Raw genomic sequence first — 55,112 nt, forward strand, 5'->3', positions numbered from 1 at the left:
GTTGAGTTCTCAAGGAACGGTCGCTTCCTTTGTACTCACCCTCTCGGGCTTTCCTCCGGGCGCTTCCCTTCGGTCTTGCGTTTCCGACTCTATCAGATCCTTTTCGATCCGATTCCCTGTCGGCGGGATTTGCCGTTCGGCCCGGGCTTTCGCTCGTCGGCCTTTCGACATTCACTACGTTAGCCGATTCCCCGTCCAACTCATAATCGAGTCTGTCGGCGTCGAATTCAGGCATGCGGGCACGCCGAATTCGCCCCTGCTGAGGGGGGTCGCTAGGTAGTGGTTTTGTCGCTTCCGGCTGCTGGCGATTGCCGTACCCGGTTCAGCGGCTCGGACTACATTACGCACCCTGGCAGGGCGAGTCAACTTCGGCGGCGCCTCGGGACATGGGCTCGATACGGGCTCACCGTCGGGTCGTTGGCGACCCAGAAGCGCCAGGGGTGCACGGCCCCGTCGCCGCCCACACCGGTGCGGGGGCCGTTGAGTACCTGGTCGGAGGGGTTGGGAGCGCCCGTCAGGATGCGGAGCGGGGTGTCCTCGGAGGTACACGCGTCCGTGCCGTCCAGGGAGCGGTCCACGTTCAGGGCCGTGGCCAGACGGGCCGGGCCCTTGGCCAGTTCCTTGTCGTTGCGGGCCGAGAGTCGACGGGTGCGGGCCAGCTCGGCGCCCTCGATGATCTCGCCGGCGCGCAGCAGGACCGCGCTCGCCTTTCCCTCGGGGCCGCAGACCAGGTTCATGCAGAACCACATGCCATAGGTGAAGTAGACGTACACGTGACCGGGCGGACCGAACATCACGCCGTTGCGGGCCGTGCGGCCGCGATAGGCGTGGGAGCCGGGGTCATCGGCGCCGTCGTAGGCCTCGACCTCGGTGATGCGGAGGGCGATCGGACCGTCCGGGGTGCTGCGGACCAGGATGCGGCCGAGGAGGTCGGGGGCGACATCGAGGACGGGCCGGTCGAAGAACTCCCTGGACAGGGGCGTACGGTCGGGGGTCGCGATCATGCCGTCCGAGGGTACTGGAGACGAATCGTGCCGCGGGGTGGCCGTCGGGCACCGGCCTTGCCAGGGTGGGGCATGGAACCGGCCACGTCCGGATCGCGTTTGTAAGGATCAAGGATCCACCCGTAGTGGGCGAGAGGGAGAGACATGGCGTTCAAGAAGCTGCTCGCGAGCCTGGGGGCCGGCGGGGCTTCGGTCGAGACGGTGCTCCACGAGGTCAACGTCGTCCCGGGCGGCGTCGTCCAGGGTGAGGTGCGGATCCAGGGCGGGTCCGTCAACCAGCAGATCGAGGGGCTCTCGGTCGGACTGCAGGCCAAGGTCGAGGTGGAGAGCGGCGACCAGGAGTACAAGCAGGACATCGAGTTCACGAAGTCGCGGCTGGGCGGGGCGTTCGAGCTGCAGGCGAACGCGGTGCACGCGGTGCAGTTCGGTCTCGAGATCCCGTGGGAGACACCGATCACGACGATCGACGGTCAGCCCCTGCGCGGAATGAACATCGGCGTGTCCACCGAGCTGGAGATCGCACGTGCGGTGGACTCCGGTGACCTGGACCCGGTCAGCGTGCACCCGCTGCCGGCGCAGAAGGCGATCCTGGACGCCTTCATCCAGCTGGGCTTCCGGTTCAAGAACGCCGACATGGAGCGCGGTGTCATCCGGGGTACGCGGCAGAAGCTGCCGTTCTACCAGGAGATCGAGTTCTACCCGCCACAGCAGTACCGGGGGCTGAACCAGGTCGAGCTGAGCTTCGTGGCCGACGCACGGGCCATGGACGTGGTGCTGGAGATGGACAAGAAGCCGGGGCTCTTCAGCGAGGGCAGCGACACCTTCCGGTCCTTCCAGGTGGGTCTCGACGACTACCAGGGGACCGACTGGACCGCTTACCTCAACCAGTGGCTGTCCGAGGTCGGCAGCAAGCGCAACTGGTTCTAGGCTCGGGGGCGACTGCAAGTAACGATCAGGAGGTACCGAGGTGACCGAGCTCAAGCGGCGGCCGCTCCCCCACGACTTCCATCCGCCCGTCGCGTCGTTCACGGTGACGAGCGAGGACGTCGAAGAAGGGGCGACGCTCAAGGACGCTCAGGTCCAGGCGGCCGGCAACACCTCGCCGCAGCTGCGGTGGGAGGGCTTCCCGCCCGAGACCAAGAGCTTCGCCGTGACCTGCTACGACCCCGATGCTCCGACGGGCAGTGGGTTCTGGCACTGGGTGCTGTTCGACATCCCGGTGTCGGTGACCGAGCTGCCGGCGGGCGCGGGCGGCGGCAAGTTCGAGGGTCTGCCGGAGGGTGCGATCCACGCTCGTAACGACTACGGCGGCAAGGAATTCGGTGGGGCCGCGCCGCCTCCCGGGGACGGGCCGCACCGGTACGTCTTCACGGTGTACGCCGTGGATCAGGAGAAGCTCGGTCCGGACGCGGACGCGTCGCCGGCCGTCGTGGGCTTCAACCTGCGGTTCCACACGATCGGACGGGCCCAGCTGATCGGTGAGTACGAGGTGCCCGCCGAGGGCTGAGCAGGCCGCCCGCAATCCCGGCGTTCATGGAACGTTTGCCCGCTCCTGGTCTTGGAATTGATCAGGAGCGGGCATTTTTGTTGCCGGGGGTCGCGGGGGGTCACCCCCCGTGGGAGCAGCAGATATTGCGTTGTCCATCTCGGCGTGCCCGGCCAGAGTTGATCCCAGCCCGCCAGGGGGTGGGCCGGTGCACACGGGAGGTGGGCTGGTATGCGGGACACGCTGGTACTCAACGCGAGCTTCGAGCCGCTGTCGACGGTGACGTTGAACCGAGCCGTCGTTCTGGTGCTTCAGGACAAGGCCGTCGTCGAGCAGTCCCACCCCGAACTGCGGATGCGGGGAGCCGCGGTCGACATACCGGCGCCCCGCGTGATCAGGCTCTGCCAGTACGTGCGGGTGCCGTTCCGAAGACGAGCGCCGTGGTCGAGGCGGGGTGTGCTGGTCAGGGACCGGCACCGGTGCGCGTACTGCGGGAGGCGGGCGACGACCGTGGACCACGTGGTGCCGCGGTCGCAGGGGGGTCAGGACACGTGGCTGAACACGGTGGCCTCGTGTGCGCAGGACAATCACCGTAAGGCGAACCGGACACCGGAGGAGGCGGGGATGCCGCTGCTGCGGCAACCGTTCGAGCCGACTCCTGCGAACGCGATGCTGCTGGCGCTGGGGCAGGACGACTTCGCCGCGCTGCCGGAGTGGCTGGCCCGGCCCGCGGCCTAGAGCTGTCATTTGAAGGGGCCCGCTTCCTTGGGAAGCGGGCCCCTTCAATATGTGCCGGGTCAGTCGATGGACGGCTTCTCGCGGCGTTCCTGGGCGGGGACGCCGCCGCCGGACGCGCCGCCGTTGCCGCCGCCGAGGCCACCGAAGTTGCCCATGGCGCCGGAGAGGCCCTTGAGGGCGTCGCCGATTTCGCTGGGGACGATCCAGAGCTTGTTGGCGTCGCCTTCGGCGATCTTGGGGAGCATCTGGAGGTACTGGTAGGAGAGGAGCTTCTGGTCCGGGTCGCCGGCGTGGATGGCCTCGAACACCGTGCGGACGGCCTGGGCCTCGCCCTCGGCGCGCAGGGCCGCGGCCTTGGCCTCACCTTCGGCGCGCAGGATCTGGGACTGCTTCTCACCCTCGGCGCGCAGGATCTCGGACTGCCGGACACCTTCGGCCTGGAGGATCGCTGCGCGCTTGTCGCGGTCGGCGCGCATCTGCTTCTCCATCGAGTCCTGGATGGAGGTGGGAGGTTCGATCGCCTTGAGTTCGACGCGGTTGACGCGGATGCCCCACTTGCCGGTGGCCTCGTCGAGGACGCCGCGCAGGGCCGCGTTGATCTCCTCGCGGGAGGTCAGGGTCCGCTCCAGGTCCATGCCACCGATGATGTTGCGGAGCGTGGTGACGGTGAGCTGCTCGATCGCCTGGATGTAGCTGGCGACTTCGTACGTCGCGGCCCGTGCGTCGGTCACCTGGTAGTAGATGACGGTGTCGATGTTCACGACCAGGTTGTCCTGGGTGATCACCGGCTGCGGCGGGAAGGGCACGACCTGTTCGCGCAGGTCGATGCGGTTGCGGATGGTGTCGATGAACGGGACGACGATGTTGAGGCCCGCGTTGAGAGTCCGTGTGTAGCGCCCGAAGCGCTCGACGATGGCCGCGCTGGCCTGTGGGATGACTTGGATCGTCTTGATCAGGGCGATGAAGACCAACACCACCAGAATGATCAGGACGATGATGACCGGTTCCATCGTCGTTCCCCGTGTCCCTTCTCCGCTTCGGCGCCTTCGGCAGATCTTATGGTTGTCGAAGATCTTGCTGGTCGAGTCTGACAGACCGTCGCGTAGCTGGCGAGGAGTTCACTCCAGTTACGTCCTGCGAGGTCACATGATGATCGCGGTGGCTCCTTCGATGTCCACGACATCCACTTCCTGGCCCGCTTCGTAGGCGCGGTCGGTGTCGAGGGCGCGGGCCGACCAGACCTCGCCGGCCAGCTTGATCCGGCCGCCGGAGGCGTCGACGCGTTCCAGGACGACGGCCTGTCTGCCCTTCAAGGCGTCCACTCCGGAGGCGAATTGGGGTCGCTGGGCACGGTGCCGGTTCGCGATGGGCCGTACGACGGCGATGCCCGCGGTCGAGATGACGGCGAAGACCACGACTTGTGCGACGGCTCCGCCGCCGAAGACGCCGGTGACCACCGCCGCGGCGATGGCGCCCACCGCCAGCATCGCGAGTTCGGGCATCGCGGTGACCACGAGCGCGATGCCGAGCGCTGCCGCGCCGATCAGCCACCACAGCCATGCGTCGATTTCCACATGGTCATGGTAGGTCCGCGGGCCCTGTCGCCGACAGGGCGCCCGTGGTGTGAAATCCCGTTCTTACTTTGGGATTTGCGGGGTGGTGGGCAACCTCAGGAGAGCGGGAGGCCCTGCGCGGTCCAGCGTTCGCCCGACTGTTCGACGACGAGCGGGAGGCCGAAGCAGAGGGAGAGGTTGCGGGAGGTGAGTTCGAGCTCCAGCGGCCCGGCGGCGAGGACCTTGCCCTGGCGGATCATCAGGACGTGGGTGAAGCCCGGGGGGATCTCCTCGACGTGGTGGGTGACCATCAGCATCGAGGGGGCGATCGGGTCGAGGGCGAGACGGCCGAGGCGGCGCACCAGGTCCTCGCGGCCGCCGAGGTCGAGGCCGGCGGCGGGCTCGTCGAGGAGGAGCAGCTCGGGGTCGGTCATCAGGGCGCGGGCGATCAGGGTGCGCTTGCGCTCGCCCTCGGAGAGCGTGCCGAACCTGCGCTCCAGGTAGTCGCTCATGCCGAGGCGGTCGAGGAAGGCGCGGGCGCGCTGCTCGTCGATGTCCTCGTAGTCCTCGTGCCAGGTGGCCGTCATGCCGTAGGCGGCGGTCAGGACCGTCTCCAGGACGCTCTGGCGCTTGGGGAGCTTCTCGGTCATGGCGATGCCGGCCATGCCGATGCGGGGGCGCAGCTCGAAGACGTCGGTGCCGGGGCGGCCGAGGGTCTCGCCGAGGATGGCGGCGGTGCCCGAGCTGGGGTAGACGTAGGTGGAAGCGAGGTTGAGGAGGGTGGTCTTGCCGGCGCCGTTCGGGCCGAGGATGACCCAGCGCTCGCCCTCCTTGACCGACCAGGAGACCTGGTCCACCAGAGCCCGGCCCTCACGGACCACGGATACGTCCTGAAGCTCCAGAACATCGCTCATGAGCGCGTTGTCTCCCCTTGCAGTGTGGCCGGTCTCGGCTGTCGCGTAAGCCTGTGGCTCGGTCCGCCGCGCCGGTGGGCGCAGCCCTCCATGAAATCTACGCCACCGGCCGACCGGGGCATTCCCTCGGTCCGGTCCTTGGAGGGTCCTAGGGTGGGGGCATGCTTTCGGAACCACGTGCTGGACGTCTTACAGCTTGGGGAAATGCCCTGTTGGCCGGACTTGTCTCTCCGGATGACGCTGCGCTTGCCATCGTCGGCGAAGACGCGGTGCACCGGGTGCAGGGGCTGCCCGGGGAGTCGTCGCCCGTGGGGCTCACCCTCGCGCTGGGGCGGCTGCGGACGCTCGGGGTGACCGGGCTGCGGGTGGCGCTGCCCGCGCCGGGGCATCCGCTGGGGCTGAGCGGACCGCCGGAGTTCAACGCGCGGGCGCTGGAGGCCGAGGAGGCGGTGGTCTGTCACGGGGCCGCCCTCGGGCTGGTGCCGGACGTGTACGACGTCGGGCCCGAGGGTGTGCAGGTCGAGGTGGTGTGGCATGTGCTGCCCGTGCGGGAGGCGCCGCCCGCGGATGTGCCGTCGCTGGGTGAGGCGGAGCGGGAGCTCGCGGAGGCCCTGCGGGAGGCCACCGAGGCGCTGACGCGGCTGGATGTGGCCGGGTCGGGGCCGGTGGCGGAGGCGGCGGTCGACGCGTATCGGGCGCGGGCCGAGCGGGGGCGGGAGGTGCTGGCGCCGGGGTATCCGCCGCGGGCGGTGCGGGTACTGGAGCTGTCGCAGCGGGTGGGGGCGCTGATCGCCGTGGCGACGGAGAGCGGGCACGGTGGCGCGGTGAGTTCGTCCGAGATCTCTGCGCGGCGGGAGGCGCTGCGGCCGGTGGAACGGACGGCTCGGCGAGCACAGGTCGCCGCGTACAACTCTGTTGTGGAGGAGCGGGAGCGGGGGGTGCGGTGATCTGGGCAGCGGTGCGGTGGGGGCACTGACCGGGGTTGGTCTGGTGCGGCGTTGATGCTGAGGGCGGGTGCGTGCACAGCCCGGCGCTGCGGGGTGCCGCTGCGCCCACCCGTGCCGCCCCAGGCGGTACGACTGCCCGCAGCTAAGCGGGGCGGGTGCCCGTGGTGATGCCGACCGGCCTCCCAGGCGATGCCGGGAGGCCGGGGTCACCTCCGGCTCGGAGACGGAGGCGGTGCGTCAGTGGTTGACGGCGAGGTTACCGAAGGCCGGGTTCAGGATGCCCACGACGTTCACGCTGTTGCCGGACACGTTGACCGGGACGTGCACCGGGGCCTGGACGACGTTGCCCGAGCCGACGCCCGGGGAGCCCACGGCCTGGCCGTCGGCGTGGGCGCTGGTGGCGGAAGCCATGCCCGCGCCGGCGGCCAGCAGGCCACCCGTCACCATCGTCACGGCCGCTGCCTTCTTCAGGTTCTTCACTTCTGAGCCCTCCTTGCGATTGCCGCGGCAGGCGCCGCAGCACGCACTGGAGAACGGCGGAGATCCACCGAGGTTGCGCCATGTGAGGGACGTTCCCACGACAGTATGAATCTCGGTCCGGAACGCAACCTTCCGTCTTGCGGTGGGGCAAGCGTGTCAGCCGGTCACGCCATGGCGAACGGCCCACAGGGCGGCCTGTGTTCGGTCGGACAGATCGAGTTTCATGAGGATGTTCGAGACGTGGGTCTTGACGGTCTTCTCGGAGAGGACGAGCGCGCGGGCGATCTCCCGGTTGGAGCGGCCGTCCGCTATCAGGCCGAGGACCTCGCGCTCCCGCTCGGTGAGTGAACCGGCCCTTCCCGTGCCCGAGTTGGTCTCCTCCTGCGCCAGCAGGACGCCGGCGACCTCCGGCTGGAGGAGGATGTGCCCGGCGTGGACCGAGCGGATGGCTCCGGCGAGGGCGTCGGGGTCGACGTCCTTGTAGACGTACCCGGCGGCACCGGCGCGCAGGGCCGGGACCACCGTGCGCTGCTCGGTGAAGCTGGTGACGACCAGCACGCGCGCGCGGTTGTCCAGCTCGCGGAGTCTGCGCAGGGCGTCGACGCCGTCCATGCCCGGCATCTTGACGTCCATGAGGATGACGTCGGGCTGCAACTCCTCGGCGCGGTCGACTCCCTCGGCGCCGTCCGCCGCCTCGCCGACGACCTCGATGTCGTCCTGCACTTCGAGGAACGTGCGCAGGCCCCGGCGGACGACCTGGTGGTCGTCGACGAGCAGCACCTTGATTGCGTCAGCCACCGGGGACCTCCATCTCGATCACGGTGCCCTTGCCGGGCGCCGATTCCACGGTCAGCGTGCCGCCGGCGCCGCTCGCCCGGTCCCGCATCGAGACCAGGCCGAGATGGCGTCCCGCACGGCGGACCACCGTCGGGTCGAAGCCGCTGCCGTCGTCCGTGACCCGCAGGACGGCTCCGCCGCCGCGGCGGTCCAGGGTCACGTCGACGTGGTCGGCGCCGGAGTGGCGCAGGGCGTTGTGCAGGGCCTCCTGGGCGACGCGCAGGAGAGCCTCCTCCTGGGAGGCGGGCAGGGCCTTCACGCCGTGGCCGGCGAAGGTGACGCGGGCACTGTGGGCCCGGTCGAGGACCTGGATCTGCGTCCGGAGGGTCGCCACGAGGCCGTCCTCGTCGAGGGCGGCGGGACGCAACTCGACGACGGCCGCGCGCAGTTCGTCGGCGGCCTCGGCGGCGAGGGCCGCCACCTGCTGGAGTTCGCCCTTGGCGCGGCTGGGATCGCGGTCCACCAGGCGGGCCGCGGCCTGGGCGGTCAGGCGGAGGGAGAAGAGCTTCTGGCTGACCGCGTCGTGCAGTTCGTGGGCGAGCCGGGAGCGCTCCTCGGCGATGGTGAGTTCACGGCTGCGCTCGTAGAGGCGGGCGTTGGTGAGGGCGATCGCCGCGTGCTGGGCGAGGATGCCGAGCAGTTCCTCGTCGTCCTGCGTGAAGCCGCAACCGCCGTGCGGCTCGTGGCACGGGGCGTGTCCCTCCTCAGGACGCAGCTTGTTGGCCAGGAACAGGGCGCCGATGACCTCGTCACCGTCGCGGATCGGCAGGCCCAAAAAGTCGACCAGGTCCGGGTGGGCCTTCGGCCAGCCTTCGAAGCGGGGGTCCTTGCGGACGTCCGCGAGGCGCTCGGCCCTGGCCTCGTGCAGCATCGCGGCGAGGATGCCGTGCTGGCGCGGCAGGGGGCCGATGGCCTTCCACTGCTCCTCGCTGACGCCGTCGACGACGAACTGGGCGAAGCCGCCGTGGTCGTCCGGGACGCCGAGCGCGGCGTACTGCGCGTCGAGCAGCTCGCGGGCCGAGGCGACGATCGTCTTGAGGACGTCGCGCACCTCGAGATGCCTGCTCATGGCCAGCAACGCGGAGCTCACCGCGGCGAGGCCGGACCGGGGACCGTGGCTCATGTCCTCACGGTACCGGCGGGTTGTGACAGCGCGGATCGGACCGGTGGCGGCGGGCGTCCGGTCCAGTGGGCCTAGGTCGCGGGGCCGAGACGGCCGGATGCGAGGTGTAGGACCGGGGGCGCCGGGCCCGTGGCGTAGGGCGAAGGGACCGCGCGGATTGCGGCCCGCGTCCGAGGCGGCGGGGGCGGCCCCGTTCCTAGGTTGTGGGCACGCGATCACGACGAGGGAGCAGATCATGCCGGTTGCGATCATCACCGGGGCGTCGAAGGGCCTGGGGCGGGCGCTGGCGGACGCCCTGGCCGGGCGGGGCTGGGACCTGGTGCTCGATGCCAGGGGCGCCGAGGCGCTGGCGGACACGGCCGGGGTCGTCTCCGCGCACGGCACGCGCGTGACCGCCCTGCCCGGGGACGTCACGGACGCCGCGCACCGGGCGGAGCTGGTGTCGGCGGCCTGGCGGCTGGGCGGCGTCGATCTGCTGGTGCACAACGCGAGCGCGCTGGGCGCCGAGCCGCTGGTGCGGCTGGAGGAGCTGTCGCTGGAGGGGCTGCGCCGGGCGCTGGAGGTGAACCTGGTCGCGGGGCTCGGCCTGGTCCAGGAGGCGCTGCCGCTGTTGCGGGCCTCGCGGGCGGGCACGGTCGTCGCGGTCAGCTCGGACGCGGCGGCCGAGGCGTACGAGACCTGGGGCGGCTACGGGGCGTCCAAGGCGGCCCTGGACCATCTGGTGGCCGTGCTGGCCGTGGAGGAGCCAGGGCTGCGGTTCTGGGCGGTGGATCCCGGGGACATGGCCACGGACCTGTACGCGGCGGCCGTACCGGACGACCGGGAACCGCGGCGGGAGCCGGCGGCTGTGGTGCCGGGGTTCCTGCGGCTGCTGGACGAGCGGCCGGTGAGCGGTCGGTACCGGGCTCCGGCTCTGCTGGACGGGGTCCGATGACACCGGCCGTGTGCGTACCGGAGGAGCTGTCGGCCCGGGTGCCCGTCGAGCAGCGGGGGCCCGGGCTGGAGCGGGACTCCGTGCGGATGCTGGTGTCGCGGGGTACCGACGTGGCCCATCACGCGTTCACGGAGCTGCCGCGGCTGTTGCGGGCCGGGGATCTGCTCGTGGTCAACACCTCGGCCACGCTGGCGGCGGCCGTGGACGGATGGACCGGGCACGCGCGTGTGGTGGTGCACTTCTCCACGCCCGGGGACGACGGCCGCTGGGCGGTGGAGCTGCGGGACCCTGACGGGCGGGGCACCACGCGCGCGCGTGCGGGTGGGCCCGCGGGGAGGGAGGTGTGCCTGCCGGGGGACGTACGCCTGGTTCTGGAGGAGCCGCTGAGCGGGCGGAGCGAGCGGCTGTGGTGGGCGCGGGTGTCCGGGCCGGGGGTACCGGGGTTGCTGCGGGCGTACGGGCGGCCCATTCGCTACGCCTACACACGGCGGGACCAGCCGCTGTCCGTCTACCAGACGGTGTTCGCGCTGCCGTCCGCCGACGGGGCGGGCAGTGCGGAGATGCCGAGCGCGGCGCGGCCCTTCACGGCCCGGCTGGTGGCGGAGCTGGTGAGCCGGGGGGTGCAGTTCGCGCCGGTCACGCTGCACACGGGGGTGGCCTCGGCGGAGGCGCACGAGCCGCCGTACCCGGAGCGTTTCGCGGTGCCGGAGGCGTCGGCGCGGCTGATCAACGCGGCTGAGGCCGGTGGGGGCCGGGTCGTGGCGGTCGGGACGACGGCGGTGCGGGCCGTGGAGTCGGCGGTGGGCGCCGACGGAGCCGTACGCGCGCGTGCGGGATGGACGGATCTCGTCGTCACGCCGGAGCGGGGGGTGCGGGTGGTGGACGGGCTGCTGACCGGGCTGCACGAGCCGGAGGCCTCGCATCTGCTGATGCTGGAGGCGGTTGCGGGGCGGGTGGCGATCGAGCGGGGATACGAGGCCGCGCTCCAGGGCCGGTACCTGTGGCACGAGTTCGGGGACGTGCACCTCGTGCTGCCCTGAAAGGGCCTCACACAGAGCATCGCTTGTGCAACGGGCGGTGAGAACGCGTGCCGGCCGGTGTGAGCCCGCGCATAGGGCGCACGTCACGTACGAAAGTGCGTAGGAGACAAAGCCCCACCTTTTGAGCGGCGCGGATAGTCCAATCTGCCCCGATTTACCCATCCCTGATCCACTATCTTCCTTCGTACGTCACACCTTTGCCACGCCATTTTGCGGCCGCTAAGAATTGCTGACGTCGCTCAGCGCCGTGGGTTCACCTCCGCGGCGTTTGTGTCGGAAACACACCGAGTCCAACGCCGGACGCCGAGCGACTCCCGCGCTATTCGAAGAGGTCCACAGCAGCATGCCCAAGAACATCTTCAGCCGTGTTCAGAGTCGTAGCCTGACCCGTCACCACAAGATCGCCATGGCCGGTGTCGCCACCCTCGGTGCCGCCGCCATCGGATTCTCCGCGGTACCGAGCGGCGCCTCGACCAAGACCACGACCGAGGCCGCTCAGCCGGCTGCGGTGGCGTACAGCAACGAGCAGATCAAGGACGTCAAGGCGAGCGTCACGGACCAGATGGCCGGCGCCAGCCTGAAGGCCGAGCAGATAGCGGCGAAGAAGAAGGCCGACGCCGCGGCGGCCGCCAAGAAGAAGGCCGCCACCGAGGCGGCGAAGAAGAAGGCCGAGGCCGCGCGCCAGGCCAAGGAGGCCGCGAGCCGCGACGCCAAGCGCGCCCAGGTCAAGAAGGCCGCCGCCAAGAGCTACCCGAACAACCTCGACGGCTGGATCCGCGAGTCGCTCGACGTCATGAAGAAGCACGGGATCCCGGGCTCCTACGACGGCATCAAGCGCAACATCATCCGGGAGTCCTCGGGTGACCCGAAGGCGATCAACAACTGGGACATCAACGCCATCAACGGCATCCCGTCGAAGGGTCTGCTGCAGGTCATCCCGCCGACCTTCAAGCACTGGCACGTCCCCGGCACCTCCTGGGACATCTACGACCCGGTAGCCAACATCACCGCCGCCTGCAACTACGCGGCCGACAAGTACGGCTCGATGGACAACGTCGACAGCGCGTACTGAGGCCGGCGCGGACCTCTGCTCGCTGCACGAACGCCGAAGGGCGGCACCCCCTGACGGGGTGCCGCCCTTCGGGCGTCGCAGGCGGCGACTACTTCCGCATGACCTCGGGCTCGTGGCGGCGCAGGAAGCGGGCCACGAAGAAGCCGCAGAGCACGCCGATCGCGAGGAGCGCGCCCATGTCCATGGCCCACGCCCCGACCGTGTGCTCCCACAGCGGGTCGGTGTCGCCGGCCGTCTCGGGCGGGCTGATCTTGTTGAAGTCCAGCGTGGCACCGGAGGCGGCGACCGCCCAGCGCGACGGCATCAGGAACGAGAACTGATTGACGCCGATCGAGCCGTGCAGCGTGAACAGGCAGCCGGTGAAGACGACCTGGATGATGGCGAACATCACCAGCAGCGGCATGGTCTTCTCGGCGGTCTTCACCAGCGAGGAGATGATCAGGCCGAACATCATCGAGGTGAAGCCCAGCGCCATGATCGGGATGGAGAGCTCGACGAGGGTCGCGCTGCCGAGGACCAGGCCCTCCTCGGGGATCTCACGGCTGGAGAAGCCGATGACGCCGACCAGCAGGCCCTGGAGCACGGTGATCATGCCGAGCACGAACACCTTCGACATCAGGTACGCCGAGCGGGAGAGGCCGGTGGCACGCTCCCGCTCGTAGATGACGCGTTCCTTGATCAGTTCTCGGACCGAGTTCGCCGCACCCGCGAAGCAGGCGCCGACCGCGAGGATCAGCAGGACCGTGGTGGCCGTGCCGTTCGGGATGATCCGGCCGGTCTGCGGGTTCGCCGGGTTGGGCAGCAGGCCCTTGTCGGCGTCGATGAGCAGGCTGACCGCGCCGAGCACGGCCGGCAGGATCACCATCAGGGCGAGGAAGCCCTTGTCGGACACGATTACCGAGACGTAACGCCGGACGAGCGTGACGAACTGGGACATCCAGCCCTGCGGCTTCGGCGGCTTCATCGCCTGCATGTGCGGAACCTGTACGGACTGCGGCGCGACGGCGTCGATGTCCGCGGCGTACATCTGGTAGTGCTGCGAGCCCTTCCAGCGGCCCGCCCAGTCGTAGTCGCGGTAGTTCTCGAAGGCGGAGAAGACATCGGCCCAGGTGTCGTAGCCGAAGAAGTTCAGCGCCTCCTCGGGCGGGCCGAAGTAGGCGACCGAGCCGCCCGGCGCCATCACCAGCAGCTTGTCGCAGATCGCCAGCTCGGCCACGGAGTGGGTGACGACGAGGACCGTACGGCCGTCGTCGGCCAGGCCGCGCAGCAGCTGCATGACGTCGCGGTCCATGCCCGGGTCGAGGCCGGAGGTGGGCTCGTCCAGGAAGATCAGCGACGGCTTGGTCAGCAGCTCCAGGGCGACCGAGACGCGCTTGCGCTGGCCACCGGAGAGGGACGTGACCTTCTTGTCCTTGTGGATGTCGAGCTTGAGCTCGCGCAGCACCTCGTCGATGCGGGCCTCGCGCTCGGCCGCCGTGGTGTCGGCGGGGAAGCGCAGCTTGGCCGCGTACTTGAGGGCCTTCTTGACGGTCAGCTCCTTGTGCAGGATGTCGTCCTGCGGGACCAGACCGATGCGCTGACGCAGCTCGGCGAACTGCTTGTAAAGGTTCCGGTTGTCGTACAGCACCTCGCCCTGGTTGGCGGGGCGGTAACCGGTGAGCGCCTTGAGCAAGGTCGACTTGCCGGAACCGGACGGGCCGATGACCGCGATCAGCGACTTCTCCGGAACGCCGAAGGACACGTCCTTGAGGATCTGCTTGCCGCCGTCGACCGTGACGGTGAGATGACGGGCGGAGAAGGACACCTCACCGGTGTCGACGAACTCCTCGAGCCGGTCGCCGACGATGCGGAACGTCGAGTGGCCGACGCCGACGACGTCGGTCGGGCCGAGCAGCTGCGCGCCGCCCTTGGCGATGGGCTGGCCGTTGACGTACGTGCCGTTGTGGGAGCCGAGGTCACGGATCTCCATGCGCCCGTCGGGCGTGGCGTGGAACTCGGCGTGGTGCCGGGAGACCTGCAGGTCCGAGACGACCAGCTCGTTCTCCAGGGCACGGCCGATGCGCATCACGCGGCCGAGGGAGAACTGGTGGAACGTGGTCGGACTGCGGTCGCCGTAGACCGGCGGCGCCCCCGCGGCACCGCCGGCACCCTGCTGCTGCGGGATGTGCGCCGCGGCCTGCTGCGGCTGCTGCCAGCCGGCCTGGGGGGCCTGCTGCTGCGGCTGCTGGTGCGGCGGCGGCTGGGCCGGGGCCTGCTGGCCCCAGCCGGGGTTCGCGCCCTGCGCGGCATACGGCTGCTGCTGGGGCTCCGCCTGCGGCGTGGCGACCGAGGCCGCGGCGCCGGACAGGTTCAGGCGCGGGCCGTCGGTCGCGTTGCCCAGGTTGACGGCCGAGCCGGGGCCGAGCTCCATCTGATGGATGCGCTGCCCCTGCACGAACGTGCCGTTGGTGCTGCCGTGGTCCTCGATGACCCAACTGCGGCCGTTGAAGCTGACCGTGGCGTGACGCCAGGAAACCCTGGCGTCGTCGAAGACGACGTCCCCCTGCGGATCACGTCCGAGGGTGTATGCCCTGGACGGATCGAGCGTCCAGGTACGTCCGTTTGATTCCAGTACGAGTTCCGGCACTCCATGCCCCACTGAGTTGTCCCCCGATTTACCCCCGGCATGGGGAGTCTAGGGATGTCGAACATCGGGGGGAACTATTTCAGGAGCTGCCCTCTGACCGAAAGTCGGGCCTTGTGAAGACCGCGTCCGGACGCATCCGCCGATTCCGTTGACGGGGTTGAAACCGGGCCGGAGAGTGGTATTTCGACGCGAGGGGGACATGCGTGGTGTTCCGCCGCGCAGCGGATCGGGGGGTCTGCCATGAGGGCTGGCGCAGGGGTCGAGACGGCCAGGGACGACGGGCGCGTGCCGTGGGGGGACGTGCTGATGTCCGCCGTGACGGCCGTGAGCTGGGCGTTGATCGGGATGGCGGGGACGGCTGCGCTGGGCCTGCGGCTGCTGGAGGCGGACACGGCGGGGTCGTTGGGGCCGATGACCGCGGCAGTGGTGGCTCTCGGGGCGGGTGGGTCGGTCACGCCGTCCGGTGACGTCTCGGCGTTCGGCCTCACGGGCGCGGAGGCGGACACGGCCGTCGAGATCACGCCACTGGGGGTGAGCCTGGTCGGGGCGGTGCTGCTGTCGTGGTTCTTCCTGCGGTCCTTGCGGGCGGCGGGAGTTGTGATCTCACGGGCCGAACTGCTCGCACGGGCGGGCGCGGTGGTCGTGCTCTTCGTGGCGATGCTGGGCGGACTGGCGTGGGCGGGGCACGACGTCATCACGATCGACGGTGGGTCGCTCGGGCCGGACGACGTGACCGGCGGGAGCGGGGCCGTCGAGATCCCGGGGCTCGGAGACATCGGGGGGCTGCTGCCGGACCGGCTCGGCGACCTGGTCGACGCGCAGGCCGCGGTCGGATTCACGGTCGACACCGCCCCGACGCTGCTCGGCGGGTTCGGCTGGTCGGCCGGGATCCTCCTCATCGCCCTGCTGGCCTCGCGCCGTACGCCGCTGCCGCGGGGCTGGGACGCCGTGCACCGGGTCGTGCGGCCGGCCGTGTCGGCGGTGGTGACCGTGCTGCTGGTGGCGGTGGCGGCGGGGTTCGCGGCGGCGGCGTACGCGGCGATCGGTGACGACCGCCCCGGGCGCATCGCCGGCGCGGCACTGCTCGGGGCGCCGAACGGGGTGTGGCTGGGCATTCCGCTCGGCCTGTTCGTGCCGTGGGACGGACGGGCGACGGGCGAACTGACCCGCTTCCTGCCGGACCCGCTGGACGATCTGCTCGGTGGCGGCTCCGGCCGGCCGGTGACGCTGGGCCGGCTGGCCGAACTGGACGGGCGGGTGTGGCTGCTCGGGGTGGCGGCGGGGTCGATGATGCTGCTGGCGGGCGTGTTGGCGGCGGTGCGGACACCGGTTGGGGCGGGGGAGGCTGCCCTTCGTTTCGCGGGCCGGTGTGCGCTGCGGCTCGGGGTCGCGACCGCGCTCGCCCTGCCGCTGCTGGCGTGGCTGACGGACGTCTCCGTGACCGCGTCCCTGTCCGTACTCGGCTTCGACGCCTTCGGCGCGGGCATCGAACTGCACGGCCACCCCGGCCCGGCCCTGCTCCTGGGCGCGGGGTGGGGCGCGGGGGCCGGGGCGGCGGGGGCGTTGCTCGCGTGGCGGTGCGGGGCGGCGGGGCGGCGGGCTACGGCGTTGGCCCGGGGGGAGGGGTCGACCCCGACCGGCGGACCAGCGGGCCTGCCGGGCACCGGGTGGCCCGAGCACGGGGCCGGGGCCGACCGGGCCGGAGCGGGAGCTTGGCGTGGTGGGGTCGAGGCCGGGGCCGACCGGGCAGGACCGGGAACTCGGCGAGGTGGGGCCGGGGAGGCGGAGCCCTGGGGCGATCGGACGCCGGCCGGCTACGACGAGGGCGGCCGGCAGGCGTGGCCGGGGGCCGGCACGGTGCGACCCGGGGACGATGCCGGTGCCGGGTTGGACCAGGCCCGGGGCGGCCCCGGCCCGGCGAGGTACGACGAGGGCTCCCAGCAGGCCTGGCCCGACGCCGGCACCGTACGGCCCGGAGACGACGTCGATGCCGGGTTGCCGGCCCAGACCCGGGGCCGCCCCGGCCCGGCAGGGCACGGCGAGGGCGCCCGGCAGGCCTGGCCCGACGCCGGCGGCACCGTGCGCCCCGGGGGCCACGCCGATGCCGGGCCGGACCAGACCCGGGGCCGCCCGGGGCCAGCGGAGCGCGATCCGGGCGCCAACCAGGCCTGGACGGACGCCGGCAGCGTGCGCCCCGGAGACAGCGCCGACGCCGGGCAAGCCGGCCCCGACCAAGCGAGGCACGACGAGGGCGCCCGGCAGGCCTGGCCCGGCGCCGGCAGCGTACGGCCCGGGGACGACGGCCGTGCCGGGCGGGCCGGAGGGCGGGGTGGAGAGGGTGGTGGGGAAGCAGGGCCCTACGCGCCGGGCGCGCCGTACCGGCCGCCGAACCCGGGCACCAACCCGTATCTCCGGGTGCCGGACGAGCTGCGAGAGCCGGAGGACGCCAGGCCTGGGGGCGAGGAGCGCCTTTCGGACGGACCGCCGGTGGATGGAGCGTACGGAGCGGGACGGCGGATCGGCGAGGAACAGCGGCCAGGGGCCGCGGGGCGGCGTCCCGGCGAGGAGCCCCGCCCCGGCCACGCCCCGCCCCCCGGGCCTCCGCCGATCACCGGCAGGCCTCCGCGACCCGGCCATCTCCCGGAGCCCGGCCCGCCGCAGCGCCCTGACCCGTCCCCGCAAGCGGACCGGCCGGGGCCGCCGGACGACGAGCCCCCCGCTCCCGGTGACATCTACGGCGCCCCCACCGTCGTACGGCCGGTCGGGCCGCCGCCGCGTGGCCCCCGGCAGTCGCCCGGGCCGCGGAACGGGAACGGACCGCCCGCGCGGCCCGACGACGGACCGCCCCCTCCGCCACCGCCTCCCCCGCCGCCGCGGAAACCACGCGGCGGGAGGTGACCGGCGAGGGCACCGGACGCCGTACCGGCACGCAAGGTTCACGCCACCGAGGCGACATGCAGTGTTCGCTGTCCGCCAGACGGACCTCAGGGGCGGTGTGCCCAGCCCGCCGGATACGGTGGAACCACCATGAGCGCTTCGCAGACCTCGTCTTCCGACATCCCTGCCGACGTCCCCACCCTCCTTGTGAAGATCTTCGGCAAGGACAGGCCCGGCATCACCGCCGGTCTCTTCGACACCCTCGCCGCCTACTCCGTCGACGTCGTCGACATCGAGCAGGTCGTCACCCGTGGCCGGATGGTGCTGTGCGCGCTCGTGACCGAGCCGCCCCCCGGGCTCGAGGGAGATCTGCGGGCGACCGTCCACAGCTGGGCCGAGTCGATGAAGATGCAGGCGGAGATCATCTCCGGCCTGGGCGACAACCGCCCGCGCGGGCTGGGCCGCTCCCTGGTCACCGTGCTCGGGCATCCGCTCACCGCCGAGGCGACGGCCGCGATCGCCGCGCGGATCACGAAGACCGGCGGCAACATCGACCGTATCTTCCGGCTCGCCAAGTACCCCGTGACCGCTGTCGAGTTCGCCGTCTCCGGCGTGGAGACCGAGCCGCTGCGCACCGCCCTGGTGACCGACGCGGCCAGGCTCGGCATCGACGTGGCGGTGGTCGCCGCCGGTCTGTACCGGCGCGCGCAGCGCCTGGTCGTCATGGACGTGGACTCGACGCTGATCCAGGACGAGGTCATCGAGCTGTTCGCCGCCCACGCCGGCTGCGAGGACAAGGTCGCCGAGGTGACGGCGGCCGCGATGCGCGGGGAGCTGGACTTCGAGCAGTCCCTGCACGCGCGCGTGGCACTGCTGGAGGGGCTGGACGCGTCGGTGGTGGACAAGGTGCGCAGCGAGGTGCGGCTGACGCCGGGCGCCCGCACCCTGATCCGCACGCTGAAGCGGCTCGGCTACCAAGTCGGTGTCGTCTCGGGTGGCTTCACCCAGGTCACCGACGATCTGAAGGAGCGGCTCGGGCTGGACTTCGCCCAGGCCAACACCCTGGAGATCGTCGACGGCCGGCTGACGGGCAGAGTCACCGGCGAGATCGTCGACCGCGCGGGCAAGGCCCGGCTGCTGCGCCGGTTCGCCGCGGAGGCGGGCGTGCCGCTGTCGCAGACGGTGGCGATCGGTGACGGTGCCAACGATCTGGACATGCTGAACGCGGCCGGTCTCGGAGTCGCCTTCAACGCCAAGCCGGTGGTGCGCGAGGCGGCGCACGCCGCGGTGAACTTCCCCTTCCTGGACACGGTCCTGTATCTGCTGGGCGTCACGCGCGAAGAGGTCGAGGCGGCGGACACTCTCGACATCGTCTGAACCGACCAGCAGGGGCCCGGCACCGTGCGGTGCCGGGCCCCTGTCATGCGGAGATCGTCACTCGGCCGGCGCCCAGTAGTCCTGCAGCGTGGCCACGCCCGGCTCCAGGCCCTTCCACGTGCCGCCGAACGACAGCACCGCGAAGGCGGAGGCCGGGAACCCGCGACGGGTCATCCGCTCCCGGGCGTCGTCCTCGCCCGAGCCCGCCAGAACGTCGGCCAGGCCCTGGATGCCCGGGTTGTGCCCGACCATGAGGAGGTTCCGCACGTCGTCGGGGGTCTCGTTGAGCAGGGCGATCAGCTCGCCCGGCGAGGCCTCGTAGATCCGCTCCTCGTAGACGGTTTTCGGCCGCTGCGGGAACTCGTGGACGGCGAGCTTCCATGTCTCCCGGGTCCGGACCGCGGTGGAGCACAGGGCCAGGTCGAAGGCGATACTGGTGTCGGTCAGCCTGCGCCCGGCCTCCGCCGCGTCCATTCGGCCCCGGTCGGCGAGCGGACGCTCGTGATCGGTCACCTGTGGCCAGTCGGCTTTCGCATGGCGGAAGAGGACAATCCTGCGGGGTTCTGCGACGCTCATGAGATCCAGCTTCGCATGAAACACGCCACGGGGCGCAGGGAGTTGACCACCGGCTTCGGCCGTGATCAGCGGGCGATCAGCTGCTCCACGCGCTCGAAGAGCTGGGTGATCGCCGGGTCGCCGGTGGCCGCGTGCGCGTCGGACGGGTTCAGGATCAGGGCGAGCAGTGCGGTGAAGGCGAGCACGGGCAGGGCGAGAGCCCACCAGGGCAGCCGGCCGGCCGCGCCGGCCCGGGTCGCCGGGTGGGGCCGGGTGTGCGTAGGGGCCGACATGGGTGCCTCCGCTCTTCGGGTGGTCGGTGACCGTCTCGCGGTCACACACTCGAAGCTACGGAATCCGCGGCTGCCGCCCCATCCGGTGATCCACCCACTTGACCCTGACCCTCACCCCCTAGGGGACAGGGGGGCTAACCCCACCATGGGCCGCGTCCGCACGGGTCATGGCGAGGCGATGGTCGCGATGACGGCGATGACGATGAAGATCGCGAAGAACGCTCCGAACACGAGCAGCATCTTCTTCTGACCGTGCTGGGGATTCGGGTCGAGCACTGGCATGGGGCAAGTCTCCCACCCCCCGGGCCCGCCCGGCGCCCCGGGGTGGCTCCCGGCCCCCGGGGGCGTGGCTCAGCGGGCCGCCTCGTCCTCCACCGTGCGGTCGCGGCCCGCCAGGAAGCCGACGGCCATCTGCGGGATCATCAGGGCGCTCATCAGCGCGATCGGCAGTCCCCATCCGCCGCTGTGCTGGTAGAGGACGCCGACCAGGAGCGGCCCGGGGATGGAGATCAGGTAGCCGGTGCTCTGCGCGAACGCCGACAGCTGGGCCACGCCCGGGCCGGTCCTGGCCCGCATGCCGACCATGGTCAGGGCGAGCGGGAAGGCGCAGTTGGCGACGCCGAGCAGCAGGGCCCAGACCCAGGCGCCGGCGGCGGGCGCGAGGTACAGCCCGGCGTAGCCGGCGAGGCCGCAGACGCCCAGGGCGAGCACGATCGGGCCCTGCTGGGGCAGCCGGGTGGCCAGGCGCGGTATGACGAAGGCCAGGGGCACGCCCATCACCATGGTGACCGCCAGGAGCAGCCCAGCCGTGCCGGCGGGCACACCGGCGTCGCGGAAGATCTGCGCCATCCAGCCCATGGTGATGTAGGCGGCGGTGGCCTGGAGTCCGAAGAAGACGGCGAGTGCCCAGGCGGTGCGACTGCGGGCCATCCGCAGCCGGGGCGCCTCCACGCGCGTGTGGGCCGCCGGGCCCGGGTCCGAGCCCTGCGTCTGCTGCGTCGTGGTCTCCGCGGCCTTCTCCCCCGGCCCGGGTGGCGTCGCACGTCCCCGGACGAAGGGCAGCCACGGCAGGACGGCCGCCACGGCGAGACCCGCCCACAGGGCCAGGCCCGTCTGCCAGCTGCCGCCGAGGGCGTCGGTCAGGGGCACCGTCACGGCGGCGGCGAGGGCCGTGCCGAGGGCGAGAGCCATCGAGTACAGGCCGGTCATGGAACCCACGCGGTCGGGGAACCAGTGCTTGACGATGACCGGCATCAGGACGTTGCTGACGGCGATGCCCATGAGGGCCAGGGCGCTGCCGGCCAGGAAGCCGGCCGTGCCGCCGGCGTAGGGCCTGACGAGCAGGCCGGTGGCGATGGCGGCCATGCCGGCGCACACCACGGCGCCGGCCCCGAAGCGGCGGGCGAGGCGCGGGGCCATGACGCCGAAGACGGCGAAGCACAGCGGCGGCACGGAGGTGAGCAGTCCGGCCACGCTGCCGCTCATGCCGAGCCCGTCGCGGACCTCCTCCAGGAGGGCGCCGAGGCTGGTGATGGCGGGGCGGAGGTTCAGCGCGGACAGCACGATGCCGAGGACGAGCAGTCGCATCGTCCACGCGCGCGTGGACGTGCCGCCCGGTTTCCCGGCGTCGTGCGCGGCGGAGCTGCGTACCGTCGGGGGCGTCATCGTCCGGGTTTCCTCACTAGGCATGAGGCCCATCATAGAATCATGGGATGATTGACTGTCCACTCCCCTGCTGCCGCCGGGCACCCCGACCGTGGGAAGGTGAGCCATGCCCCTGAGCCATCCCCGCCGTTCGGCGCTCTCCGAGCAGGTCATCGCCGCCCTGCGGGCCCAGATCACCTCGGGCGAGTGGCCGGTCGGCTCCCGCATCCCGACCGAGCCGGAGCTGGTCGAGCAGCTGGGTGTCGCCCGCAACACGGTCCGGGAGGCCGTCCGCGCCCTGTCGCACAACGGCCTGCTGGACATCCGCCAGGGGTCCGGCACCTACGTGGTGGCGACGAGCGAGCTGGCGGGCGTGATGCAGCGGCGGTTCGCCGAGGCCGACCCCCGGCACATCGCCGAGCTGCGCTCCACGCTGGAGTCGGCCGCCGCCCGGCTGGCCGCCGAGCGGCGTACGGAGAAGGACCTCAAGCAGCTCGACGCGCTGCTGCTGCGGCGCGAGGAGGCCTGGGAGTCGGGCGACAAGGAGGCGTTCGTGACCGCGGACGCCACCTTCCACCTGGCCGTCGTGTCCGCCTCCCACAACGACGTGATGACCGCGATGTACGCGGACCTGGGCGAGGTGCTGCGGGACTGGCTGCGCGAGGACGTCGGCGAGAAGCTGACCCCGGAGACGTACATGGACCACGGGCGGCTGCTCGAGGCGATCCGCGCGGGCGAGGCGGACACGGCCGCGGCGGAGGCGGCCCGCTACCCGTTTCTGTGCCGGCTGGGCGGGATCAGCTCGCCCGCCGGTGACTGATCCACACGTCGCCGACCTCTTTCCAGCACCGCCCCGTCAGCCGCACGGTCTGCGCGGGCCCGGCGTCGACCGGGGAGCTGTCCGTGTCGATGTCCCACCAGCGGGCGCACTCCACGTGCAGGCTGACGCGGTCGGTCTCCGGGTAGGGGTTGTGGCAGTACGCGGTCACCTTGGAGCCGCTCACCCGGATCCGGCAGGCGGCGCCGAAGGGATCGGCGGACTCGTGGTCGTCGGCGGGCACGCGCGCGCGGGGCACCGCCTCGTACGCCACGGTCAGTACGAGGGCGACGGCGAGGGACACTGAGGCCGTTCGGCGGGACAAGCGCACAAGGGGACCTCCTCGGCCGTGCTGGGGAGGGGCTCGGGTGGTGAACGCGTACTCCAGAATGCCCAGTTGCGGGCCTCCCCCGCCCGGCCGGCTGAGCCGAACGGGTGACGCCCCGCTCCCCGCGCGCTGCGGGGAACGGGGCGTCGCAGACGTACCGGAGATCAGGCTCCGATGGCGTGCAGACCGCCGTCCACGTGGATGATCTCGCCGGTGGTCTTCGGGAACCAGTCGCTCAGCAGGGCGACGACGCCGCGGCCGGCCGGCTCGGGGTCCTTCAGGTCCCACTCCAGCGGGGAGCGGTCGTCCCACACGGAGGCCAGCTCGCTGAAGCCCGGGATGGACTTGGCGGCCATGGAGCCGAGCGGACCGGCCGAGACCAGGTTGCAGCGGATGTTCTGCTTGCCCAGGTCGCGGGCCATGTAGCGGCTGGTCGCCTCCAGGGCGGCCTTGGCCGGGCCCATCCAGTCGTACTGCGGCCAGGCGAACTGCGCGTCGAAGGTCAGGCCGACGACGGAGCCGCCGTTCTGCATGAGCGGCAGGCAGGCCATGGTGAGCGACTTCAGGGAGTACGCCGACACGTGCATGGCCGTGGCGACCGACTCGAACGGCGTGTTGAGGAAGTTGCCGCCGAGCGCGTCCTGCGGAGCGAAGCCGATGGAGTGGACGACACCGTCGAGGCCGCCGAGCTCCTCGCCGACGATGTCGGCGAGCCGGTCGAGGTGCTCGTCGTTGGTGACGTCGAGTTCGATGACCTTGGTGGGCTTGGGCAGCTTCCTGGCGATGCGCTCGGTCAGCGTGGGCCGCGGGAACGCGGTCAGGATGATCTCGGCGCCCTGCTCCTGGGCCAGCTTGGCGGTGTGGAAGGCGATGGAGGACTCCGTCAGCACCCCGGTGATCAGGATGCGCTTGCCCTCGAGGATTCCGCTCATGGTGATCAGTGACCCATTCCCAGTCCGCCGTCAACGGGAATGACGGCTCCAGTGATGTACGAGGCGTCGTCCGACGCGAGGAACCGCACCGCCGCGGCGATCTCCTCCGGCCGGGCGTACCGGCCGAGCGGGACCTGCGACACGATGTTCGAGCGCTGCTCGTCGGTGAGGACCTTGGTCATGTCGGTGTCGACGAAGCCGGGCGCGACGACGTTGAAGGTGATGTTGCGCGAGCCCAGCTCACGGGCGAGGGAGCGCGCGAAGCCGACCAGGCCGGCCTTGGAGGCGGCGTAGTTCGCCTGGCCGGGACCGCCGTACAGCCCGACGACCGACGAGATGAGCACCACGCGGCCCTTCTTGGCGCGCAGCATGCCCCGGTTGGAGCGCTTGACCACGCGGAAGGTGCCGGTGAGGTTGGTGTCGATGACCGAGGTGAAGTCCTCCTCGGACATGCGCATCAGGAGCTGGTCCTTGGTGATGCCGGCGTTGGCGACGAGGACCTCGACGGGCCCGTGGGCCTCCTCGATCTCCTTGTAGGCCTGCTCCACCTGCTCCGCGTCGGTGATGTCGCACTTGACGGCCAGGCAGCCCAATTCCGTCAGGGCGGCCGGCGGCTCACCCGAGCGGTACGTGAAGGCGACCTTGTCGCCGGCATCGGCGAAAGCGCGGGCGATGGCGAGGCCGATGCCCCGGTTGCCTCCGGTGACGAGAACCGAGCGGCTCAACGGATCACCCTTTCGATAGCGGTCTGATACCCGCCCCGGCGCCTGGACGACAGGCGGTGATGACAGGCGGCTTCCTCGAAAACCTATCGGTCCGGGCAGGCCCGCGGACAATCGGGCACCGACAGTGGCGAACGGGACTCGCTGTCGGGTCCCTACAGAAAGCCACGGGTCCGGCTCCGGAAACTCATGGCCCGCGAACGGGATGGACGACATGATCGGAGCAGTCACCACGCACGGCAACCACGGTCACCTCGACAGAAAGAGACGGCGGTGCCTCATACCATCGACGAGGCCTTCACGGCCCTCCCCCTACGCGCCCTCGCCGACGCGGCCCTCGCACGCGCGCGTGCGCTGGGCGCCGAGCACGCGGACTTCCGGTTCGAGCGGGTACGGGGCGCCTCCTGGCGGTTCCGGGACGCCCGGCCCGCCGGGTCGTCGGACACCACCGACCTCGGATACGCGGTGCGGGTGGTGCACGGCGGCACCTGGGGATTCGCGTCCGGCGTCGACCTCAGCATGGACGCCGCCGCCAAGGTCGCCGGGCAGGCGGTGGCCATGGCGAAGCTGTCCGCGCAGGTGATCAAGGCGGCCGGCTCGGACGAGCGCGTGGAACTGGCCGGCGAGCCGGTGCACGCGGACAGGACGTGGATCTCGTCGTACGAGATCGACCCCTTCTCCGTGCCCGACGAGGAGAAGGCGGGGCTGATCGCGGAGTGGAGCGCCCGGCTGCTGGCGGCCGACGGAGTCGACCATGTCGATTCCTCGCTGCTCACGGTCCACGAGAACAAGTTCTACGCCGACACCGCCGGGACCGTGACCACACAGCAGCGGGTGCGGCTGCACCCGGTGTTCAACGCCGTGTCGGTGGACGAGTCGAGTGGCGAGTTCGACTCGATGCGCACCCTGGCGCCGCCGGTGGGACGCGGCTGGGAGTACCTGCGGGGCACCGGCTGGGACTGGGAGGACGAGCTGGCGCGGATCCCGGAGCTGCTCACCGAGAAGATGCGCGCGCCGAGCGTCGAGCCGGGCCTGTACGACCTGGTCGTCGACCCGTCCAACCTGTGGCTGACCATCCACGAGTCCATCGGGCACGCCACCGAGCTCGACCGCGCGCTCGGTTACGAGGCCGCCTACGCCGGCACCTCGTTCGCCACGTTCGACCAGCTGGGCAAGTTGCGCTACGGCTCGGAGCTGATGAACGTCACCGGCGACCGCACCGCCGAGCACGGCCTGGCCACCATCGGCTACGACGACGAGGGCGTCGAGGGCCAGTCCTGGGACCTGGTCAAGGACGGCACACTCGTCGGCTACCAGCTGGACCGGCGGATCGCGAAGCTGACCGGCTTCGAGCGGTCCAACGGCTGCGCCTACGCCGACTCCCCCGGGCACGTGCCGGTGCAGCGCATGGCCAACGTGTCGTTGCAGCCGGACCCGGCCGGGATGTCGACCGAGGACCTGATCGGGGGTGTGGAGCGCGGCATCTACGTGGTGGGCGACCGGTCCTGGTCGATCGACATGCAGCGCTACAACTTCCAGTTCACCGGTCAGCGCTTCTACCGCATCGAGAACGGGCGGCTCGCCGGGCAGCTGCGGGACGTGGCCTACCAGGCGACGACCACCGACTTCTGGGGCTCGATGTCCGCCGTGGGCGGGCCGCAGACCTATGTGCTCGGCGGCGCCTTCAACTGCGGCAAGGCCCAGCCGGGGCAGGTCGCGGCCGTCTCCCACGGCTGCCCCTCGGCCCTCTTCAAGGGCGTCAACATCCTCAACACGACCCAGGAGGCCGGTCGATGAGCGCGCGTTCCAGCAAGCCGCACGAGGTCGTCGAGCGCGCCCTCGAACTGTCCCGGGCGGACGGCTGTGTCGTCATCGCCGACGAGCAGTCCACCGCCAACCTGCGCTGGGCGGGCAACGCGCTGACCACGAACGGCGTCACGCGTGGGCGCACCCTCACCGTCGTCGCCACGGTCGACGGCAAGGAGGGCACGGCCTCCGGGGTCGTGTCACGGTCCGCGGTGACCCCCGACGAGCTGGAGCCGCTGGTGCGGGCAGCCGAGGCCGCCGCGCGCGGCGCCGGACCCGCGGAGGACGCGCAGCCCCTGGTCACGGGTGTGGAGCGGTCGCCGGAGTTCACCGAGGCGCCCGCCGAGACCTCCTCCGCCGTGTTCGCCGACTTCGCTCCGGCGCTCGGCGAGGCCTTCGCACGCGCGCGTGCGGGCGGGCGCGAGCTGTACGGCTTCGCCAACCACGAGCTGGTGTCGTCGTACGTCGGCACCTCCACGGGGCTGCGGCTGCGGCACGACCAGCCGAACGGGACGCTGGAGATGAACGCCAAGTCGCCGGACCGGACCCGGTCCGCGTGGGCCGGGCGCTCCACGCGGGACTTCGAGGACGTCGACCCGGGAGCCCTGGACGCGGAGCTGGCGGTGCGCCTCGGATGGGCCGAGCGGCGCGTGGAGCTGCCCGCCGGGCGCTACGAGACGCTGCTGCCGCCGACGGCCGTGGCGGACCTGCTGATCTACCAGATGTGGTCGGCGTCGGGCCGGGACGCGGTCGAGGGCCGCACGGTGTTCTCCAAGCCGGGCGGGGGCACGCGGGTCGGCGAGAAGCTGACCGGCCTGCCGCTGACCCTGCGCAGCGACCCGAACGAGCCGGGCCTGGAGTCGGCGCCCTTCGTGATCGCGCACTCCTCCGGGGGCGACCAGTCGGTGTTCGACAACGGGCTGCCGCTCGCGGCCACCGAGTGGATGCGCGAGGGCGAGCTGCGCCACCTGACGACCAGCCGCCACAGCGCGGGCCTGACCGGGCTGCCCGTGGCCCCGGTCATCGACAACGTGATCCTGGACGGGGGCGAGGACCGCTCGCTGGACGAGATGGTCGCGAGCACCGGGCGCGGGCTGCTGCTGACCTGCCTGTGGTACATCCGCGAGGTCGATCCGGCGTCGCTGCTGCTGACGGGCCTGACCCGGGACGGCGTCTACCTCGTCGAGAACGGCGAGGTGACGGGCGAGGTGAACAACTTCCGGTTCAACGAGTCGCCCGTCGGCGTGCTCGGCCGCGCCTCGGAGGCGGGGCGGACCGAGAAGACTCTGCCCAGGGAGTGGAGCGACTGGTTCACCAGGGCGGCGATGCCCGCGCTGCGCGTCCCCGATTTCAATATGAGCTCTGTCAGCCAGGGCGTATAACCTCGTACCTGATTACGAGCCCACCCGAGGAGATACGAGAACCGTGACGGACATCGTCGACGAGCTGAAGTGGCGCGGGCTGTTCGCCCTGTCCACTGACGAGGACGCTTTGCGCAAGGCGCTCGCGGACGGTCCCGTCACGTTCTATTGCGGTTTCGACCCGACGGCGCCGTCGCTGCACGTGGGGCACCTGGTGCAGGTGCTCACCGTGCGCCGGCTCCAGCAGGCCGGTCACCGGCCGCTGGCGCTGGTCGGCGGTGCCACGGGCCTGATCGGCGACCCGCGTCCGACCGCGGAGCGCACGCTGAACGACCCGGAGACGGTCACCGGCTGGGTGGGCAGGCTGCGCGCCCAGATCGAGCCGTTCCTGGACTTCCAGGGCGAGAACGCGGCCGTCATGGTCAACAACCTCGACTGGACGGAGAACCTCTCCGCGATCGAGTTCCTCCGGGATATCGGCAAGCACTTCCGCGTCAACAAGATGCTGACGAAGGACTCCGTGGCCCGGCGCCTGGAGTCCTCCGAGGGCATCAGCTACACGGAGTTCAGCTACCAGCTCCTGCAGGGCATGGACTTCCTCCAGCTCTACCGGCGCTACGGCTGCACGTTGCAGCAGGGCGGCAGCGACCAGTGGGGCAACCTCACGGCGGGTCTCGACCTGATCCACCGCCTGGAGCCCGACGCGACCGCGCACGCGCTGGCGACGCCGCTGATGACCAAGGCGGACGGCACCAAGTTCGGCAAGACCGAGGGCGGCGCCGTCTGGCTCGACCCGGAGATGACGACGCCGTACGCGTTCTACCAGTTCTGGCTGAACGTGGACGACCGGGACATCTCCCGGTACATGCGCATCCTGTCCTTCCGTTCCCGCGAGGAGCTGGAGGAGCTGGAGCGGCAGACGGAGGAGCGTCCGCAGGCCCGGGCCGCGCAGCGCGCGCTGGCCGAGGAGCTGACGACCCTGGTGCACGGCGCCGACCAGACAGCCGCGGTGATCGCCGCGTCCAAGGCGCTCTTCGGGCAGGGCGAGCTGGCGGAGCTCGACGAGAAGACGCTGGCCGCGGCCCTCTCGGAGGTGCCGCACGTCCAGGTCGCCGAGCTCGGCCCGGCCGTGGACCTGTTCGCCGAGGTCGGCCTGGTGGCCAGCAAGTCGGCCGCGCGCCGCACGGTCAAGGAGGGCGGCGCCTACGTGAACAACGTCAAGGTCGCCGGTGAGGACGCCGTCCCCGCCAAGGAGGACCTGCTGCACGGCCGCTGGCTGGTGCTGCGCCGGGGCAAGAAGAACCTGGCGGCGGTCGAGGTCACGGGCGGCTGAGAGCGTGAGGAAGGGGGCGGTCTCCGGTGCCGGAGGCCGCTCCCTTCGCCGTGCGCCCCGTCATGCCCTGCGTTTGTCTCCTCTGGCCGCCGTCCAGGCCCGGTCGCCGAGACCGACGAGGATGATCGCCATCACCAGCTGGAAGACGTGCCGCCACCAGTCGATACCCGATGTGGCGTCGACGCCGACCGCCCGGGCGATGGCGTTGCCGGCGATGGCGCCGATCATGCCCAGGATGACGGTCAGCCACAGGGGCACATGTTGCTTGCCCGGAATGATCGCCTTGGCGATCAGGCCCAGTACCAGTCCTACGATGATCGCCCACAACCAGCCCATCGCTGCCTCCTCGTACGGCTCGACGTGAGCACTACGGCCAGTGTCGGCCCAGGTGCCGTACGCCGCATGCCGACGCGGGCCGTACGCGTCACGGCGCAGTCCGGTCGCCCGCAGGGTGCGCCCCCGGCCTCGTGGCCGGCGCGGTCGCGGCGTAACGTGGGAGCTGTCCCGGCCAGGTTCCCCGACCGGCCGCGGGCGGCTACGGGGCGGGGAGAGTCCGATACGGGCGGATGGTGGAATGCGATGCGGAAGCAGCATGGCGGCGGCAACGTCCAGGTTTTCCGGATCACCGGCGCCCGGACGGGACTCCAGGAGGACGTACGCGGGCGGCAGCGCCGGTACGTGATCTCGATGACGCTGCGCACGATCTCCGTGATCCTCGCGGCCACGTTGTGGAACGTCGAACGGCACGTCGCCATCGTGGCGTTGGTGCTCGGGCTGGTGCTGCCGTACATCGCGGTGGTGGTCGCGAACGCCGGGCGCGAGAACGCGCCGTCTCTGCCGTCGACGTTCGTGGCACCGCCGGTGCGTCCGATGATCGCGCCGTCGGGTTCGGATGACGAGCCGGCGGAATCCGTCGTGGAAGATGCCGTGTCCGAGCCGATGCCGGGTGCGCGGACCGAATCGCCCGAGCGGTAGGGGCTCCGGGGAGAGATCACGGGTGATCAGGGAGGGAAGTCAGCTTCCCGCCAAGCTCAAGAAAAGCTCAGATCAATCATGTTGTTCCGGTGCCGGGCCCGGGGTGACCCGTGACATACTTCGTACGCGCTCCGCATCCCCCGTCGGAGCGACGGACCGACGCCGGGCAGCTCCCCCCGTGGCTGCTCGGCGTCGCCTTTTCTGTGTGCAGTGGTGAGACGAAGCTGTGAGTGACGAGACACCCATCTGTTCCGCGAAGGGCTGCCGGGCCGAGGCCGTGTGGGTCCTGGCGTGGAACAACCCGAAGATCCATACGCCGGAGCGGCGCAAGACATGGCTGGCCTGCGAGGAGCACCGCGAGCACCTGTCGCAGTTCCTCGGGGTGCGGGGATTCCTGAAGGACGTGGTCCTGCTGAAGGAGTGGGAGTCCGCCCGGGAGGCTTAGCCCCCGATCGCCGACATCGGCCGGTCCGGCTGGACGAACGCCGGGTCGTCCAGGCCCGCTCCGGCCTTCTTGCCCCACATCGCCAGGCGCCAGATGCGGGCGATCTCCTCGTCCGGGGCGCCCGAGCGCAGGGCGGCGCGCAGGTCCGTCTCCTCCTGGGCGAACAGGCAGGTGCGGACCTGGCCGTCGGCCGTGAGGCGGGTGCGGTCGCAGGCCGCGCAGAAGGGGCGGGTGACGGAGGCGATGACGCCGACCACATGCGGGCCGCCGTCGACGAGCCAGCGCTCCGCCGGGGCCGAGCCGCGCTTCTCCTCGCCCTCGGCGGTCAGCTCGAAGCGTGTGCGCAGGGACGCCAGGATGTCGCCGGCCGTGATCATGCCGTCGCGCTTCCAGCCGTGCTGGGCGTCCAGGGGCATCTGCTCGATGAAGCGCAGCTCGTAGTCGTGCTCCACGGCCCAGGCCAGCAGGTCGGGGGCCTCGTCGTCGTTGAGCCCCGGCATCAGGACCGAGTTGACCTTGACGGGGGTCAGGCCCGCGTCGCGGGCGGCGTGCAGGCCCTCGATGACGTCCTTGTGGCGGTCGCGGCGGGTGAGGGTCTTGAAGACGTCGGGGCGGAGCGTGTCGAGGGAGACGTTGACCCGGTCCAGGCCCGCCTCCTTCAGGGCGGCCGCCGTGCGCTTGAGGCCGATGCCGTTGGTGGTCAGCGACATCTGGGGGCGGGGGTCGAGGGCCGCGACACGCTCGACCACGCCGACCAGGCCGGGGCGGAGCAGGGGCTCGCCGCCGGTGAAGCGGACTTCCTCGATCCCTAGGGAGGTGACCGCGATGTCGATGAGACGGACGATCTCGTCGTCCGTGAGCAGGTCCGGCTTGGCGAGCCACTGCAGGCCCTCTTCGGGCATGCAGTACGTGCAGCGCAGGTTGCACCGGTCGGTCAGCGAGACCCTCAGGTCGGTGGCCACTCGGCCGTAGGTGTCGATGAGCACGTGGGCCCCCTCCCTCGATGCGGATCGTGCCCGGAGCACTGTTTCCCCGGCACCTGCGAGCCTACGTGACCCCACCGACAACATCACAGGCCTCGATCACATGAGGCACGACGCGGCCGCGCCGCAGGGACCTGGAGGTTCCTACGACACGGCCGCGTCGAAAGGGTCGTGCTCAGTGCGCTCCGGTACCGGTCAGGGACCGGACCTCCAGTTCCGCGAACTTCTTGGCGTCGGGCTCCTCCTTCGACAGGACGGTGCCGAGCCAGCCCATCAGGAAGCCGAAGGGGATGGAGATGATGCCCGGGTTCTTCAGCGGGAACCAGGCGAAGTCCACCTCGGGGAACATCGCCTTGGGGTCGCCTGAGACGACGGGCGAGAACAGCACCAGGCCGACGGCGACGATCAGACCGCCGTAGATCGACCACAGCGCGCCCTGGGTGGTGAACCGCTTCCAGAACAGGCTGTAGAGGATCGTCGGGAGGTTGGCCGAGGCGGCGACCGCGAAGGCGAGGGCGACCAGGCCGGCGACGTTCAGGTCGCGGGCGAGGGCGCCGAGGCCGATGGAGACGACGCCGATGAAGACGGTCGCCCAGCGGGCCGCGCGGACCTCCTCGGCACCCGAGGCCTTCCCCTTGCGGATGACGTTGGCGTAGATGTCGTGCGCGAAGGAGGACGACGAGGCGAGGGTGAGGCCGGCGACGACGGCGAGGATCGTCGCGAAGGCCACCGCCGAGATCGTGGCGAGCAGGATCGCGCCCCAGGTGGAGTCGACGCCGCCCAGGTGCAGGGCGAGCAGGGGTGCCGCCGTGTTGCCGGACGGGTTGGAGGCGATGATCTCTTCCTGCGAGATGAGCGCGGCGGCGCCGAAGCCGAGCGCGATGGTCATCAGGTAGAAGCCGCCGATGATGCCGATCGCCCAGTTCACGGACTTACGGGCGGCCTTGGCGTCGGGCACCGTGTAGAAGCGGATCAGGATGTGCGGCAGGCCGGCGGTGCCGAGCACCAGGGCGATACCGAGGGAGATGAAGTCCAGCTTGGAGGTGCCGGTGGCGCCGTACTGGAGGCCGGGCTCCAGGAAGGCGGCGCCCTTGCCGCTGTTCTCGGCGGCCGTGCCGAGCAGGTCGGAGATGTTGAAGTTGAACTTCAGCAGCACCAGGAAGGTGATCAGGATGGTGCCGCCGATGAGCAGCACGGCCTTGACCATCTGGACCCACGTGGTGCCCTTCATACCGCCGATGGAGACGTACACGACCATCAGGAGGCCGACGAGGGCCACGATGAGGATCTTGCCGGCGTCGGAGGTGATGCCGAGCAGCAGCGAGACGAGGACGCCCGCTCCTGCCATCTGGGCCAGCAGGTAGAAGATCGACACCACGATCGTGGACGTGCCGGCGGCGGTGCGCACCGGGCGCTGGCGCATGCGGTAGGCGAGGACGTCGCCCATGGTGTAGCGGCCGGAGTTGCGCAGCGGCTCTGCCACCAGGAGCAGGGCGACCAGCCAGGCCACCAGGAAGCCGATGGAGTACAGGAAGCCGTCGTAGCCGAAGAGGGCGATGGCGCCCGCGATGCCGAGGAACGACGCGGCCGACATGTAGTCGCCGGAGACGGCGAGTCCGTTCTGGAAAGCGCTGAACTGGCGCCCGCCCGCGTAGAAGTCGGCGGCGTCCTTGGTCTGGCGGCCTGCCCAGACGGTGATGCCGAGTGTGGCCAGGACGAACAGCGCGAACAGGGTGATGATCAGCGGGCGGTGCTCGCTGGCCTCGTTCGCGGCGAGGAAGGTCTGCTGTACGGGGCTCATGCGCCGCTCTCCATCCGGGTCTTGATGGCCTCGGCCTTGGGGTCGAGCTTCGCGGCGGCGTGCCGCGAGTACCACCAGGCGATGAGGAACGTGGTGATGAACTGGGCGACGCCGAGGACGAAGGCGACGTTGATGTTGCCGAACAGCTTGGTGCCCATGAAGCCGCCCGCGTAGTTCGAGAGCAGGACGTACAGCAGGTACCAGGCGATGAAGCCGACGGTCAGCGGGAAGGCGAAGGAGCGGTAGGAGCGGCGCAGTTCACGGAACTCCGCGCTCTCCTGCACCTCCGCGAACTCCTCGGGTGAGGGGAGCTTGTGTTGCTCTTTCGAGGGGGGCGGTGCGTCGGTGGCCACGGAGTCTCCTCGCAATGACGGAAGCGGTTGGGAACGGGGGCGGAGGCGAGTGTCCTCGCGCTCCTAGTTCAACGTCACGGCGGCACACGAGAACCGGTTCAAAGGCGCGGCGTTCTTTCCGAAGTCATTTCGGCAAAGCGTTGCTGGCCAGCGAGAGGCCGGGATAGCTTCGCCCTGCACCACCACGTCATGTACCTGCCCGAGCACCACCTGTGCCTCGGGCCGGTTTCGTTTCCGGAGGATGTGGAGACCCCATGTCTCACTTGCGTTCCAGACGCCGGCTCGCTCTCGCCGTGCCCGTCGTGCTGTCACTGACGGCCTCGCTGGGCTTCCTGCCGGCCGCCGCGTCGGCGGCCCCGCAGGCGGCGCCGGCCACCCGGACGGCAGACGCGCCGAAGCTGGCGTACGTCGTCAACACCAAAACGGACCGCCACACGATCGCCTCGGTGAAGAAGGCGATCGGGAAGGCCGACGGTTCGGTCGTGGCCACCTACGGGCGGATCGGCGTGATCGTCGTCCACTCCTCGAACCCCGACTTCGCCAAGACCATCCGCACGGTGCGCGGGGTCCAGTCGGCGGGTGCGACGCGGACGGCGCCGCTGACGGCCGCGGGGACGAAGGAGGAGGGCGCGGTCGAGTACCTGACCGCCGCCCAGGCGAAGCGCACCGAGGCCGCCTCGGCGAAGACGCCCGAGAGCGAGCCTCTCGAGGCGGACCAGTGGGACCTGCGCGCGATCGGCGCCGACAAGGCCGCACAGATCAACCCCGGCAGCCGCAAGGTGACCGTGGCCGTGATCGACACCGGCGTGGACGACACCCACCCCGACATCGCCTCGAACTTCTCCGCCTCCCAGTCCGCCAACTGCGCGGGCGGCAAGCCCGACACCAGCGAGGGCGCCTGGCGGCCGTACACGCCCGAGGACTACCACGGCACGCATGTCGCCGGTGAGATAGCCGCCGCCCGCAACGGCATAGGCGTGGCGGGCGTCGCACCCGGTGTGAAGGTCTCCAGCATCAACGTCACCGACCGGGCCAACGGCCTCTTCTACCCGGAGAGCGTCGTGTGTGCCTTCGTGTTCGCCGCCGACCACGGCGTCGAGATCACGAACAACAGCTACTACGTCGACCCGTGGCTGTACAACTGCATGGACGACCCGGACCAGCGGGCCATCGTCGACGCGGTCAACCGGGCGCAGCTGTACGCCCAGAAGAAGGGCACGCTCAACGTCGCCGCGGCGGGCAACTCCAACCACGACCTGGACTCGGACGCGATCGTCGACGACTCCAGCCCGGACGACTCCACCCCCGTCGAGCGCACCATCGACCCGCACGAGTGCTTCGACGTGCCCAACCAGCTGCCGGGTGTCGTCACGGTCAGCTCGACGGGTGTCGACAACGTGAAGTCGTACTTCTCGACGTACGGCAAGGGCGTCGTCGACGTCGCCGCGCCGGGTGGCGACGGGCGCTACCAGATACCCGACACGCCCTCGAAGAACGGCCGCATCCTGTCCACCATGCCGAACGGCGCGTGGGGCTTCCTGCAGGGCACCTCGATGGCCTCGCCGCACGCCTCCGGCGTCGCCGCGCTGCTGAAGTCCAAGCACCCCTGGGCGTCTCCGGCCCAGCTCCAGGCGCTGATGAAGGCACAGGCCGACAGGACCGCCTGCCCCTCCTCCTACGACCAGGACGGCGACGGCACGCAGGACGCGGTCTGCGAGGGCGGCAAGCGCGTCAACGGCTTCTACGGCCACGGCATCGTCAACGCGCTGCGCGCGGTCAAGTGATCCGACTCGCCACCGAGACCTTCCGCAAGATCAGCTCGTACCGTGAACGAACTGGAGAGACCATGACTGCGCCGTACGCGCGCCACCGTCGCGCCGTCGCGATCCCGGCCGGGATGGCCATGGCCACGGCCCTCGCGTTCCTGCCGAACACCGCGGCCACGGCCGCCGAGGACGCCCCGGCCCCCACGGCGGCCCGGGCCGACGCGACCCCGCTCAGCTATGTCGTCAACGTCAAGCCGGGGCACGGCACTTCGGCGTATGTGAAGAAGGCCGTCGCCAAGGCCGGCGGCACGATCGTGACGTCGTACGACCAGATCGGCGTCATCGTCGTCCACTCCTCGAACGCCGACTTCGCCAAGACCGTCCGCAAGGTGCGCGGCGTGCAGTCGGCGGGGGCCACCCGCACGGCGCCGCTGCCCTCGGCCTCGACCGGTGACCTGGGCGCGCCGAAGGTGCTGAGCGCGGCCGAGGTCGCCGAGGCCGAAGCCCCCGCCGGGCAGGACCCGTTGCAGCCCCAGCAGTGGGACCTGCCCGCCATCAAGGCGGACAAGGCGCACGAGAAGTCGCTGGGCAGCAAGAAGGTCACGGTCTCCGTGATCGACACCGGTGTCGACGACACCCACCCCGACATCGCGCCCAACTTCGACCGCAAGGCGTCGGTCAACTGCGTGTCGGGCAAGCCGGACACGAGCGACGGGGCCTGGCGGCCGAGCGCCGAGGAGAGCCCGCACGGCACGCACGTCGCCGGTGAGATAGCCGCCGCGAAGAACGGCATCGGCATGACGGGTGTCGCGCCCGGCGTGAAGGTCTCCGGCATCAAGGTGTCCACCACGGCCGGCTTCTTCTACACGGAGGCCGTGGTGTGCGGTTTCGTGTGGGCGGCCGAGCACGGTGTCGACGTGACGAACAACAGCTATTACACCGACCCCTGGTACTTCAACTGCAAGAACGACCCGGACCAGAAGGCGCTCGTGGACGCCGTCACCCGGGCCTCGCGGTACGCGGAGAAGAAGGGCGCGGTCAACGTCGCCGCGGCCGGCAACGAGAACTACGACCTCGCCTCCGACGAGATCACCGACCCGTCGTCCCCGAACGACACCACACCGGGCGACCGGGTCGTCGACCCCTCGGAGTGCCTCGACATCCCGACCCAGCTGCCGGGTGTCGTCACGGTCGCCTCGACGGGCGCGAAGGGCATCAAGTCGTCCTTCTCCAACTACGGGCTGGGCGTCGCGGACATAGCCGCCCCGGGCGGCGACTCGACCGCCTACCAGAAGCCGGAGGCACCTGCCACGAGCGGCCTCATCCTGGGCACGCTGCCGGGCGGCAAGTGGGGCTACATGGCCGGTACGTCGATGGCCTCCCCGCACGTCGCGGGCGTCGCCGCGCTCATCAAGTCGACGCACCCGTACGCCTCTCCGGCCCTGGTGAAGGCCCTGCTGTACGCGGAGGCCGACGCCACGCCGTGCACGGACCCGTACGACATCAACGCCGACGGCAAGATCGACGCGGTGTGCGAGGGCTCCAAGAACCGCAACGCTTTCTACGGCTGGGGCATCGCGGACGCGCTGGACGCGGTGACCAGGTAGAGCTCGTGTGGAGGTGATCCGGGCCGGGCGGGGACACCCGCCCGGCCCGGATCGTGTCTGCGGCGATGTTCGCCGAGGTCGCGCCGGCACAGGGGTGGCGGCTGCGGCCGACCGACGAGCACAGGGAAGTGCGGCTGTGGCGGCCGGCCGTGTCGAGGGTTGACCGAGTACCGCTGACTTGCCCGGCCGTGTGAAGGTTGGTGAAGATCCTGGGGTGACTCTGACAAGACCCACACCCGGGGCGCCCGGCCCGCACGGGCCCGTGCGGCGCGCCGGTGCGGGCCGGGCCGTCGCCGTTCTCGTGCTGGTGGCACTGGCCGCGCTCATCCCCCTCCTCGGCCCGTCCGCCGCGCTGCACGGCACCGGTGAGGCCGAAACGCCCGGCGCGGGCGGTATGGCCCTGCTGCGCACGGTGCTGTTCGCGGCGCTGTGCATACCCGTCGGCGAACTGTTCGTGAACCGGCTGGCGCGTTCGCTGCCCGTCACGGAGACCGGCACCGGGGCGGGACACCCTGCCGTGCCTCACACGTGGTCCCTCTTCGCGGCCGCCGCCGGTTTCGCCGCCGCACTGGGGCTCGCCTCGGTCGTGGCCACCGGCAATCTCGTTCCGGACGAGGTGGCCGACATCGACGTCGGCGGGCTCTACGCCTCCCGGGACGGCAAGCTCGCCCTGCTGGAGGTCAACGCGTTCCTCCTGGCGGGACTGTGCGCCGCGTCGCGCCGGCCGGTCACGCAGGTGTGGCCGCTGGCCGCCGTGGTCGTCGCCGAGGCCCTGCGCGCCCACCCCACGACCGAGCACAGCCCGCTGGTCGGCTCCGGGCTGACGCTCGTCCATCTGACGTGCGCGGCACTGTGGGCGGGCGGTCTGCTGCACGCGCTGCGCACCCTCCGGCTGTGGCCCCGAACGGCGGGCGCCGCCCTGCTGGGTCTCTACGCGCGCGTGGCGGTCGTGCTGCTCGCCGCCGTCACCGCGACGGGCGTGGGCAGTTCACTGCGCCGGATGCCGCCGGAGACGGTCCTGGAGCAGCTGACGGGAACGGCGTACGGGCGCGCGCTGCTCGCCAAGGTGCTCCTCGTGGCGGTCGTCGCCGCCCTCGCCGTGTGGGCGCGGCGACGGCTGCGCCGGGCGGCCGACCCGCTGACCGCCTGTGGGCCGGCCCGGGCGGAGGTGGCCGCCCTGGGCCTGGCGGTCGCGGCGTCCGGTCTGCTGACGACTCTTCCGGTGCCCATCCGCTGGTGACACCGGTGCGTCTCAGGCGGCGCGCATCTCGCCGTACGTCGCGGCCGGGGCCCTGCGCGCGTCGAGCGCCCCGAGTGTGCCGCAGGTCAGCAGCGCCTGTGCGGCGATGTACGTGAGCATGATCCAGAAGTCCGGCGCGGGCGGTTGCGGCCACCCGGCGACACCGGTCGCGATGAGCGTGTCGGACAGCAGGAACAACGCCCCGCCGAGCCCGGCGAAGAGGCCGAGCCGGGTGGCCGACCGGTACGCCATGGCCGTCAGCAGGAGGCTGTAGCCGGCGACGGGCACGCGCAGGTCGGCGGGCAGGTCCGGCCACAGCAGCGCGACGGTCGTGCCGAGGGCGGCGGCGTAGCCGAGGGCCAGGACGCCCGCACGCGCGCGTGGGACCGCGTTCCGGCTGCCGTACGTCGCGAAGAGCACGAGGTAGCAGACGTGCCCCGCCGCGAAGGAGGCCATGCCCGCCAGGAAGGCCGGCTCGGCGTCCGACAGCAGCAGGACGTCCCCGCCCCAGCCGAACAGCAGGGCGGCCAGGAGCGGCCGGGGTGCCTTGCGCAGGGCGGCCCACAGGGCGAGGAGCGGCATCAGCAGGGGCTTGGCGACGGTGTGGCCGGCGTCGAGACCGGCGGCGAGACAGACGAGGTCGACGGCGGCGGCGAGGCCGAAGGCGGTCAGCAGGAGGCGCGGGGCATTCACGCGGACGTGCTCTTCTCAGGGACCGGCGCGGTCTCACCGAGGGGCGTGGTCGCGCCGGCCGGTGACGGAGCCGGTACGGCAGCCGGACCCGGACCCGGCCCCCACCCCGGCCCTCGGAACACGCGTCCCGCCCGCTCGCGCCAACTGCGCGCCGCCCTCAGGTCCTTGGCGATGGACACGTACTCGTGCGTGGCCACCTTGAGCAGGTTGTACGTGTCGATGTTCTTGGTCAGCCCGTACCGCGGCCGCTCGGTCTCGGCGACGAACGACCCGAACAGCCGGTCCCAGACGATGAGGATGCCGCCGAAGTTGCGGTCGAGGTAGCCGCCCTGGGAGGCGTGGTGGACACGGTGGTGCGAAGGGGTGTTGAAGACGAACTCGAACCAGCGGGGCATCTTGTCGATGCGCTCGGTGTGGATCCAGAACTGGTAGACGAGGTTCGCGGAGGAGCAGAACGCGAGCGCGGCGGGATGCACGCCGGCGACGATGAGGGGAACGTAGAACGGCCACACGGTCAGGGACGTCCAGGGCTGGCGCAGCGCGGTGGTGAGGTTGAACTTCCGGCTGGAGTGGTGGACGACGTGGCAGGCCCACAGGATGCGGATGACGTGGTGGCCGCGGTGGGACCAGTAGTAGAAGAAGTCCTGCCCGAGCAGCATCAGCGGGACGGTCCACCACAGCACGGGAACGCGCAGCGGCGTGAGTTCGTAGAGGGCCGTGTAGATCGCCAGGATCGGGATCTTCCACAAGAAGTCGAAGGCGAGGCTGCCGAGCCCCATGCCGACGCTGGTCGCGGCGTCCTTCGCCTCGTAGCCCTCCGCACCCTCGTCGGGATGGAGCCGGTAGCTCACCATTTCGACCACGGTGAGCAGCACAAAGGCGGGGATGGACCACAGCACGACATCGGGCAGGTTCGGCATGCAATGACCGTAGGACCGGCGTCCGGCCCCGACTAGACGTTGTTACCCACAAGTATTACCGACGGTACGCGCTTGCTTCTTGGCGATCTCCGCCAATCCGGCAGGGGGCGAAGACGGACACCGGCGGACGATGTCCGCGACCAGACCGGCGAGTCTCCGCAGCAGCCGCCGGTCGTCACACCCGGCAGACAGGCCGAGTATCGATCAGACGTACGCCCCGCGAACGGACAGACCGGACAACACGCCTGAGGGGGCATCGGAAGAACCCGGCGGACGCACCTGACGGACGGCGGTGTCAGTCATGGCCCGTATCCTCAGGAACCATGCTGGAAGACCTGACGACCGCAGTGTTCTCTGCCACGCCGTGGCCGGCCGCGTATCCCAAGGGGTACGCGGTCGTTGACGTGGAGACCACGGGCCTGGCCCGGGACGACCGCATCATCTCCGCGGGGGTCTACCGGCTGGACGAGCGCGGCGAGGTCGAGGACCACTGGTACACGACGGTCAACCCCGAGCGGGACCCGGGCCCCGTGTGGATCCACGGACTGACGAGCGAGGCGCTCGAAGGAGCCCCCCTCTTCCCGGACATCGCCGAGGAGTTCGCCGCCCGGCTGGCGGGACGGGTGCTCGTCGCGCACAACGCCGTCTTCGACTGGCAGATGATCGCCCGGGAGTACGCGCGCGCGCAGCGCGAGGCGCCGGTGCGGCAGCGGCTGTGCACCATCGCCCTCTCCAAGGAGCTCGGGCTCCCGCTGCCCAACCACAAGCTGGAGTCCCTCGCCGCGCACTTCGGCGTCGTCCAGCAGCGGGCGCACCACGCGCTGGACGACGCGCGCGTGCTGGCGGAGGCGTTCCGGCCCAGCCTGCGGGCCGCGGCGGCGAACAACGTACGGCTGCCGCTGCTCGAGTGCCGGCCACTGACCGAATGGACGGACCGCCCCGCCGCGCCGCGCATCGGGCAGCAGGCGGGCCCCGGAGGCTACGGCGGCTACCGGCCGGGCAGTTGGCGCCCGTCCCGCAAGCGCCCCGCCTGCCCCTACCCCAACCCCGGGCGATACGAGGCGGGCGGGCGGCTCAAGCAGGGCATGCGGGTCGCCTTCTCCGGTGACACCTCCGTCGAGCGGGACCTGCTGGAGGACCGCGCGACCGAGGCGGGGCTGCATGTGGCCACGAGCCTGTCCCGGCTGACCAGCCTGCTCGTCACGAACGACCCGGACTCGGGCACGTCCAAGGTCGTCAAGGCCCGGCAGTTCGGTACGCCGGTCGTGGACGAGGCGGCCTTCGGGCAACTCCTCGCGGATGTGGAGCCCGCGTCGGAGGGGTGACCGTACCTCGCAGGGGTGACCGTACGGACGGGTGATTGCCGGGCGACTCGCCCGGCAACCGCTCGCCCGCACGGGGAGGACGGCCCACCCTGTGGCCCATGGCGACCTGTGAGGTATGTGGCAATCAGTATGGAATGACCTTCGAGGTGCACGCGCAGGGCGCGGTGCACGTCTTCGACTGCTTCTCCTGCGCGATCCACCGCATGGCCCCCATCTGCGAGCACTGCCGGGTGCAGATCATCGGCCAGGGTGTCGAGGTCGAGGGCCACTGGTACTGCGGCGCCCACTGCGCCCGCGCGGAGGGAAAGGCAGGAATTGTCGACAAGGTGTGAACCCGTACCCCCATGAATGCACCCCACGACCGAGTTGTACGGTCGTGGGGTGTACCGCTTCCTGATGTCCCGGCAGTGGGTGATCCTCACGTTGATCGCCCTGCTTCTCATCCCCACGATGATCAGGCTGGGCATCTGGCAGATGCATCGCTACGAGGAGCGCACCGCCCGGAACCAGCTGGTCACCGACGCGCTGGCGGCCGAGCCGGTCCCCGTGGAGAAGCTGACCGCGCCCGGGCACACCGTGACCAGCGCCGAGCGCTACCGCACCGTGACGGCGAAGGGCCGCTTCGATACGGAGGACGAGGTCGTCGTCCGGCGCCGCACCAACGCCGACGACGAGGTCGGCTACCACGTACTGACCCCGTTCGTCCTGGACGACGGCAGGGTGCTGCTGGTCAACCGGGGCTGGATCCCCTCCGACGGCCCGAGCCAGACCACGTTCCCGAAGGTCCCCGCACCGCCGGCCGGCGAGATCACCGTCGAGGGCCGGCTGATGCCGAGCGAGACGACCGCGGCCAGCGGGATCAAGAACCTCCAGGGTCTGCCGGACCGGCAGATCATGCTGATCAACAGCGAGCAGCAGGCCCGTCGCCTGGACGCCCGGGTACTCGGCGGCTACATCGCGCAGACGGCTCCCGAGCCCAAGGGCGACACCCCCGAGCTGCTGGGCGACCCCGGCAAGGAGGACGCCGCGCTGAACTACGCGTACGCCTTCCAGTGGTGGCTGTTCTCCGCGGCCGTCCCGGTCGGCTGGGTGGTCCTGGCCCGCCGCGAGGCCCGGGACCGGGCCCAGAAGACAGCCGACCGGTCCGGCACGACGAAGTCCGAGCCTGCGGCGGTGTAGACACCACCACCGCCTCCGCCGCGCCGGAACCCGGCCCGCGCGCCGAGATCCGGGCGTCCGGGAGTCCCGGCCCTGTCGCAAGGACACCTCACTCCCCCGGCCCCCGCCCTGATTGCCGCGTCGAGTTGCCGGGAACCCGCACTCCGTGCACCCCAGCATCGAGGACTACGCGCTCATCGGCGACGAGCAGACCGCGGCCCTGGTCGGTACGGACGGGTCCGTCGACTGGTTGTGCCTGCCCCGCTTCGACTCGGCCGCCTGCTTCGCCAGACTCCTCGGGCAGGAGGACAACGGGTACTGGCGCATCGCCCCCGTGGGGGCGGACCGCTGCACCCGGCGCGCCTACCGCCACGACACCCTCGTCCTGGACACCGAGTGGGAGACCGACCGAGGGGCGGTCCGGGTCACCGACCTGATGCCCCAACGCGACCGCGCCCCCGACCTCGTACGCGTCGTCGAGGGCCTCGACGGCGAGGTGACACTCCACAGCGTCCTCAAGCTGCGCTTCGACTACGGCTCGATCGTCCCCTGGATGCGCCGGGTCGACGGCCACCGCGTCGCCGTCGCCGGCCCGGACTCGACCTGGCTGCGCAGCGAGCCGGAGGTGACCAGCTGGGGCGAGGACTTCGCCACGCACGCGGAGTTCACCGTCAAGAAGGGAGAAAAGGTCGCGTTCGTCCTGACCTGGCACCCCTCCCACGAGCCGCGACCACCGCTCGTCGACCCCTACGACACACTGCGCCACAGCGTGGAGGACTGGCGGGTCTGGGCGTCGCGCTGCCGCTACGACGGCCCGTACCGGGACGCCGTCGTCCGCTCCCTGATCACCCTCAAGGCGCTCACCTACGCCCCGACGGGCGGCATCGTCGCCGCCCCCACCACCTCACTGCCCGAGGAACCGGGCGGCGTGCGCAATTGGGACTACCGCTTCTGCTGGCTGCGCGACTCCACCCTCACCCTGAACGCGCTGCTCGCGGCGGGCTACCAGGAGGAAGCGGAGGCCTGGCGGAACTGGCTGCTGCGCGCGGTCGCGGGCGACCCGGCGGATCTGCAGATCATGTACGGCGTCGCCGGCGAGCGGCGGCTGCCCGAGTTCGAGCTGCCCTGGCTCTCCGGCTTCGCCGGGTCCGCCCCCGTACGCATCGGCAACGACGCCGTGAACCAGCTCCAGCTGGACGTCTACGGCGAGGTCATGGACTCCCTGTCGCTCGCCCGCGAGTCGGGCCTGTCCCCCCAGCCCGACGTGTGGGCACTGCAGACGGCCCTGCTGGACTTCCTGCGGACGAACTGGCAGCAGCCGGACGAGGGCCTGTGGGAGGTGCGCGGCGGCCGGCGCCAGTTCGTGCACTCGAAGGTGATGGTGTGGGTGGCCGCCGACCGTGCCGTACGCACCCTGGAACGCCATCCGGAGCTGGACGGCGACCTGGACGGCTGGCGCACGCTGCGCGACGAGGTGCACCGGGAGGTGTGCGAGAAGGGCTACGACGCGGAACGCAACACCTTCACGCAGTCCTACGGCTCACGCGAACTGGACGCGGCGCTGCTGCTCATCCCGCGCGTCGGATTCCTGCCGCCGGACGATCCACGGGTGATCGGCACGATCGACGCGGTCCGCGAGGAGCTGACCCACGGCGGCTTCCTGCGCCGCTACAGCACGGCCGACGTCGACGTCGACGGGCTGCCCGGTGGCGAGGGCGTGTTCCTGGTCTGCTCGTTCTGGCTCGCGGACGCCCTGTACATGACGGGGCGGGCGAAGGAGGCCCGCGAGATGTTCGAACGGCTGGCGGGGCTCGCCAACGACGTCGGGCTGCTGTCCGAGGAGTTCGATCCGGTGACCGGCCGGCATCTCGGCAACTTCCCGCAGGCGTTCAGCCACATCGGGCTGGTGAACACCGCCCTCGCCCTGTTCGGTGGGGACGGGGCAGGATAGGGACCATGGATCTTGGACTGAAGGACCGGGTGTACGTCGTCACCGGAGCCACGCGGGGCCTCGGCAACGCCACCGCGCGTGAGCTCGTCGCGGACGGGGCGAAGGTGGTCGTCTCGGGGCGGGACGAGAAGAGTGTCGCCGAAGCGGCCGCCGAGCTGGGACCGAACGCGGTCGGGGTGGCCGTCGACAACGCGGACCCGGAGGCGGCGGCCCGGCTGATCGGGGCCGCGCGGGAGCACTTCGGCCGTTTCAACGGTGTCCTCGTCAGCGTGGGCGGGCCGCCGGCCGGGTTCGTCGCGGACAACACGGACGAGCAGTGGCAGACGGCGTTCGAGTCGGTGTTCCTCGGTGCGGTGCGGCTGGCTCGCGCCGCTGCCGCCGAGATGGAGGCCGGGGGTGTCATCGGGTTCGTGCTGTCCGGGTCGGTGTACGAACCGATTCCGGGGCTGACCATCTCGAACGGGCTGCGGCCCGGGCTGGCCGGATTCGCCAAGTCGCTCTCCGACGAGCTGGGGCCGAGGGGGATCCGGGTGGTCGGTGTGCTGCCCGGGCGGATCGACACCGACCGGGTGCGGCAGCTGGACGGGCTGTCGGCGGATCCCGAGGCGACCAGGGCGGCTTCCGAGTCGCGGATTCCGCTGCGCCGGTACGGGGCGCCGGATGAGTTCGGGCGGGTGGCGGCGTTCCTGATGTCGCCGGCGGCTTCCTATCTGACCGGGGTCATGGTGCCGGTCGACGGCGGCGCGCGGCACGGCTTCTGACGGGCCGCACCCGACTCGCCCGCCCTCGGCTCGTCCCGTGCTCAACTCACCCGTTCCGCACCGTGCTTGACGCCCCTCAGCCTCACCTCCGCCGGAAGTGAGGCGAGGCCCGCGGACGTCCTGGCATGGGTGAGGGCGCCGGCCGTGAAGTCGTTCAGAGCCGCCCCCGGGTCCACGTGGGGTTCCAGTGCCAGGCGTACGTGGGCCTCGGGGGCGCTGCGGCGGCCCTTCAGACGGGCGTGGGCTCCGTCCACGCCGTCGACGTGGGCCGCTTCCTGGGTGAGGACGTTCTCCAGGGCCCGGCCGCGCAGGACCGCGCCCTCGCCGTCACCGGTGTCGACGAGGACCTCGGCAAGGCGGCGCCGGCGCAGGACGGCGACGAGCCACCACAGGGCGAGCAGCAGCAGGACCGCGAGGGCGGCGATGACGACCGGCCACCACCAGCCGTCGTCGCGCCAGCGGGTGCGCTCGGCGTAGCTCAGCAGCACGTCGTGCTCGCTGTCGTGGATCCACCACGAGGGTGCCGAGACGCCGAGGCCGACGGCCAGGACGGAGCCGCCCAGCACCAGTAGGATCAGGCCCACCAGGCCGAGGAACACGCGGTTGACGGTCCTGAGCACCGCTCTCACCCCTTCCGGCCGGGCCGCCGCACACGCACCGACAGCGAGGGCACCTTGGTCAGCCCCAGTCCGCGGACCGCGTCGGCGAGCACGGCGTCCAGATCGGTCCGTACGTCGTCCAGTTCCCGGAAGTGCGACACGGCGCGGACGCGCGCCCGCCTCCGGCGCACCCGTACCCGTGCCGACTGCACGCCGGCCACCTCCATGGCCCGGTCCCGCAGCGCGGTGGCGGCGGCGTCCCGGTGCAGTCCGGCGCGTACGTCGGCATGCGAGCGCCGCATCGGGAGTATGTCCCGCAGGCCCGGTGTGGCGGCCAGGATCAGCAGCCAGAGACCGAGGACGGCGGCGATCCCGGCACCGACCAGCACCCAGGTGTCGTCCAGGGGCCGTTCGGCGAGCTGCCGGGCCAGTTCCCGGCGCCAGTGCATGCCGGGCCGGCCGGCGCGCACGGAGACGATGTCGTAGAGGAACAGCCCGATGAGGCCCAGGAGCAGCAGGGCGGCGATGCCCGCGGGGACGCGGCGTGCCGACCAGAAGCGGCCCTCGTGACCGCCGCTGCCCTCGAGTTCGGGCGGTGGCCCGGAGGCGGCCGACGCATCGGACCGGTCCGGTCCGTTGCCGTTCTCCGTCTCCTGCTTGTCGAGGACGGGCAGGCGCTGCGTGCCGGCCTCGGGGGGCTGAGGGTCCTGGGGTTCGTTCATGGCGTCCTCCCCTGCGCCGCGCCGGGCGCCGCGACCAGGTGCAGCCGCTCCACCTGGACGACGACTTCCGGCACCTGCATGCCCACCAAGGTGCTCACCCGCTCGACGACTTGGTGACGCACCGTGCGGCAGCGGGCGCCGATGTCGCAGGGGTAGCCGAGTTCGATGTGGACCCGGACGTGGGCGACCTCGTGGTGGACGACGACGGACGCGGAGGGCCGGTCGGCGTCGGGCGGCAGCGTGCCGACGGCCTCGCGGGCCGCCTGCGAGGCGATCTTCGCGACGACCCGGTCGGCGATCCGGGTCGCGCCGCGCTCGCCCGGCGGCACGACGGTCAGGGGTCTGTCGAGCTCACCGGCCCCTGTACTCATGGGCGTCACCGCCGCCGTTCGCGTTCACGAGGACGGAAGAAGTCGCCGAACTCCAGGTCCCCGTCCAGGAACCGGCCCACGACGAAGCCGACGGCGCCCAGTGCCGCCACCAGTAGGAAGGCGCCGAATCCGCCGAAATATCCGGCGAAGGCCAGCGCCATGCCGGCGATCATGCCGACCACGGCCATGCTCATGCGCTCCTCAGCTCCTCAGCCGCTGTGTCATTGTCCGATGGCCCGTGCCTCACTGGATCCGGCGCTCCGGTTCCTCTTCCTCCTCGTCCGGCAGCTTCACGTCGCTCACCGCGATGTTGACCTCGACGACCTCCAGGCCGGTCATCCGCTCCACGGCTGTGATGACGTTCTCCCGTACGTCGCGCGCCACATCGGCGATCGACACGCCGTACTCGACCACGATCTCCAGGTCGAGGGCCGCCTGCACCTCACCGACCTCGGCCTTCACCCCGCGCGACACCGACTTCGCGCCGCCGGGCACCCGGTCGCGCACTGCTCCGAACGTGCGGGACAGGCCGCTGCCCATGGCGTGCACGCCGTCGACGTCGCGTGCGGCGAGGCCGGCGATCTTCTCCACGACACCGTCCGCGATGGTCGTCCGCCCGCGGGAACCGGCGTCTCCGCTGCTGTGCTTGGCCAACGGGCTCCTGCGTACCGCCGCGGTCTCGGTCTCCCCGCCCCGGTTCTCGCTCATGTCAGTCATCGCCGTACGTCCTTTTCGTCGTCCTTGGACCACCGTAAGCACGGTTGCGTGGAAGCGCGCCTCTGATACGGCAGGCTGGAGGAATGACGGCCGACCGATGGGCACAGGCAGTGAGACATCAGCTGGGAATCGGCAGGCTTCTGCCGTTGGGTGACGCGCGGGACGGCGCGTGGATCGCGGAGCGGGCAGCCGAGGCGGTGTTGCGGAGCGCGGCGCGGGACGCGCCGGGCGTGCGCCTCGACGCGCTCCGTGTCGCGGCCGCCGACACGGCGGACACCGCGGAGCCGGCCGTGCCGGCTCCGCCGAGTGCGCTGCCGCCCGGGCCGCTGCGGGTGACGGCGGAGTTCGCCGCGACGGCCTCGCAGCCCCTGCCGGCGACGGCGTCACTGCTGCGGGCGACGCTGGCGACCGCCGCGACCCGGCGGATCGGCCTGACGGTGGCGGAGGTGGACCTGCGGGTGACGGGGCTGCTGGACGAGGAGGGGCCCGGGGAGGCCGGGGTCGCCGCGCGCCTTCCCGAGCCGCCGAGTGCCGCACTGGCCGGGAGCGGCGACGAGGCCCGGGTGGCCGCTGCCGCGCTCGGGGTCCAGGGCGTGCTCCATCTGACCGGCACGCTGGGTCACCCCGTGCACATCGAGGAACTCCCCCTCGATGGCGCCGCGCTGCCGCACCGCCATGTCCGGCTGGAGCTGGCGGTGAGCGCGGACCAGCGGGCCAGGGACGTGGCCCGCGCGGTCCGGACGGCGGTCAGGAGGGTGCTTCCGGATCACCCGACGGTGGCGGTCGTGGTGAGCGCGATCGGCTGACCGCGCTCCCGGCCGGTCCGGCGGTCCTCAGTCCCCGACGCCCGCGAGGTCCCGCAGCCTGCGGGCCTGGGACTGGCGCTCCGCCACGCGCTGCTCCTCGTACGTGCGGTCCTGGGCGCCGCGCAGCAGGGCCTTGGTCTCGACGACCGCGTCACGGGGCGCGGCGAGCACGGCCGAGACGAGGTCGCGCACGGTGTCGTCGAGCTGGCCGGCGGGCACGGCGACGTTGGCCAGGCCGGTGTGCACGGCCTCCTCGGCCGCGACGAAGCGCCCGGTCACGCAGATCTCCAGCGCGCGGGCGTATCCGACGAGTCCCACCAGCGGATGGGTGCCCGTCAGGTCGGGCACGAGTCCGAGGCTGGTCTCGCGCATGGCGAACTGCACGTCGTCGGCGACGACGCGCAGGTCGCAGGCGAGGGCGAGCTGGAAGCCCGCCCCGACGGCATGCCCCTGGACAGCGGCGACGGAGACGATGTCGCTGCGCCGCCACCAGGTGAACGCCTCCTGGTATTCGGCGATGGTCGCGTCCAGCTCGGCGTCGGCGCCGCGCGCGAGGTCGATGAACGACGGTTCGCCGTCGAAGCCCTCGGGCGTGAACGCCTGCCGGTCGAGCCCGGCCGAGAAGGACTTGCCCTCGGCCCGCAGCAGTACGACGCGGACGGAGCCCGGCAGCCGCCGCCCGGCCTCGGTCAGCGCGCGCCACAGAGCGGGGCTCTGCGCGTTGCGCTTGGCCGGGTTGGTCAGCGTCACCGTGGCGATCGCGTCGTCGACGGTGAGCCGTACGCCGTCCTTGTCGAGTACGGGAACGAGGTCCTTGTCGGGCGAAGCCATGGAACGCCTCCGATGTGTGCGGTCGTCTCGCGTGCCGTACGACGGCTTCACCGCCGTAGCAGGCCACGCTTAAGTGACTGCACAGTAACCACCCGGCCGATCAGTCGACCGACCGGGTGGCCACCATCGAAGCCGAGGGGCCACCCGGGGTCAGGCCGTGGCCTTTTTGCCCCGGGTCGCCCCGCCACGCCCTCGCAGCGTGACGCCCGACTCACTGAGCATGCGGTGCACAAAGCCATACGAGCGGCCGGTCTCCTCGGCCAACGCCCGGATGCTCGCACCGGCGTCGTACTTCTTCTTCAGGTCTGCCGCGAGCTTGTCGCGCGCGGCGCCGGTCACCCGGCTGCCCTTCTTCAGAGTCTCGGCCACCCGTGCCTCCTCATGGGAAGTGCGCTCTGGTCTCCTCATGATCACCCCTCCGGGCCGTCATGGCCACCCATTCGGCAAGGTCCGTGAGACAAGGTTGTGACGACGGGAGCGCATCCCCACATGCGGAATATGGAATTCCGAAGACCGGCGGCCGTACCGCCGAACGGATTGTTCCGGAAAACGCCAGGTCAGAAAGGCGGCGCGGCCGAGCCCGGAAGAATCGGGGGCTCGGCCGCGAAATCGATGTAGGACACACCTCGGTACGAGGAGATCTCACACAGATGATGGATCACCGCTAGGCCGAATGATCCATACGCCGTTGATCACGCATTCGATCAAGCGGCACTGACACTCAGGCCAGGGCGACGAGATCCGCGTAGTCGGCGCCCCACAGGTCCTCGACTCCGTCCGGCAGCAGGATGATCCGCTCCGGCTGGAGCGCCTCGACCGCGCCCTCGTCGTGCGTGACGAGGACGACCGCGCCCTTGTAGGTGCGCAGCGCGCCGAGGATCTCCTCGCGGCTGGCGGGGTCGAGGTTGTTGGTCGGCTCGTCGAGGAGCAGCACGTTCGCCGAGGACACCACGAGCGTGGCGAGGGCGAGACGGGTCTTCTCGCCGCCGGAGAGGACGCCGGCCGGCTTGTCGACGTCGTCGCCGGAGAACAGGAACGAGCCGAGCGTCTTGCGGACCTCCACCAGATCCAGGTCGGGGGCGGCGGAGCGCATGTTCTCCAGGACCGTGCGCTCCGGGTCGAGGGTCTCGTGCTCCTGCGCGTAGTAGCCGAGCTTCAGGCCGTGGCCCTCGATGACCTTGCCGGTGTCGGGCTGCTCCGCCCCGCCCAGCAGGCGGAGCAGGGTCGTCTTGCCCGCGCCGTTGAGACCGAGGATGACGACGCGCGAGCCCTTGTCGATGGCCAGGTCGACGTCGGTGAAGATCTCCAGCGATCCGTAGGACTTCGACAGACCCTCGGCCATGAGCGGGGTCTTGCCGCACGGGGAGGGCTCGGGGAAGCGCAGCTTGGCGACCTTGTCGGACTTGCGCTCGGCCTCCAGGCCGGCCAGCAGCTTGTCCGCCCGGCGGGCCATGTTCTGCGCCGCGACGGTCTTGGTGGCCTTGGCCCGCATCTTGTCGGCCTGCGAATGCAGCGCGGAGGCCTTCTTCTCGGCGTTCTGCCGCTCGCGCTTGCGGCGCTTCTCGTCCGCCTCGCGCTGCTGCTGGTAGAGCTTCCAGCCCATGTTGTAGATGTCGATCTGGGCGCGATTGGCGTCCAGGTAGAACACCTTGTTGACGACCGTCTCGACCAGCTCGACGTCGTGGGAGATCACGATGAAGCCGCCGCGGTAGGTCTTCAGGTAGTCGCGCAGCCAGACGATCGAGTCGGCGTCGAGGTGGTTCGTGGGCTCGTCGAGGAGCAGGGTGTCCGCGTCGGAGAACAGGATGCGGGCCAGCTCGATACGGCGGCGCTGACCGCCGGAGAGGGTGTGCAGCGGCTGGCCGAGCACCCGGTCGGGCAGGTTGAGCGCGGCGGCGATGGTGGCGGCCTCGGCCTCGGCGGCATACCCGCCCTTGGTGAGGAACTCCGTCTCCTGGCGCTCGTACTGCTTGAGCGCCTTCTCGCGGGTGGCGCCCTGGCCGTTGGCGATGCGCTGTTCGTTGTCGCGCATCTTGCGGATCAGCACGTCCAGGCCGCGCGCGGACAGGACGCGGTCGCGGGCGAGGATGTCCAGGTCGCCGGTGCGGGGGTCCTGCGGGAGGTAGCCGACCTCGCCGGAGCGGGTGATGGTGCCGCCGGCGGGCATGCCCTCGCCCGCCAGGCACTTGGTCAGGGTGGTCTTCCCCGCGCCGTTGCGGCCGACCAGGCCGATGCGGTCGCCCTTGGCGATGCGGAACGAGGCGTTTTCGATGAGGACACGGGCACCGGCGCGCAGCTCGATACCGGAGGCGGAGATCACGGACAGACTCCAGGGCGGATACGGGGGCGGGATGGACGGCTGAGGACGTTCCCGCCGTCTAGTGCGCGAGGAGAATGGCCATGGGGACAGTCTAACGGGGACGTGCAACCACTTTTTCTGCGTGCGGGTGTTCGATCACCGGCGGCCGGACGGAGACCGTTGTCAGTGGCCGGTGGAAGACTGGACAGCGGGCCGGACTCCGGCTCCTCCCGGCGGTGGGACACGCAGCGAGACACGAGGAAGTGATCGCCATGGCAGGCACGTCCGGCGGGCGCCCGAGCATCTACCCGACGCTGCTGTACGCGGACGCGAAGGCGGCGATCCGGCAGCTCACGGAGGCCTTCGGTTTCACGGAGCTGTCGGTGTACGAGGGCGAGGACGGCTCGGTGATGCACGCCGAGCTGACCCAGGGCAACGGCGCGGTGATGGTCGGCACCAAGGGCCGGGGCGGCCTGTTCGACGCGGCCATGAAGAACGCGGGCACCACGGGGGTGTACGTGGTGGTGGACGACGTCGACGGGCACCACCGCCGCGCCGTGGACCACGGCGTGGAGGTGCTGATGCCCCCGACGGACCAGGACTACGGCTCGCGGGACTACATGGCCCGGGACCTCGAGGGCAACGTGTGGAGCTTCGGGACGTACACGCCCGAGATAGCGGGCTGACAGCCCGCGGGGCGGGCCGCGGGAGCTAGCTGCCGCCGGTGTGCACCTGGAAGGCGGCCCGGCGCACCGCCTTGGCCAGGGCCGGATCGGGGTGTGCGGCGGCGAGGGCGACCAGGACCTGCACGGTGCGCGGGTGCCCCACGGCGCGTACCTCGTCCAGCAGCATCGGGACGGTCGGCTGCACCGCGGACTCCAGATGGCGCACCAGCAGCGGCGCCTCACCGTGGTCGGCGACGGCGGCCGCGGTGTCCACCCACAGCCAGGTCGCCTCCTCGCGGGTCAGCACCTCGTGGGCGTCCTCAGGGTCGGCGCCGTCGTGCTCGGCCAGCCACAGCAGCGCGTACGGCCTGAGCGTGGGCTCGTCCAGCACGCCTCGGACGTCCGGCTCGGCGGGGGCGCCGACCACGCGCAGTGCCTCGAAGGCGAGGCCGCGCAGCAGGGCGTCCTCGCCGCGGGCGGCGTCGAGGAGTTCGGTGACGGCGCTGCCGACGGGACGGGCGGCGAGCCAGGCGCGGTACTCGGCGCGGGCCGCGTTCGGGCGCAGCTGGGCGCAGCCGCGGAGCATGCCGTCGGCGGCCTGCTCGATGTTCCCGGCGGGGCTCTGCGCGGCGACGCAGATCTGCTCCAGCTTGACCCAGACGGCCCAGCTGCCGAGCGGGGTGAGGGTGGCCTGGCCGTCGCCGTAGGTGAGGGCGCCGACGGAGGCGAGGGCGCGCAGGGCCCAGTCGAGCAGGGGGGCGAGCGGGGCGTCGGTGGGCTCCGGTTCGGCCGGCGGCTCGGGCTGGGGGCCGTAGGGGATCTCGCAGCGGGCGGTGCGCAGCTCGGTGACGCGCTGCTCCAGGAGGTCGAGAAGCTGCTCCACGGGGACCGGCCCGGCGGACAGCTGGAGGAAGGACAGCGCCTGCGGCATGGCGGAGACGACCTCGGCGACGGCGGCGGGCTCGTGCTCCGCGGGCTCCGGATGGGCGAGCGACCAGGCGTCGAAGAGCGCGACCCAGCCGCGCAGCACGGCGCTGTCGTCGCGGTCCCAGGCGCGCAGCCGCCAGCCGGGGCGGGCGCTGTCGCCGTGCACCTCGACGAGGCCGGCGAGGCGGGCGGTGTCCCAGTCGGCCCTGACCTGAGCCGCGGTCAGACCCAGATCGCGGGCGGCCCGTTCGGCCGTCGCGTCGGAGAGGGTGGCCTTGCCGTCGTCGGTGGCGCTGCCCCGGCCGGGGCCGAGCGCGGCGTCGGCCCAGCGGGCGACGCGGGCCGCGCCGGCCAGACCTGAGCGTGCCATTCTGGCCAGCTCCGCCCGTGCCGGGGTGCCCTCCGGGGGGCGCGGGGCGGGGCGGCGCGAGCGCCGCTGGTTCATCGCTGGGGGGGCGGCGGCCAGGGGTCGCGGGCGGACGAGTCGGAGCCTGGAGTCGCGCGGGATACGGGACGTCACGGGGGCAGTCTTCCGGTTGACGGTCCGAAAACCCAAACGGAATGTCACGGCGGGCGACGGGGATGGCCAACGCACCGGTTCCCGGGAGCGGTCGAGGGCCGGGAACAGGCCAGTGGTACGACACTAAACGGAATCGTGGCGACCGGTCGGCGGAGCGTGCGACGGGAGGCGGTTGCGACGGGGCGGAGGCGGCGTGAACGGGGGTGCGTGAGAAGCCGGCACGGGAGGCCGCCTCGGCGGGTGCGCCGGAACGGGGTCACATGAGAGGCGTCAGGAAGCGCCGGAGCGCCTCCTCGTAGGCCTTCGGGTCGGCGTTCCACATGGCTCCGTGGGGGGCGTTGCCGACGGTGCGCAGGGCGACCGCGTCGGGTCGGGCGTCGGCGAGCCGGCGGGAGAGCCGCCAGGGGGCGACGGTGTCGTCCGGTCCGTGGAAGACGAGCGCCGGGACGCGCAGCCCGTCGGACGGGTCCGGGCCCGTGACGCGCTCGCCGGACAGGCCGGTGCGTCCCTGGGCGGCGCGGACCGCGAGGGGCAGCAGCGCGCCCGGGGTGCGGCGGGCCGAGGCGAGGGCGCGCAGGGTGGTCTCCCAGGCGAGCACCGGGGAGTCCAGGACGAGCCCGGAGACACGGTCGCGCAGCCCCGAGCGCTCGGCGGCGCGCAGGGCCATGGTGGCGCCGGTGGACCAGCCGTGCAGGACGACCTGCCGGGCTCCGTAGCGCACGGCGTAGCGGATGGCCGCGTCGAGGTCGCGCCACTCGGTCTCGCCGAGGTGGTTCAGGCCGTCGGGCGGGCGGGGCGCGCCCAGGTCGCCGCGGTAGGCGAGGGCGAGCACCGGGAAGTGGTTGCGGTGCAGGAACGGCATGACGTTCATGGCGAGTTCCCGGGTGGCGCCCAGGCCGTGCACGGCGATCACCCAGGTGTCCCGCTTGCCCGGCACGAACCACGCGGGCAGGGCGCCTAGTTCACCGGGGACGTCGACGTCGGCGTGCTCGATCCCGAGAGCGGCGCCCGGGTTGCCGACGTACACGTTCGGTGTGAGCCAGACCTTGTCACCGGACTCCAGGGTGCCGTGCGTGACGCTCTCCAGACGGCGCACGACGGTGTCGGCGGGGTGCGGGGCACCGGTCAGGACGGGGCCGACGACCGCGTGGGAGCCGTCGCCGGACAGGCCGTAGCGGCCGGGACGCAGGGCGGCGAGGTCCCGGGTGAGGCTGATCTGCCCGGCGGCCGTGCCGTGCACGGTGAGCCGGGGCTCGGTGGGCAGGGGCCTGCCGGGGGGCGCCTTGAGCGCGGCGTCGCTGGCGAGCCGGCCGACGGCCACCGCGGCGGCACCGGCCCCGATCACGGCGGTGACGGCAACGGCCGTCGCTCTGACAATGCGCACGGCTTCAGTGTCCGGGCGGATTCCGTGGGCGACCAGTGGGCGGGAGCGGCGGGGTGATGCCCGCGGCGGCCGTGGGGGCGGCGCTCAGCCTCGCTGGCCGTAGCCGCGCAGGCGTTCCTCCACCTCGGTCAGCTGCTCCCGGGACAGCAGGCTCGGGGTCAGGCCGGGCACCGAGGCGGCGGTCAGCCACAGGCGGCACATCCACTCCAGCTGCGCGGTGCGGTCGTAGGCCTGGGCGAGGGTGGCGCCGTGGGTGACGGTGCCGTGGTTCCGCAGGAGGCAGCCGGAGCGGTCGGCGAGGGCGCGGAGCATGTTCCCGGCCAGCTCGTCGGTGCCGTACGTGGCGTACGGGGCGACCCGGACGGGTCCGCCGAGCGCCGCCGCCATGTAGTGGATCAGCGGGAGTTCGCTCACGAGCGTGGAGACGGCCGTCGCGTGCACGGCGTGGGTGTGGACGACGGCCAGGGCGCCGGTCGTGCGGTAGACCGCGAGGT

The 55,112-nt window shown here is 71.4% G+C and carries 57 protein-coding genes (1 of these 57 running past the window's edge); 25 read left to right on the top strand and 32 right to left on the bottom strand.

Going from position 1 to position 55,112, the window contains the following annotated elements; all coding sequences use genetic code 11:
* Positions 1–362: 362 nt before the first annotated feature.
* Complete coding sequence (locus IO24_RS0134085) at positions 363–1,004, bottom strand: DNA-3-methyladenine glycosylase (RefSeq protein ID WP_031142644.1); 642 nt, start codon at positions 1,002–1,004, stop codon at positions 363–365.
* Between the two features lie 144 nt (positions 1,005–1,148).
* Here IO24_RS0134085 and IO24_RS0134090 point away from each other — a divergent pair, with 144 nt between their 5' ends.
* From IO24_RS0134090 to IO24_RS0134100, 3 genes are all read left to right on the top strand, one after another.
* Entirely contained in the window at positions 1,149–1,931 is a 783-nt protein-coding gene (locus IO24_RS0134090; protein WP_031142646.1) for a sporulation protein, read from the top strand.
* Positions 1,932–1,971: 40 nt separating this feature from the next.
* Positions 1,972–2,511, top strand: coding sequence for a YbhB/YbcL family Raf kinase inhibitor-like protein (locus IO24_RS0134095; RefSeq protein WP_031142648.1), 540 nt, complete (start codon positions 1,972–1,974; stop codon positions 2,509–2,511).
* Between the two features lie 210 nt (positions 2,512–2,721).
* On the top strand, positions 2,722–3,228 hold the full coding sequence (locus tag IO24_RS0134100) for an HNH endonuclease (protein WP_031142650.1): 507 nt from the start codon (positions 2,722–2,724) through the stop codon (positions 3,226–3,228).
* 59 nt (positions 3,229–3,287) lie between these two features.
* Here IO24_RS0134100 and IO24_RS0134105 read toward each other — a convergent pair whose 3' ends face one another.
* The 3 genes from IO24_RS0134105 to IO24_RS0134115 form a co-directional block, all read right to left on the bottom strand.
* On the bottom strand, positions 3,288–4,238 hold the full coding sequence (locus IO24_RS0134105) for an SPFH domain-containing protein (RefSeq protein ID WP_031142652.1): 951 nt from the start codon (positions 4,236–4,238) through the stop codon (positions 3,288–3,290).
* A 132-nt stretch (positions 4,239–4,370) separates the two neighbouring features.
* Positions 4,371–4,802 (bottom strand): NfeD family protein, encoded by a 432-nt coding sequence (locus IO24_RS0134110; RefSeq protein WP_031142654.1) that lies wholly within the window; start codon positions 4,800–4,802, stop codon positions 4,371–4,373.
* 95 nt (positions 4,803–4,897) lie between these two features.
* Positions 4,898–5,695, bottom strand: a complete 798-nt coding sequence (locus tag IO24_RS0134115; RefSeq protein WP_031142657.1) for an ABC transporter ATP-binding protein — start codon at positions 5,693–5,695, stop codon at positions 4,898–4,900.
* 161 nt (positions 5,696–5,856) lie between these two features.
* On the opposite strand from IO24_RS0134115, the gene IO24_RS0134120 reads away from it, so the two are divergent.
* Complete coding sequence (locus IO24_RS0134120; RefSeq protein ID WP_045296948.1) at positions 5,857–6,642, top strand: hypothetical protein; 786 nt, start codon at positions 5,857–5,859, stop codon at positions 6,640–6,642.
* Positions 6,643–6,879: 237 nt separating this feature from the next.
* On the opposite strand, the gene IO24_RS0134125 is transcribed toward IO24_RS0134120, so the two are convergent.
* The 3 genes from IO24_RS0134125 to IO24_RS0134135 all read right to left on the bottom strand — a co-directional run bounded on the left by IO24_RS0134125 (position 6,880) and on the right by IO24_RS0134135 (position 9,082).
* Positions 6,880–7,122 carry a chaplin gene (locus tag IO24_RS0134125; RefSeq protein ID WP_030852293.1) on the bottom strand — a complete coding sequence of 81 codons (243 nt, stop codon included), beginning with the start codon at positions 7,120–7,122 and terminating at the stop codon, positions 6,880–6,882.
* A 156-nt stretch (positions 7,123–7,278) separates the two neighbouring features.
* On the bottom strand, positions 7,279–7,920 hold the full coding sequence (locus IO24_RS0134130) for a response regulator (protein ID WP_031142661.1): 642 nt from the start codon (positions 7,918–7,920) through the stop codon (positions 7,279–7,281).
* Positions 7,913–9,082 carry a GAF domain-containing sensor histidine kinase gene (locus IO24_RS0134135; RefSeq protein ID WP_031142663.1) on the bottom strand — a complete coding sequence of 390 codons (1,170 nt, stop codon included), beginning with the start codon at positions 9,080–9,082 and terminating at the stop codon, positions 7,913–7,915. The genes IO24_RS0134130 and IO24_RS0134135 overlap by 8 nt, the downstream gene beginning before the upstream one ends.
* Before the next feature lie 235 nt (positions 9,083–9,317).
* Here IO24_RS0134135 and IO24_RS0134140 point away from each other — a divergent pair, with 235 nt between their 5' ends.
* From IO24_RS0134140 to IO24_RS0134150, 3 genes are all read left to right on the top strand, one after another.
* Complete coding sequence (locus IO24_RS0134140; protein ID WP_031142665.1) at positions 9,318–10,016, top strand: SDR family NAD(P)-dependent oxidoreductase; 699 nt, start codon at positions 9,318–9,320, stop codon at positions 10,014–10,016.
* Entirely contained in the window at positions 10,013–11,056 is a 1,044-nt protein-coding gene (locus IO24_RS0134145; RefSeq protein WP_031142667.1) for an S-adenosylmethionine:tRNA ribosyltransferase-isomerase, read from the top strand. The genes IO24_RS0134140 and IO24_RS0134145 overlap by 4 nt, the downstream gene beginning before the upstream one ends.
* 343 nt (positions 11,057–11,399) lie before the next feature.
* Positions 11,400–12,128, top strand: a complete 729-nt coding sequence (locus IO24_RS0134150; protein ID WP_031142669.1) for a transglycosylase SLT domain-containing protein — start codon at positions 11,400–11,402, stop codon at positions 12,126–12,128.
* An 88-nt stretch (positions 12,129–12,216) separates the two neighbouring features.
* Here IO24_RS0134150 and IO24_RS0134155 read toward each other — a convergent pair whose 3' ends face one another.
* On the bottom strand, positions 12,217–14,754 hold the full coding sequence (locus IO24_RS0134155; RefSeq protein WP_031142671.1) for an ABC transporter ATP-binding protein/permease: 2,538 nt from the start codon (positions 14,752–14,754) through the stop codon (positions 12,217–12,219).
* Between the two features lie 240 nt (positions 14,755–14,994).
* On the opposite strand from IO24_RS0134155, the gene IO24_RS47710 reads away from it, so the two are divergent.
* Complete coding sequence (locus tag IO24_RS47710; protein ID WP_045296952.1) at positions 14,995–17,652, top strand: streptophobe family protein; 2,658 nt, start codon at positions 14,995–14,997, stop codon at positions 17,650–17,652.
* Positions 17,653–17,781: 129 nt separating this feature from the next.
* Positions 17,782–19,008, top strand: a complete 1,227-nt coding sequence (gene serB / locus IO24_RS0134165) for a phosphoserine phosphatase SerB (RefSeq protein WP_031142675.1) — start codon at positions 17,782–17,784, stop codon at positions 19,006–19,008.
* A 57-nt stretch (positions 19,009–19,065) separates the two neighbouring features.
* On the opposite strand, the gene IO24_RS0134170 is transcribed toward serB, so the two are convergent.
* The 4 genes from IO24_RS0134170 to IO24_RS0134185 form a co-directional block, all read right to left on the bottom strand.
* Complete coding sequence (locus tag IO24_RS0134170) at positions 19,066–19,584, bottom strand: SixA phosphatase family protein (RefSeq protein WP_031142677.1); 519 nt, start codon at positions 19,582–19,584, stop codon at positions 19,066–19,068.
* Between the two features lie 65 nt (positions 19,585–19,649).
* Positions 19,650–19,856, bottom strand: a complete 207-nt coding sequence (locus IO24_RS0134175; RefSeq protein WP_031142679.1) for a hypothetical protein — start codon at positions 19,854–19,856, stop codon at positions 19,650–19,652.
* A 165-nt stretch (positions 19,857–20,021) separates the two neighbouring features.
* Positions 20,022–20,138, bottom strand: a complete 117-nt coding sequence (locus tag IO24_RS47245; protein WP_097215821.1) for an SGM_5486 family transporter-associated protein — start codon at positions 20,136–20,138, stop codon at positions 20,022–20,024.
* Positions 20,139–20,207: 69 nt separating this feature from the next.
* On the bottom strand, positions 20,208–21,557 hold the full coding sequence (locus IO24_RS0134185) for a CynX/NimT family MFS transporter (protein WP_031142681.1): 1,350 nt from the start codon (positions 21,555–21,557) through the stop codon (positions 20,208–20,210).
* A gap of 70 nt (positions 21,558–21,627) precedes the next feature.
* Here IO24_RS0134185 and IO24_RS0134190 point away from each other — a divergent pair, with 70 nt between their 5' ends.
* The gene (locus tag IO24_RS0134190) at positions 21,628–22,320 is read left to right on the top strand and encodes a FadR/GntR family transcriptional regulator (protein ID WP_031142683.1); all 693 of its coding nucleotides are present in this window, start codon (positions 21,628–21,630) and stop codon (positions 22,318–22,320) included.
* On the opposite strand, the gene IO24_RS0134195 is transcribed toward IO24_RS0134190, so the two are convergent.
* From IO24_RS0134195 to fabG, 3 genes are all read right to left on the bottom strand, one after another.
* The gene (locus IO24_RS0134195; protein WP_031142685.1) at positions 22,298–22,648 is read right to left on the bottom strand and encodes a hypothetical protein; all 351 of its coding nucleotides are present in this window, start codon (positions 22,646–22,648) and stop codon (positions 22,298–22,300) included. The genes IO24_RS0134190 and IO24_RS0134195 overlap by 23 nt on opposite strands.
* A 161-nt stretch (positions 22,649–22,809) precedes the next feature.
* The gene (fabI, locus tag IO24_RS0134200; protein WP_031142688.1) at positions 22,810–23,577 is read right to left on the bottom strand and encodes an enoyl-ACP reductase FabI; all 768 of its coding nucleotides are present in this window, start codon (positions 23,575–23,577) and stop codon (positions 22,810–22,812) included.
* A gap of 5 nt (positions 23,578–23,582) precedes the next feature.
* Positions 23,583–24,302 (bottom strand): 3-oxoacyl-[acyl-carrier-protein] reductase, encoded by a 720-nt coding sequence (gene fabG / locus IO24_RS0134205; protein WP_031142690.1) that lies wholly within the window; start codon positions 24,300–24,302, stop codon positions 23,583–23,585.
* 270 nt (positions 24,303–24,572) lie between these two features.
* Here fabG and IO24_RS0134210 point away from each other — a divergent pair, with 270 nt between their 5' ends.
* The 3 genes from IO24_RS0134210 to tyrS are packed head-to-tail and all read left to right on the top strand — an operon-like array spanning position 24,573 to position 28,799.
* Positions 24,573–26,096 (top strand): TldD/PmbA family protein, encoded by a 1,524-nt coding sequence (locus IO24_RS0134210; RefSeq protein WP_031142692.1) that lies wholly within the window; start codon positions 24,573–24,575, stop codon positions 26,094–26,096.
* A complete protein-coding gene (locus IO24_RS0134215) occupies positions 26,093–27,487 on the top strand; it encodes a metallopeptidase TldD-related protein (protein ID WP_031142694.1) in 1,395 nt (464 codons plus the stop codon). Before IO24_RS0134210 ends, IO24_RS0134215 begins: the two co-directional genes overlap by 4 nt.
* A gap of 43 nt (positions 27,488–27,530) precedes the next feature.
* Entirely contained in the window at positions 27,531–28,799 is a 1,269-nt protein-coding gene (tyrS, locus tag IO24_RS0134220) for a tyrosine--tRNA ligase (RefSeq protein ID WP_031142696.1), read from the top strand.
* 60 nt (positions 28,800–28,859) lie between these two features.
* Here tyrS and IO24_RS0134225 read toward each other — a convergent pair whose 3' ends face one another.
* Positions 28,860–29,135 (bottom strand): GlsB/YeaQ/YmgE family stress response membrane protein, encoded by a 276-nt coding sequence (locus IO24_RS0134225; RefSeq protein WP_031142698.1) that lies wholly within the window; start codon positions 29,133–29,135, stop codon positions 28,860–28,862.
* Positions 29,136–29,378: 243 nt separating this feature from the next.
* On the opposite strand from IO24_RS0134225, the gene IO24_RS0134230 reads away from it, so the two are divergent.
* Together IO24_RS0134230 and IO24_RS0134235 are read left to right on the top strand one after the other, a co-directional pair.
* A complete protein-coding gene (locus IO24_RS0134230) occupies positions 29,379–29,774 on the top strand; it encodes a DUF3099 domain-containing protein (RefSeq protein WP_031142700.1) in 396 nt (131 codons plus the stop codon).
* A 226-nt stretch (positions 29,775–30,000) separates the two neighbouring features.
* Positions 30,001–30,219 carry a hypothetical protein gene (locus IO24_RS0134235; protein WP_031142703.1) on the top strand — a complete coding sequence of 73 codons (219 nt, stop codon included), beginning with the start codon at positions 30,001–30,003 and terminating at the stop codon, positions 30,217–30,219.
* Here IO24_RS0134235 and moaA read toward each other — a convergent pair.
* From moaA to IO24_RS0134250, 3 genes are all read right to left on the bottom strand, one after another.
* Positions 30,216–31,205 carry a GTP 3',8-cyclase MoaA gene (gene moaA / locus IO24_RS0134240; protein ID WP_031142705.1) on the bottom strand — a complete coding sequence of 330 codons (990 nt, stop codon included), beginning with the start codon at positions 31,203–31,205 and terminating at the stop codon, positions 30,216–30,218. The genes IO24_RS0134235 and moaA overlap by 4 nt on opposite strands.
* A gap of 172 nt (positions 31,206–31,377) precedes the next feature.
* Positions 31,378–33,003, bottom strand: a complete 1,626-nt coding sequence (locus IO24_RS0134245) for a solute symporter family protein (RefSeq protein WP_031142707.1) — start codon at positions 33,001–33,003, stop codon at positions 31,378–31,380.
* Positions 33,000–33,356 carry a DUF485 domain-containing protein gene (locus IO24_RS0134250; protein WP_031142709.1) on the bottom strand — a complete coding sequence of 119 codons (357 nt, stop codon included), beginning with the start codon at positions 33,354–33,356 and terminating at the stop codon, positions 33,000–33,002. The genes IO24_RS0134245 and IO24_RS0134250 overlap by 4 nt, the downstream gene beginning before the upstream one ends.
* Positions 33,357–33,610: 254 nt before the next feature.
* On the opposite strand from IO24_RS0134250, the gene IO24_RS0134255 reads away from it, so the two are divergent.
* From IO24_RS0134255 to IO24_RS0134265, 3 genes are all read left to right on the top strand, one after another.
* Positions 33,611–35,140 carry a S8 family serine peptidase gene (locus IO24_RS0134255; protein ID WP_031142711.1) on the top strand — a complete coding sequence of 510 codons (1,530 nt, stop codon included), beginning with the start codon at positions 33,611–33,613 and terminating at the stop codon, positions 35,138–35,140.
* Between the two features lie 62 nt (positions 35,141–35,202).
* Positions 35,203–36,729 (top strand): S8 family peptidase, encoded by a 1,527-nt coding sequence (locus IO24_RS0134260; RefSeq protein WP_031142713.1) that lies wholly within the window; start codon positions 35,203–35,205, stop codon positions 36,727–36,729.
* 214 nt (positions 36,730–36,943) lie between these two features.
* On the top strand, positions 36,944–37,969 hold the full coding sequence (locus tag IO24_RS0134265; RefSeq protein ID WP_031142715.1) for a CopD family protein: 1,026 nt from the start codon (positions 36,944–36,946) through the stop codon (positions 37,967–37,969).
* A gap of 12 nt (positions 37,970–37,981) precedes the next feature.
* Here the strand turns inward: IO24_RS0134265 and IO24_RS0134270 are convergent, their stop codons facing one another.
* On the bottom strand, positions 37,982–38,662 hold the full coding sequence (locus tag IO24_RS0134270) for a lysoplasmalogenase (RefSeq protein WP_031142717.1): 681 nt from the start codon (positions 38,660–38,662) through the stop codon (positions 37,982–37,984).
* Positions 38,659–39,582, bottom strand: coding sequence for a sterol desaturase family protein (locus IO24_RS0134275; protein ID WP_031142718.1), 924 nt, complete (start codon positions 39,580–39,582; stop codon positions 38,659–38,661). The genes IO24_RS0134270 and IO24_RS0134275 overlap by 4 nt, the downstream gene beginning before the upstream one ends.
* A gap of 323 nt (positions 39,583–39,905) precedes the next feature.
* Here IO24_RS0134275 and IO24_RS0134280 point away from each other — a divergent pair, with 323 nt between their 5' ends.
* The 5 genes from IO24_RS0134280 (at position 39,906) to IO24_RS0134300 (ending at position 44,777) form a co-directional block, all read left to right on the top strand.
* Positions 39,906–40,907 carry a DEDDh family exonuclease gene (locus IO24_RS0134280; protein ID WP_031142720.1) on the top strand — a complete coding sequence of 334 codons (1,002 nt, stop codon included), beginning with the start codon at positions 39,906–39,908 and terminating at the stop codon, positions 40,905–40,907.
* Positions 40,908–41,005: 98 nt separating this feature from the next.
* Positions 41,006–41,239, top strand: coding sequence for a hypothetical protein (locus IO24_RS0134285; protein ID WP_078615365.1), 234 nt, complete (start codon positions 41,006–41,008; stop codon positions 41,237–41,239).
* A gap of 49 nt (positions 41,240–41,288) precedes the next feature.
* Entirely contained in the window at positions 41,289–42,086 is a 798-nt protein-coding gene (locus IO24_RS0134290) for an SURF1 family cytochrome oxidase biogenesis protein (protein WP_031142722.1), read from the top strand.
* A 145-nt stretch (positions 42,087–42,231) separates the two neighbouring features.
* Complete coding sequence (locus IO24_RS0134295; RefSeq protein WP_031142724.1) at positions 42,232–44,016, top strand: glycoside hydrolase family 15 protein; 1,785 nt, start codon at positions 42,232–42,234, stop codon at positions 44,014–44,016.
* Positions 44,017–44,021: 5 nt separating this feature from the next.
* Positions 44,022–44,777: an SDR family oxidoreductase gene (locus IO24_RS0134300; protein ID WP_031142726.1), complete on the top strand. Its 756-nt coding sequence runs from the start codon at positions 44,022–44,024 to the stop codon at positions 44,775–44,777.
* 41 nt (positions 44,778–44,818) lie between these two features.
* Here IO24_RS0134300 and amaP read toward each other — a convergent pair whose 3' ends face one another.
* The 5 genes from amaP to IO24_RS0134325 are packed head-to-tail and all read right to left on the bottom strand — an operon-like array spanning position 44,819 to position 47,186.
* Positions 44,819–45,406 (bottom strand): alkaline shock response membrane anchor protein AmaP, encoded by a 588-nt coding sequence (gene amaP, locus IO24_RS0134305; protein WP_031142728.1) that lies wholly within the window; start codon positions 45,404–45,406, stop codon positions 44,819–44,821.
* On the bottom strand, positions 45,403–46,098 hold the full coding sequence (locus IO24_RS0134310) for a DUF6286 domain-containing protein (RefSeq protein WP_031142730.1): 696 nt from the start codon (positions 46,096–46,098) through the stop codon (positions 45,403–45,405). The genes amaP and IO24_RS0134310 overlap by 4 nt, the downstream gene beginning before the upstream one ends.
* Complete coding sequence (locus tag IO24_RS0134315) at positions 46,095–46,469, bottom strand: hypothetical protein (protein WP_107063079.1); 375 nt, start codon at positions 46,467–46,469, stop codon at positions 46,095–46,097. Before IO24_RS0134315 ends, IO24_RS0134310 begins: the two co-directional genes overlap by 4 nt.
* Positions 46,470–46,474: 5 nt before the next feature.
* Entirely contained in the window at positions 46,475–46,663 is a 189-nt protein-coding gene (locus IO24_RS0134320) for a hypothetical protein (RefSeq protein WP_031142734.1), read from the bottom strand.
* 49 nt (positions 46,664–46,712) lie between these two features.
* Positions 46,713–47,186: an Asp23/Gls24 family envelope stress response protein gene (locus IO24_RS0134325; RefSeq protein WP_031142736.1), complete on the bottom strand. Its 474-nt coding sequence runs from the start codon at positions 47,184–47,186 to the stop codon at positions 46,713–46,715.
* A gap of 83 nt (positions 47,187–47,269) precedes the next feature.
* Between IO24_RS0134325 and IO24_RS0134330 the strand changes: the two genes are divergently transcribed.
* Positions 47,270–47,992, top strand: coding sequence for a hypothetical protein (locus IO24_RS0134330; protein ID WP_031142738.1), 723 nt, complete (start codon positions 47,270–47,272; stop codon positions 47,990–47,992).
* 27 nt (positions 47,993–48,019) lie between these two features.
* Here IO24_RS0134330 and IO24_RS0134335 read toward each other — a convergent pair whose 3' ends face one another.
* The 3 genes from IO24_RS0134335 to IO24_RS0134345 all read right to left on the bottom strand — a co-directional run bounded on the left by IO24_RS0134335 (position 48,020) and on the right by IO24_RS0134345 (position 51,143).
* Positions 48,020–48,823 carry an enoyl-CoA hydratase/isomerase family protein gene (locus IO24_RS0134335; protein ID WP_031142740.1) on the bottom strand — a complete coding sequence of 268 codons (804 nt, stop codon included), beginning with the start codon at positions 48,821–48,823 and terminating at the stop codon, positions 48,020–48,022.
* Between the two features lie 150 nt (positions 48,824–48,973).
* Positions 48,974–49,192 (bottom strand): helix-turn-helix domain-containing protein, encoded by a 219-nt coding sequence (locus tag IO24_RS0134340; protein ID WP_010037790.1) that lies wholly within the window; start codon positions 49,190–49,192, stop codon positions 48,974–48,976.
* 352 nt (positions 49,193–49,544) lie between these two features.
* The gene (locus IO24_RS0134345) at positions 49,545–51,143 is read right to left on the bottom strand and encodes an ABC-F family ATP-binding cassette domain-containing protein (protein WP_031142744.1); all 1,599 of its coding nucleotides are present in this window, start codon (positions 51,141–51,143) and stop codon (positions 49,545–49,547) included.
* Between the two features lie 251 nt (positions 51,144–51,394).
* On the opposite strand from IO24_RS0134345, the gene IO24_RS0134350 reads away from it, so the two are divergent.
* Positions 51,395–51,808 carry a VOC family protein gene (locus IO24_RS0134350; RefSeq protein WP_031142747.1) on the top strand — a complete coding sequence of 138 codons (414 nt, stop codon included), beginning with the start codon at positions 51,395–51,397 and terminating at the stop codon, positions 51,806–51,808.
* A 25-nt stretch (positions 51,809–51,833) separates the two neighbouring features.
* Here IO24_RS0134350 and IO24_RS0134355 read toward each other — a convergent pair whose 3' ends face one another.
* The 3 genes from IO24_RS0134355 to IO24_RS0134365 all read right to left on the bottom strand — a co-directional run.
* Complete coding sequence (locus IO24_RS0134355) at positions 51,834–53,234, bottom strand: hypothetical protein (RefSeq protein ID WP_199808880.1); 1,401 nt, start codon at positions 53,232–53,234, stop codon at positions 51,834–51,836.
* A gap of 256 nt (positions 53,235–53,490) precedes the next feature.
* Positions 53,491–54,618, bottom strand: coding sequence for an alpha/beta hydrolase (locus IO24_RS0134360; protein WP_031142753.1), 1,128 nt, complete (start codon positions 54,616–54,618; stop codon positions 53,491–53,493).
* Between the two features lie 84 nt (positions 54,619–54,702).
* Positions 54,703–55,112 carry the 3' portion of a class II aldolase/adducin family protein gene (locus IO24_RS0134365; protein ID WP_031142756.1) on the bottom strand. 322 nt of this gene lie beyond the right edge of the window, so only the last 410 of its 732 coding nucleotides appear in the window; the start codon falls outside the window, past its right edge; the stop codon is at positions 54,703–54,705.

Source organism: Streptomyces flavovariabilis (assembly GCF_000725785.1).
Taxonomy (GTDB): Bacteria; Actinomycetota; Actinomycetes; order Streptomycetales; family Streptomycetaceae; genus Streptomyces; species Streptomyces hawaiiensis.

Excerpts from the sequence above, each read along its gene's own strand:
- IO24_RS0134085 (WP_031142644.1), bottom strand. The coding sequence starts at position 1,004 with ATGATCGCGACCCCCGACCGTACGCCCCTGTCCAGGGAGTTCTTCGAC.
- IO24_RS0134090 (WP_031142646.1), top strand. The coding sequence starts at position 1,149 with ATGGCGTTCAAGAAGCTGCTCGCGAGCCTGGGGGCCGGCGGGGCTTCG.
- IO24_RS0134100 (WP_031142650.1), top strand. The coding sequence starts at position 2,722 with ATGCGGGACACGCTGGTACTCAACGCGAGCTTCGAGCCGCTGTCGACG.
- IO24_RS0134105 (WP_031142652.1), bottom strand. The coding sequence starts at position 4,238 with ATGGAACCGGTCATCATCGTCCTGATCATTCTGGTGGTGTTGGTCTTC.
- IO24_RS0134115 (WP_031142657.1), bottom strand. The coding sequence starts at position 5,695 with ATGAGCGATGTTCTGGAGCTTCAGGACGTATCCGTGGTCCGTGAGGGC.
- IO24_RS0134120 (WP_045296948.1), top strand. The coding sequence starts at position 5,857 with ATGCTTTCGGAACCACGTGCTGGACGTCTTACAGCTTGGGGAAATGCC.
- IO24_RS0134135 (WP_031142663.1), bottom strand. The coding sequence starts at position 9,082 with ATGAGCCACGGTCCCCGGTCCGGCCTCGCCGCGGTGAGCTCCGCGTTG.
- IO24_RS0134140 (WP_031142665.1), top strand. The coding sequence starts at position 9,318 with ATGCCGGTTGCGATCATCACCGGGGCGTCGAAGGGCCTGGGGCGGGCG.
- IO24_RS0134145 (WP_031142667.1), top strand. The coding sequence starts at position 10,013 with ATGACACCGGCCGTGTGCGTACCGGAGGAGCTGTCGGCCCGGGTGCCC.
- IO24_RS0134150 (WP_031142669.1), top strand. The coding sequence starts at position 11,400 with ATGCCCAAGAACATCTTCAGCCGTGTTCAGAGTCGTAGCCTGACCCGT.
- IO24_RS47710 (WP_045296952.1), top strand. The coding sequence starts at position 14,995 with ATGAGGGCTGGCGCAGGGGTCGAGACGGCCAGGGACGACGGGCGCGTG.
- serB (WP_031142675.1), top strand. The coding sequence starts at position 17,782 with ATGAGCGCTTCGCAGACCTCGTCTTCCGACATCCCTGCCGACGTCCCC.
- IO24_RS0134170 (WP_031142677.1), bottom strand. The coding sequence starts at position 19,584 with ATGAGCGTCGCAGAACCCCGCAGGATTGTCCTCTTCCGCCATGCGAAA.
- IO24_RS0134175 (WP_031142679.1), bottom strand. The coding sequence starts at position 19,856 with ATGTCGGCCCCTACGCACACCCGGCCCCACCCGGCGACCCGGGCCGGC.
- IO24_RS47245 (WP_097215821.1), bottom strand. The coding sequence starts at position 20,138 with ATGCCAGTGCTCGACCCGAATCCCCAGCACGGTCAGAAGAAGATGCTG.
- IO24_RS0134185 (WP_031142681.1), bottom strand. The coding sequence starts at position 21,557 with ATGATGGGCCTCATGCCTAGTGAGGAAACCCGGACGATGACGCCCCCG.
- IO24_RS0134190 (WP_031142683.1), top strand. The coding sequence starts at position 21,628 with ATGCCCCTGAGCCATCCCCGCCGTTCGGCGCTCTCCGAGCAGGTCATC.
- fabI (WP_031142688.1), bottom strand. The coding sequence starts at position 23,577 with ATGAGCGGAATCCTCGAGGGCAAGCGCATCCTGATCACCGGGGTGCTG.
- IO24_RS0134215 (WP_031142694.1), top strand. The coding sequence starts at position 26,093 with ATGAGCGCGCGTTCCAGCAAGCCGCACGAGGTCGTCGAGCGCGCCCTC.
- IO24_RS0134225 (WP_031142698.1), bottom strand. The coding sequence starts at position 29,135 with ATGGGCTGGTTGTGGGCGATCATCGTAGGACTGGTACTGGGCCTGATC.
- IO24_RS0134230 (WP_031142700.1), top strand. The coding sequence starts at position 29,379 with ATGCGGAAGCAGCATGGCGGCGGCAACGTCCAGGTTTTCCGGATCACC.
- IO24_RS0134245 (WP_031142707.1), bottom strand. The coding sequence starts at position 33,003 with ATGAGCCCCGTACAGCAGACCTTCCTCGCCGCGAACGAGGCCAGCGAG.
- IO24_RS0134255 (WP_031142711.1), top strand. The coding sequence starts at position 33,611 with ATGTCTCACTTGCGTTCCAGACGCCGGCTCGCTCTCGCCGTGCCCGTC.
- IO24_RS0134260 (WP_031142713.1), top strand. The coding sequence starts at position 35,203 with ATGACTGCGCCGTACGCGCGCCACCGTCGCGCCGTCGCGATCCCGGCC.
- IO24_RS0134275 (WP_031142718.1), bottom strand. The coding sequence starts at position 39,582 with ATGCCGAACCTGCCCGATGTCGTGCTGTGGTCCATCCCCGCCTTTGTG.
- IO24_RS0134280 (WP_031142720.1), top strand. The coding sequence starts at position 39,906 with ATGCTGGAAGACCTGACGACCGCAGTGTTCTCTGCCACGCCGTGGCCG.
- IO24_RS0134285 (WP_078615365.1), top strand. The coding sequence starts at position 41,006 with ATGGCGACCTGTGAGGTATGTGGCAATCAGTATGGAATGACCTTCGAG.
- IO24_RS0134300 (WP_031142726.1), top strand. The coding sequence starts at position 44,022 with ATGGATCTTGGACTGAAGGACCGGGTGTACGTCGTCACCGGAGCCACG.
- IO24_RS0134310 (WP_031142730.1), bottom strand. The coding sequence starts at position 46,098 with ATGAACGAACCCCAGGACCCTCAGCCCCCCGAGGCCGGCACGCAGCGC.
- IO24_RS0134315 (WP_107063079.1), bottom strand. The coding sequence starts at position 46,469 with ATGAGTACAGGGGCCGGTGAGCTCGACAGACCCCTGACCGTCGTGCCG.
- IO24_RS0134320 (WP_031142734.1), bottom strand. The coding sequence starts at position 46,663 with ATGAGCATGGCCGTGGTCGGCATGATCGCCGGCATGGCGCTGGCCTTC.
- IO24_RS0134325 (WP_031142736.1), bottom strand. The coding sequence starts at position 47,186 with ATGACTGACATGAGCGAGAACCGGGGCGGGGAGACCGAGACCGCGGCG.
- IO24_RS0134330 (WP_031142738.1), top strand. The coding sequence starts at position 47,270 with ATGACGGCCGACCGATGGGCACAGGCAGTGAGACATCAGCTGGGAATC.
- IO24_RS0134335 (WP_031142740.1), bottom strand. The coding sequence starts at position 48,823 with ATGGCTTCGCCCGACAAGGACCTCGTTCCCGTACTCGACAAGGACGGC.
- IO24_RS0134350 (WP_031142747.1), top strand. The coding sequence starts at position 51,395 with ATGGCAGGCACGTCCGGCGGGCGCCCGAGCATCTACCCGACGCTGCTG.